The organism is Rhodococcus sp. C-2 (assembly GCF_027854095.1).
Classification (GTDB): domain Bacteria; phylum Actinomycetota; class Actinomycetes; order Mycobacteriales; family Mycobacteriaceae; genus Rhodococcus_F; species Rhodococcus_F qingshengii.
Window position 1 is genome coordinate 115343 of sequence record NZ_JAQGFI010000001.1, and the last position, 57671, is coordinate 173013.

Sequence of the window (57671 nt, forward strand, 5' to 3'; positions counted from 1 at the left end):
GAAGACTGCGGCGCGGGCGGTAGCTGCAATTCGTCGCGGGGTAGTTGCTGTCGACGCAGCATGACCGCAACTATGTGGTTTGATTCGCAGACTGGTATTTCGAGTGGGAGGCGAACATGAGCGGGCCTTACGGACCGAACGATCCGAATCGGCAATGGGGTCCTGGTGATCAGCAGCAGCCGAACGAGCAGCAGTGGGGGCAGAATCCTCAGCAGCCGGGCGGACAACAGCAGCCTGGTCAGCAGCCCGGCCAGCAACAGCCGTGGGGTCAGCCTGGTCAAACACCGCAGCCCGGTCAGCAGCCCGGCCAGCAACAGCCGTGGGGACAACCTGCCTACGGCCAGCCGGGTGGTCAGCCTGCGTACGGTCAGCCGCAACAGCCTGGACAAGGACAACCCGGCCAGCAACAGCCGTGGGGACAACCCCAGCAACAACCTCCCGCACAGCCGTGGGGTCAGCCCGGGCAACAGCAGTCACCTGACGCAACCCAGGCGTGGGGTCAGCCTCCGGCTGCCGCACCGCAGCAGGCGTGGGGCGCCACGGCCCCCGGGCAGACTCCGGGACAGCAGAACCAGTGGAACCAGGCTCAGCCGTTCCCGAGTCCCGGTGCGCCCGGAAACCAGTCGGGTAAGTCGAAGAAGCCCCTGATCTTCGGTGCGATCGGCGTTCTCGTCGTTCTTGCCGCTGTCGTGGTGGCCCTGGTGTTCGGAGTCTTCGGCAAGAACACACTCGATCAGAGCGCGGCTCAGGCCGGCGTCGAGAAGATCGTCACCGAGTCCTACGGGGCGAAGAACGTGAGCAACGTTCAGTGCCCCGCGGACCAGGAAGTCAAGTCAGGCAACAAGTTCACCTGCACGCTTTCGATCGCGGGTGTGAAGTCGAACGTGACCGTGACGTTTGTCGACGACAACGGCACGTACGAGGTCAGCCGCCCGAGCTGACGCCCTATTGGTCGGAACGGCCTGCCGCCGCAGCCTCGAGCGCGGCGGCAAGCCGGCCGGCCGAGCGCTCGATGTTGAGCGAGGCCGCCACTTCCTCGAGGCGTGCGGGATCGACGGGGGTCGCCGGGAGTCGGTCGTCCTTCGAGAACTGAACGTCCGCGTCGCGAACCACTCGTACGACCGGCAACGCAGCATCAAGGTAAGCCATTGCCTCAGGTGAGGTCAGTTTTGCGCGAATCCCCTTGGCCATATCCGATTCAGGATCAGCAGCGGCCGCCCGAAGTCCGGCCAACGAGCCGTAACGGAGCATCAGTGTCGACGCAGTCTTCTCACCGACACCCTTGATGCCGGGTAGACCGTCGGAGGCGTCTCCGCGCAGTACCGCGAGTTCGGCGTAAGCCTCGCCCGCACGGTCACCGGGTACTCCGTACTTCTCCGCAACCTCGACCGGTCCGAAGAGTTCCGCCTTGGACAGGCCACGGCCCACGTACAGGACACGGACAGGTACGTACTCGTCGGTGACGACCTGCAGTAGGTCTCGGTCACCACTGACGACGACGGTGAGATCTTCGCGCTCGGTGGCGGCAAGCGTTCCCAGTACGTCGTCGGCTTCGAGTCCGACTGCACCCGCCGTCGCGATACCCGCTGCAGCGAGCACGTCCATGATCATGTCGACCTGAGGCGTCAACGTGTCCGGAACTTCTTCGGACGCACCGTCAGAGCCTTCCTCGACGCGATGCGCTTTGTACGTCGGGACTGCATCGACGCGGAACTGCGGTCGCCAGTCCAAGTCCAGGCACACGGCGAGACGACTCGGCTCGTGTTTGGTGATCAGGGAAGCAACCATGTCGGTGAAACCGCGCACCGCGTTGACAGGTCTTCCGTCGGGATCGACGAATGACTCGGGCAGCGCGTAGAACGCACGAAACCACAGGCTGGCACCGTCGAGGAGAAGCAATGGCCCACTCATGGTCACCATCCTGCCAGTCGGCACTAACCTGTAAGCCATGACGTCTCCAGCCGAACAGGATTCCCGATTCTCCAGCGCCGTGTACGGCGCACGTATCGCTCGCGCCGCGGAGTTGGCTCGATCAGCAGGACTCGACGGTCTGGTGGTGACTCCAGGTCCGGATCTGCGGTACCTGACGGGTTCTCGGGCTGACTCGTTCGAGCGCTTGACCGCGTTGGTCATCGCCGCGGACACGGCGAAGGCGTCCGTCGTACTTCCTCGGCTGGAGTTGGCGTCGCTGAAGGAATCGGCAGTGGGCGATCTCGGGTTGACCGTCCTCGACTGGGTCGACGGTGTCGACCCGTATGCGATTGTGGCGGCGCAACTCCCGACCGGCGCGAAGGTTGCGGTGACGGATGCGATGCCTGCGCTGCATCTGATCCCGCTCGCAGACACCTTGGGCGCGTTGCCGATTCTCGCCACCGGCGTCTTGCGCGAATTGCGGATGGTCAAGGACGGCGCCGAGATCGAGGCATTGCGGCGAGCCGGTGCGGCCATCGACCGTGTTCACGCCCGCATGGCCGAGTTCTTGGTCGTCGGACGTACGGAAGCTGAAGTAGGCGAAGCGATTTCGGCGGCGATTCTCGAAGAGGGGCACACTGAGGCGGCGTTCGTGATTGTCGGTTCGGGCCCGCACGGCGCCGATCCACATCACGAGGTTTCGGACCGGGTGATCGAGAGGGGCGATATCGTGGTCATCGATATCGGCGGACCGGTCGAGCCCGGATACAACTCGGACTCCACTCGCACGTACAGCATGGGGCAGCCGTCCGCGGAGGTTGCCGCACAGTTCGCGGTACTCGAGGCGGCGCAGCAGGCCGCCGTCGATTCGGTGCGGCCAGGAGTCTCCGCAGAATCCGTGGACGTTGCAGCCCGCGAAGTGCTTGCCGCACAAGGGCTTGCAGAGGTATTCGTTCACCGCACCGGTCACGGTATCGGGCTGTCCGTGCACGAGGAGCCGTACATCGTCGAGGGCAACACCATCGAACTCGTCGAAGGTATGGCCTTCAGCATCGAACCGGGAATCTACTTCCGCGGCAGTTGGGGTGCCCGTATCGAGGACATCGTCGTCGTGACCGCCGACGGTTGCGAGTCGTTCAACAACCGTCCGCACGGCCTGACTGTCCTCGCCTGATCAGCTTTTCTTGAACGCAGCGGACCCGAGTATGCGTGTGACGTCGATTTCGATGACCACGCGCGCGGGATTGACCCGTGGCTGGCGGTACCGCTCGGCATAGCGCCGAACGGCGTCGGCCACGGAGTCCGCGTCGGTGAGCACGCGTGCCGGCCCCTCGAGCGTGAGCCAGCGGCCACCGTCGACCGAACTGACGGCGGCGTATCCGCCACGCGCTGCGTTGATCGCCTTCTGTGAGCCACCGCTGGTGATCACGCGCGCTTTTCCGGCTTCCTGGTCCCAGGTGAACCCGACGGCAACGACGTGTGGGGTGCCGTTCGGACGCAACGTCGTGAGTGTCGCGAGGTGGTATTCACCGACGAACTTCAGCCCGTCTTCGGTGAGAGTCTGCTGTGACGATGGCGTGGTGGAGGGGGTGAGCGTCATGCCACGACGGTAATCCAGGACACTGGAGCGGTGACTGCGGGTGCGAACGTGAATGACATCGAGACGGTACTGCTCCTCGGCGGACGAAGTGAGATCGGCCTCGAGATCGGGGTCAGGCTCGCGCCGGGCCGCAACATCGTTCTGGCTGCCAGACGCAGCGGAGAGCTGTCGGAGCAGGAGCAGATGCTCAAAAACGCCGGCGCTGTCGACGTCTCCACCGTCGAGTTCGACGCCGACGCTGTCGACACGCACGGAGACCTCCTGGGCGCCGTAGTCGCCGAGCACGGTCGGATTTCGATTGCAGTGCTGGCCTTCGGGATTCTCGGCGATCAGGCGCGTGCCGAAACCGACGCGGCGCATGCGGTCGCGGTGGTGCACACCGACTACGTGGCTCAGGTCAGCATCCTCACGCACCTCGCGGAGATCATGCGCCGACAGGGAACCGGAAAGATCGTGGTGTTCTCGTCCGTCGCCGGCGTTCGGGTTCGCCGCGCCAACTACGTCTACGGGAGCGCAAAGGCCGGCTTGGAGGGTTTTGCCAGCGGTCTGGGCGACGCGCTGCACGGTTCGGGCGTGCAGTTGATGCTGGTACGGCCAGGGTTCGTCATCGGGAAGATGACCGAGGGAATGTCGCCTGCCCCGATGTCGAGCACTCCGTCGCAGGTCGCGGACGCCGTCGTGCGGGGACTGAACTCCGGGGCGACGCGTGTGTGGGTACCGCGAGTTCTGCAGCCGGTGTTCTTCGTCATGCGGCTTCTGCCTCAGACGATCTGGCGCCGGATGCCGCGATGACCACACACCCGGTGGTGATCGTCGGCATCGGCGCCGACGGCTGGGATGGGCTGTCCGAGAGCGCAAAGGGCGCAATCCTGGGCGCGGAGGTCCTGATGGGGTCGCCGCGCCAATTGGACTTGGTCCCGGCGACACATCTCGAGGCACGGCGTGCGCCCACCAGGCTGACCTGGCCGTCTCCGATGATTCCGGCGTTGCCGTCGATGTTCGCCGAGAACGCGGACCGCAGAGTATGCGTGCTCGCCAGCGGTGACCCGATGTTCCACGGTCTCGGTGTCACATTGGTCAGGCTGCTCGGCGCGGACAACGTGCGAGTGATCTCCCACCCGTCGTCGGTGGCGTTGGCGAGCGCGCGAATGGGATGGGCATCGGCCGAGATCGACGTCGTGAGCCTGGTCAACCGAGACTCGGCGACAGTATTGGCTTCCGTGACTTCTGGTGCGCGACTGCTGGTGTTGAGCAACGGGCGCTCGACACCGGGGGAGGTGGCACGTCTGTTGTCCGGCGCGGGCTTCGGTCGATCGATCGTGACCGTGCTGGCCCAGCTGGGCGGGGCCGGGGAATCGCGGACCGTCATGGTCGCAGACGAGTGGGATCACGCGGACGAGGACGTGGACGCGTTGAACGTTCTGGCCGTCGAGTGCATCGCGGCCGATCCTCTCTTGCGGCTGACTCGAATCCCGGGGCTACCGGATGCTGCTTTTGTCGGCGACGGTCAGATGACGAAGCAGGAGATCCGTGCGTTGACGTTGTGCGCGCTTGCCCCGGCGCCGGGAGAACACCTCTGGGACGTGGGCGGTGGGTCGGGAACCGTCGCCATCGAGTGGATGCGAACTCACCCACGTTGCACTGCAACAACATTCGAGAAGGTGGCGCGCCGCGTGTCGCAGATCGGTGCCAATGCACTCAATCTCGGCGTGCCCGCGTTGAACGTGAAAGGGGCCGCGCCGGAGGCGTTTGCGGACGAAACTCGACGTCCCGATGCGGTGTTCGTCGGCGGCGGCGTCACGCAACCGGGAATGCTCGAAGCGTGCTGGGAGCAGTTGAGCGTGGGTGGTCGTCTGGTCGCGAACGCCGTGACCGCCGAGTCCGAATCGTTGCTGCTCGGCTGGATGAGTCGCCATGGTGGGACGCTTCGACGCTTTCAGGTGCAGCGCGCCGAGCCGTTGGGAACGTTCAACGTTTGGCGACCGCAACTTCCGGTGGTCCAATGGTCCGTCACAAAACGTCAGCCGTCTGCAGGCGCAGACACAGATACGCCGGAGGAATCCACACAATGACCGTTCATTTCATCGGTGCGGGTCCCGGTGCGGCAGATCTGATCACTGTCCGCGCGCAACGGATCATCGCTGCGAGCCCTGTGTGCTTGTACGCAGGCAGCCTTGTTCCAGCGGAGTTGCTCGAGTGGTGCCCGGTCGGAGCTCAGGTCGTGGACACTGCTCGGCTGAGCCTGGACGAGATCACCGCGATTCTTGTCGAAGCGGATTCCGCTGGGCTGGACGTCGCGCGTTTGCATTCCGGTGATCCGTCGATCTTCAGTGCAGTGGCAGAGCAAGCTCGTCGCCTGGACGCCGCAGGAGTCGATTTCGACATGATTCCCGGTGTTCCTGCATTTACCGCGGCTGCAGCCGCGCTGGGGCGCGAGCTGACTGTCCCAGGCGTCTCGCAGACCATTGTTCTCACCCGAGTCTCCACCTTGTCGACGGCGATGCCGGAGGGCGAGGATCTGCGGTCCCTCGGCCGCAGCGGCGCGACGATGGTGATTCACCTCGGCGCTCATCGCATCGAACAGATCGCATCCGAGTTGGCCGACAATTACGGCGAGGACTGCCCGGTCGCGGTGGTCGCCTTCGCCTCACGGCCCGAGGAGATCGTTGTTCGAGGCACTTTGAAGACGATCGTCGAACTTGTTCATGCGGCCGGCATCACGAAGACGGCCGTCGTGATCGTCGGCCGAGTGTTGACTGCGGAGGGGTTTCCGGACAGCTACCTCTACTCGGCAGCGCGCGAGAGAAGCACACACTGACCTCGACAGGTACTCGTCGCCGCGTACTCCTGCTCGGCGGCACAGGCGAAGGTCGAGTGATCGCTTCTCGCTTGGCCGGTTCAGCCGACCTCGAGGTTGTCACATCGCTGGCCGGCCGGGTTCGTGATCCTCGATGGCCGGAAGGGGAAGTGCGTATCGGCGGGTTCGGGGGAGCCGAAGGGCTGTCGGAGTGGTTGTCGGCCAATGATATTCGTGCAGTGCTCGACGCCACGCATCCGTTTGCCGCTCGCATCACCCAGAATGCGTTCGAAGCGTGCCTTGCGAATTCCGTGCCGTACGCCATGTACCGACGCCCGCCCTGGCGCGAGCAACTCGGTGACACTTGGCTTCCGGCACACGATCTCGATCACGCCGCAGAGTTGGTGCCGACGGTCGGCTCACGCGCTTTTCTGACGATCGGGAGGCAAGGAGTTTCGGCGTTCGACCGCGTGAAGAGCGTCTCGTTTCTCGTGCGCTCGATCGATCCGCCTTCAGGGACATTGCCGCCTCACGCGCAATTGCTGCTCGCACGTGGTCCATTCGACATCGAAGCGGAAGTCGATCTGATGCGAACTCACAGCATCGACGTCGTGATCACCAAGAACAGTGGCGGCGAGCAGACGTACGCAAAGATCGCCGCAGCCAGGCAATTGTCGATCCCGGTGATCGTCGTCGAACGACCACCGATCCCGGCGACCGTCCCGGCATTCGATACCGAAGCCGAGGCGATGGACTGGCTCACGGCTTTCGGTCGTGGAACGGCGCTGTGAGGCCGACATCGCGTTCGCTTCAGGTTCGTCTAAGGTTCCGTGACCATACTGGAGGGATGTTGGGATTTTTCGACGCCGCACTGCGGGACCGCGCATGAGAGTGTCGGTTCCCGGAATGAGCCGTCGAAAACCATCGGGAATTCACGTGCGGACGCTCCATGCTCGCGTGAAATTGCTGACTGCAGGCCTGGTGGCGATCGCGGTGATCGTGTCGGCGTCGGCGGTGTACATAGTGTTCAACGCGTATTTGCAAGGCAACGTCGATCGACAACTCGAGCGCACGAGTGACGCGATCACCGACACCGTCAATTTCGGCGGTGTCACACCGGTTCTGGGATTGACGGCCGGCGCGGATACAGCGGTCATCCAGGCGGTGGGGCTTCTTACTGCCGACGGCGCCTTGGTGACGGCGACTCCCGGTCTGCCGCCGTTCAGCACGAGCGCAGACGCCATCAGGTCGATCGCAGACGGCAATTCGTCGCAGACAATCGCGACGGTTGATGCGTATCGAATTCTTGTCGAGCCCTCGGTTGCGGGCCAGACTTTGGTTGTCGCGCAATCCCTGGGGCCGACGCGTTCGGTACTCAAGCGACTGGCAGTGGTGTTGGCGGCACTCGGGGCGGCCGGAATCGCCCTAGCTTACGCGGCCGGAGATGCTGTGGCACGCACAGGATTACGGCCGATTGCGCGACTTACTGCGGCGACGCGGCGGGTCGCCGAAACGGATGATCTTGCGCCGATCCCGGTGACCGGTGACGACGAGTTGGCGTCGTTGACAGTCAGTTTCAATCGGATGCTCGGGACGTTGTCGGAATCGCGGGCACGCCAGAGAAGTCTGATCACCGAAGCGGGCCAGGACCTTCTGGCTCCTTTGACTGCACTTCGCACCAATATCGAGTTGTTGATGTCTTTCGATACCAAGTCCGGCGCGATTTCCGAGGCGGATGCAACGCAGCTGCGTGAGGAAATCACCGACCAGATGATGGAGTTGACGCTCCTCGTCGGAGAGTTGGTGGACCGTGCGCGGGTTGACGAAAGCACGTTGGGGAGAGGAGATTCCCTCTAAATCGGACGTCTGACCAGCGACTTTGTTGCATTCGTAATTGAAGCAATGGAAGGAGCGCTGGTAATGTGGGGCAATTGTGAAGTTTTTGGGTATAGCTGGAATGTGGCGCGAACCGTGGGGTTTGCTGGGCGGGGGCCTTTGGAGGACGAGAGGGATTCAGTGGTCAAGCAAGCACGCGCCGAGCTGACTCGGCAGCAAATCGTTGCCGGCGCGGCCGCGCAGTTCGAGAAGACTGGTTACGGCAGCACCAGCATGGCCGACATAGTCTCGGGGGCCGGTACTACCAAGGGCGCGTTGTATTTCCATTTCGCGTCGAAGGACGAGCTCGCGCAATTCATCATTGCCGAACAGCATCGGCTCTCGATCGAGTCGGTGCAGGCGATTTCCGCGACGGGCAAGGACCCGTTGGAACAGATGATCATGCTCACGCACGAAATGGCACGCCAGATTGTCGACGAGCCGATCGTTCGCGCGGGCATTCGCCTCACGCTGGAACTGAGCACGTACGAGGGGCCGGTGGAACCGTACGCCGAATGGATCTCGGCAATCACCGATCTCACCGCCAGAGCTCAGGCGGAAGGTGAAATCCGAAAATCGGTCAGCGCAGAATCGTTCGGCAGGTTCATGCCCTCGGCATTCACGGGGGTACAGCTGGTTTCGAACGTCCTCACCCGACGCTCGGATCTTCCGGATCGTGTCGACGAGATGTGGCAGATCCTGCTTCCGGGAATCGTCAGCGACGAACTTTCCGGTGACATCGAGCGCCTCGTCAAGTCGCGGTGGACTCCGGCGGCGGCGTAGCCTGCGGGACATGGCCGTCACGCGGATAGTTTCGGATCTGTCGAGTAGCTCGCTCGAGGCCGCGCAGCGCTTCTACACCGAAGTGCTGGGCCTCGAAGTTGTCATGGATCACGGGTGGATCGTGACGTTGGCTTCGCCGACGGATCCGTCATTGCAGATCAGCGTCATGACGCACGACGCTCATGCGCCCGTAGTACCGGACGTCTCCGTCGAGGTGGATGATCTCGACGCGGCGTACGAGGCCGCGGTGCAGCGCGGCGACACCATCGTCTATCCCGTCACCGAGGAGCCGTGGGGTGTCCGCAGGTTCTTCGCTGCCGACCCCGACGGCCACGTGATCAACATCCTCAGCCACCGACGCGAGCAATGATGGCGTCCCGCCCGGGCGGGCTGACGTACCTCGAGGTGGGCGCAACGTCAGGCGTTCTCCCCGCCGGCTATCACCACGTTCACGAGAGCGCGACGGTCGGATCCGGACGGGAGGATTTCGAGGTTGCCGCTCGAACCGTCGCGAATTGGGGAATGCACCGTGGAGCCGGACTGGCCGTACGGACGGCAGCCCTGACCGCCGTGGCGGGTCAGGATGCGACTTTCGGACTTGGTCCGGTGACTATCCCCGTTCGGATCGTCTATGTCGTAGACGAACCCAATCGCAAGGGCTTCGCGTACGGAACCCGCGCGGGCCACCCCGAATGCGGGGAGGAATTGTTTGTCGTCCAGTTCGACGAGGCCAGCCAAGCGGTTCGTATCGAGATCGTTGCGTTCTCCAAGCCCGGAACGTGGTGGGTGCGTCTCGGCGCTCCGATCGGACGTCGAGTACAGGCGTTTGTCACGCGCCGTTACATCCGTGCCGTCCGCCAGAGCGTCGCCCGATCGCGGGTCTGACCCGTTGTAGGCGTCAATTCAATCCAGCGTACGAATGCAATCCCGACACGACGTAGTTGATCGCAAACATGTTGAAAAGCATGGTGGCGAGCGCAGCAACATTGATCCATGCCGCACGCATGTTCTTCAACCCGGCGGTAGCGCGCGCATGGAGGTACGCGGCATAGAGAACCCAGGAGATGAACGAGACCGTCTCCTTGGGGTCCCAGCCCCAGAAACGTCCCCACGCGGCCTCCGCCCAGATCGCCCCGCAGATCACCCCGATGCTGAACAACGGGAACCCGACGACCGTTGTTCGGTAGGCCACGCGGTCAAGCAATTCGGATGACGGCAGTCGTGCCGCAATCCAACGCAACGCGCGTTTCTTCGACTGCGGGCCCACCTCGGCAATCATGAAAAGTGCGCTGACCGAACTTGCGAACGTAAGGATGCCGGAGGCGGCGACGATGATCGTGACGTGCACGCCGATCCAGTACGAACGAAGAGCGGGTACGACCGGCGCTGCCTCGGCATACATGCTTGCGGCGGCGACGAACAGAAGCACCACGGTGGGTGACAGAACGAAGATGGTCAACGATCGAATCGGGTACCGCCGCAGAATGACCAGCCAGCATGCCACCAATGCCGCGCTGAGGAAAAGCGCGTACTCGTAGAGGTTTCCGAGAGGCCATCGGTGCGTCGAGATGCCGCGAAGTGCAAGCGCGGTGACGTTGAGGACCAGGGCGACGACGATGAGAGACATGGCAGCGCGACCCGCACGATGAGCGCGGGTTCGATTCGGCAGCAATGCGATCCGGCCGGGCAATGCAGGATTCGATGCACTTCCGGCATGTGCGAGTGCCGGTCGCACCGTGGCAGAGAGGGGTGTGCTGGAGAAGTCGACGACGGAAAGAACCAGGGCGAGAACGTAAATCGCGAAAGACGACGCGAAGGCGTAGTCGCTGTACTGCGCGAGAACTGGATCGACCGACATCAGACTCCTCATAACGACCGGTTGGTTGTCATTTGGAATCTACTACACACGATCGTAGAACTGGCAGGGCCGTCTGTCGGATCAGTGGCCCGGAAAATGATTGGACGAGCTTCGGTTGGGGTTGATAGCTTGTGCGAGACCGTGACAACACGCCAGGAGGTGAGACCCATGAACGCTGTAACCATGTGGGTGCTCCCACTCGTGTTCACGGATCGGCGATTGACGTAGGTGTCGCCGGGAGCGCCTCGAGTAGGCAATCCCGAAAGGTAACACCATGCAATCCAATTCTCAGACCATCGAATTCACTTCCGAGACAACGTCGAACGGAGTCGTCGAACGCCATTTCATTCTGGACGACATCACCGGTGTGCTCTGGTCACCCGCGTCCGGATCTGTCGAATCACCCCTTCTGCTGTCCGGGCACTCCGGCGGCATGCACAAGAAGGCACCAGGACTGGTTGCCAGCGCACTCCACAGTGCGAGCTCCCACGGGTTCACAGTCGCCGCGATCGACGCGCCCGGACACGGCGACCGCCCGCGGAACACACAGGACGAACAGTGGGTCGAGGCGATCCACCAGGCTAGGGCGGCCCACGAGCCGATCGCCCCGATCGTCGTCGAGTACAACCGATCGCTGGCGGAGCGTGCAGTGCCGGAATGGCAGGCGACCATCGACGCTCTGCAAACGCTGCCCGACGTCGACGCCGACGCTCCGATCGGCTTTGGCGGCGTGTCGCTAGGGGTCGTGACCGGGCTGATGTTGGCCCCGGTCGAATCCAGGATCGCTGCCGTGAGCTTCGGGGGAGTTTTTGTGGACGACTCCCTCATCGAAGCGGCACGAAAGCTCACGGCCCCAGTCGAGTACCGGATCCCTTGGGACGACAAGGATTACGACCGCACTTCAGGGGTCGCGTTGTTCGATGCCTTCGGATCGACGGAGAAGACGCTGCACGCCTACTCGGGCAGGCACTATCCGGTGCCCGACTACGAGCGCGACAGTTCGGCTCGGTTCTTCGCCCGCCACCTCGGCGGGAGCGCCGGCGCTCCCATGAGCTGACGTGAAACACGTATCGGCGTCCGGCCTGTGTCGGACGCCGATACGATCTCGATCCTTCGCTCGCTAGTAGCCGTCCAGCTTGGCCATTTTTGCTGAGGCGCGCGGGGGTGCGCGCAAGCATGGCCCTCGACCGGGGGTGCTTACAGCTCGAGGTGCAGTGCCCGTGGAATAAGGGGCCAGAGTGTTCGATAGCGACAAGTGGTCCTTACGGTCCGCCGGGCGGAACGAACTTGTTCGTGATCCAGTTCGATGCTTCGATCTCGTCGAGGGTTGTCCGGAGACTTCGGTGGCTAATGCTCGTGCTGTGCCGAGTGTCCGGTCAATACCGAACATCGAACAAGACTGGAAACTTTCTCGTGTCCGACCTGAGGCGACGACATGTCTTTCAACCGCGCATTTCCAGCCATGCGTCGACTAACCGTCCGATACCTGACCCGGGGGCGGTACTTGAGTGGGCCGATATCGCACGGCGACTGCACCCGACTGGAACTCGTGGCGATCGACGAGTTCGAGTTGGATGCGCTCACGCAGACCGGCGAGCAACGTCGGTCCGTGTCCGGCAAGGACCGGTTGCACAACGAACTCGTACTCGTCGATCAGTCCCAGGTCTGCCAATGCCAGGGGGAGTGTCACGCCGCCAACCCACAGACCTTCGCCGGGCTGCTCCTTGAGCCGTTGAATCACTGGCCCCAAGTCGCCTTGCACGAGTTCGGCATTCCAATCGACCCCGCTCAGCGTGTTCGACACGACGTACTTCTTCGCCCGGTCCATGGCCTGGGCGAACGGGATCTCCCACTCGTCCATCCAGTCAGGCCATGTGCCCGTTGCGGGCCGCCGCCACGCCGACTCCATCATCTCGTAGGTCACCCGGCCGAACAGCAAGGCATCGGCTCGTTCCATCTGAGCGGTCCAGTAGCGCATCGACTCCTCGTCGGGTGGAAGCCCCGCCTCGTGATGGCAGCAGCCGTCGAGGGTGACGTTGATCGAGTATCGAAGTGGTCTCATCTCGTTGTTCTCCCTGATAGGCGCAGAGTGACAGCACCGGACCGTACTCGGACTACTGCCGGGCCGTCGGTGTAGATCAGGTTCGGGACCTGGAGTCACGCGGGGGTCGACCGAACAGTAACCAGACGAGCGCACCGAGTACAGGCACCGCGATCACCAGTGCCGACCACCAGAATCTGCCGCCCGAGCGTTCGAAGTCAGTGCGCACGATCGCCACGAGCGCGCTAATCGTGATGAAGATCCAGGCAAGAACGAAGACGGTGAAGGTGACGTCCATCCAAAGCGGAATGGTGGGGTTGTGGATCGATTCGTTCACGCTTCCAGACCACTTTCGACGACTGTGCCTTGATGAAACAACACGCTCCATCCATTCTCGGCGAACCGCCAGATGGATGATCGCTCGGTGACACGATGCGCCTGCGCCAGCCGGTACGTCACCAGATACGTGTCAGGCGCGATCCTGCTCAGCGCCGGCCGGTCAACCCTCCACCCGAGTTCGGCGGCGTCGTTCACCTCGCCGCGGAGTCGCCGGCTCGCGACTGCCGACTGCACGTAGTCGCGGGTGTATCGAGCGCCGGAGGCTCCGATCTCCCGGAACTCCGGGTCGACGACCGCATCGAACTCGGCGCTTGACATCGCTACTCGAGTTCGGTGAAACAGAGGTTCGAACTCCATGAGCTCGTCGAGAATCAGGCGCAACTCGTCCGGGGCCGTCACGACTGCTCCGAGAACTGCGCCCTCATCTCGATCCCTATCTCCGCGTGGCGCAGGAGGAAGGCCTTCTCGTCATAACCCTTGCGCCGCAACCAGAGAGTGACCTCGCTGTTGCATTTGCTCGCATTGCACGAGCGGCAAGCCGGTGCGATATTGTCGAGTGTGTAGCGCCCACCGCGGGAGATCGCCAGCACACAGTCACGCTGCGGCGACTCGTCCGGCTCGCCGCAGTACGCGCAGCCACCCCAGGCCGCTTTGAGCGCGGACCACTGCTCGACGGACAGGTCGTGCTCCACCAGATCCATTCGGCGTTTGCGCCTACGCGCGTATCTGGCTTTCCGGGTCCGGTTGACGGGCATGAGGCCATGCTATCGCTGTGCGATGTTCACTCCGGGTAGCGCCGCGGGGTGAACACCTGACGGCCCGAACCGGTTTCGACGACCGTCGTCATCGACGATCCGACGATGAGCAGCGTCCGCATGTCGATCTCGGAAGGCTCGAGCTCGCCGAGGGTCACGACGCGAACTGATTCCTCGGCACCGGCAACATCGCGCCCGATGACAACAGGAGTCTCGGGGGAGCGGTGCTCGAGCACGAGGTCCTTCATGGCTTGGACCTGCCACGTCCGGGACTTCGACGCCGGGTTGTAGACCGCAAATGCCATGTCTGCGGCTGCAACTGCCGAAATACGGCGCGCGACGACATCCCACGGCTTGAGGCGATCAGACAACGAGAGCACCGCGTAGTCGTGCCCGAGGGGAGCACCGACGCGACTGGCGACAGCGTTTGCCGCCGTCATGCCGGGAAGGATGCGGACCGGGACCCCGCGCCACTGGTCTTCGGCGGCAACTTCGAGAACTGCTGCAGCCATGGCGAATACGCCGGGATCTCCCGACGAGACGACAGCTACACGGGCGCCGTTCTTCGCCAGGTCCAACGCCATCGCGGCGCGTTCCGCTTCGACGCGGTTGTCGCTGGAATGGCGACGCTGGCCCGGACGCGTCGGCACGCGATCGACGTACGGGCCGTAGCCGACGAGGTCGGTTGCCAACGAAAGCTCATGCGCCACTTCGGGTGTGGTCCAGGCGGTATCGCCCGGCCCGAGTCCGACCACGACCACCTCGCCGCGAGACTCGGTCGCAGGTCGAGGGTTGTTCGACGGGCTCGGAACGATGGCGATCGAAAAGTACGGAACTCCGTCCGGGTCGACCTCGGCAGCGGATTCGACGCGTTGACGTGTGGTGCTCGCGCGCTCGACGTAGTGAGCTTCATCCAAGCGGCCGGAATCCTCGAGCGATTGGAGGACCGGTGGGAAGGTACGTCCGAGCTTGAGGATGGCCGCGGCGTCGGTTTCCTTGAGCCGCCTGGTCAGCTCGGCCTGCGGCAACGTTCCGGGCAGGATCGTGAGGATCTCTTCACCCTCGACCAGCGGCTTTCCGAGTGCAGCAGATGCCGCGCTGACGGAGGTGACGCCGGGAATCACTTCGGCGTCGAAGCGATCGGCCAGTCTCTTGTGCATGTGCATGTAGGAGCTGTAGAAGAGCGGATCGCCGGCGGCGAGCAACGCGACGGTTCGACCGGCCGCGAGGTGAACTGCCAGCCGTTCGGCAGCTGCTTCGTAGAACTCGTCCATCGCGCCCTGGTATCCGCCGGGATGATCAACGGTCTCGGTGGTCACGGGGTAGACGAGGTGTTCTTCGATCTGTCCTTCGCGCATGTACGGCGCTGCAACTCCGCGGGAGATGCTCTTGCCGTGCCGCGCGGAGTGGAACGCAACCACATCGGCCTCGCCGATGACGCGGGCGGCCTTGACGGTCACCAATTCGGGATCGCCGGGGCCGATACCGACACCCCAGAGCTTGCCTGCACTCATTCGACTTCGCTCGCAATCGCATTGACGACGGCGGCGGTGATCGCGCTGCCGCCGCGTCGGCCGCGGAGAACGAGATGATCGATCCCGCTGGCGTGTTCGATGAGGGCTTCCTTCGACTCGGCAGCGCCGATGAAGCCGACCGGACCTCCGACGATGGCGGCCGGACGGGGCGCTCCGGCTTCGATGAGGTTCAGGAGATGGAACAGTGCGGTGGGTGCGTTTCCGATCGCGACAACAGCGCCCTCGAGCTTGGCTCCCCATAGTTCGAGAGCAGCCGCCGAGCGAGTGTTGTCGATGGTCGACGCCAGCACGGGAACCCGCGGATCGCCGAGGGTGCAGATGACGTCGTTGCCGGCGGGCAGACGCTTGCGCGTGATGCCGGCAGCCACCATCTGGGCGTCGCAGAAAATCGGCGCGCCGTCGCGCAGAGCTGCGCGCGCAGCCGAGACGACACCGGGTGTGAAGGCGACGTCGTCGACGAGATCGACCTGGCCACTTGCATGAATCATGCGCACTACAGCTTGCGAGACATCCGCCGGGAAACGGCTCAGGTCGGCTTCGGCCCGAATGGTGGCAAAGGACTGGCGATAGATTTCCGCGCCGTCACGGATGTACTCGATCATGTGCCACACGATAGAGGCATCACCGATCGGGCGGATTCACCCGGTAACCGTCACCCGTCGCGATCACATCCGCTACGTCCCCGCGGGGACGTCCGCAGCTGCGGTCGCACCCGGCCCAGTGCTGGCGCCCGACAACCGGAAGTTCTGCCTGCTCGACGGCGGTGATCGCGTCGGCGCGCACGTCGGCGAGCGACTTCTCGCATCCCGGACTTCCGGTGCAGGCGGTGACCTCGAGCCACGGTGAGTTCTCGTCGAAGATCAACCCCATGGGTGCCAGCACCCGGACTACCTGCTCGGCTGCCCATTCGTCGAGGTCGAAGATATGCACCGATCGCCACGGTGTCACGACGACGGGCTTGTCGACGGCTGCGAGGAACTCGGCCAGCCGAGCGTCGAGCAGCCCGAATCGCAGGCCGCCGCCCAGAGCTACGGTCCCGTCGCGCTGCTCGAGCCAGCCGATAGTAGGCCGTGCATCCGGCGTGAGGTCCGCAGCACCGGTGGACTCGGCGCTCAGACCCAGCTGCTCGAGGGTGCGTTCGATTCCGTCCGGAACCTCGGCCAGGCGCCAGTGCTTGTCGCGAACGTCGAGGAATGATCGAGCCGCCTCGAGGAGCAATTCGACGGCGTCGTCCGCCTGGACGAGATGAGTGGTGTGGTGACCGGCGAGCACCAGTGAATGCTCGGTGGCGCTGCGCGCATGGAGTCCGAAATCGCCCCGTAGCCCGGTGATGTCTCCGCGCCCGTCGTCGAGGGTGAACAGGGTTCGCCCTGGCAGATCTGCCAATGCTTGATCCGCTTGGATCGCCGAATCGAGACGGTGGACCAGTTCACGAATGTCGGCGACGCCCCCGATACGGCCGGACAGTGGGGACGCGAGGATGTTGCGCACTCGCTCGTGCGTCGCGGACGGCAGCAGACCGGCCGAAGCGATACGCGCCGCGAAGGCTTCGGGGTCCGAGACCGAGCGCAGTTGTACGTTGCCCCTCGAGGTGAGTTCCATCTGCCCGTTGCCCAGATCGCGCGCCGCGTCGGCGAGCGTCTGCAACTGGGTGGGGGTGAGGAGTCCGCCGGGTAGGCGCACGCGTGCCAGTGCGCCGTCGGCGGCGTGGTGAACTTGCAGTGCACCCGGGCACGCGTCTGGCTGTGAACGGTCCGTGGGCATGGCTCCAGGGTACGACCTGTCATGAGTGCCTTCTGCGGACCGGTAGCATCACCACCACCAGTGACGGCAGTTGAGGAAACCGGTGAAAGTCCGGTGCGGTCGCGCCACTGTGAGTGTTGCTCGAGCGGGACGTGTTTCCGCTCGGAAACACGAGTCAGACCCTCAACCGCCGTCGATGACAGATCTGTGCCACGGGGCGCGAAACCCCAGGAAGGCTTCACCCGTGATTCTTCTGCTCTCCACGTCCGACACCGATCTGCTGAGCGCCCGCGCCAGCCAGGAAGCCGGCGACGGAGTTTCCTACCGCTGGGCCAACCCCTCACGCTTGCTGGTCTCGGAGGACTTGCCGCCCTTGCTCGACGGCGTCGACCTCGTGATCGTTCGTATCCTCGGCAGCCGTCGCAGCTGGGAAGACGGCCTGGACATGGTCCTCGCCTCCGGACTCCCCGTAGTCGTTCTCGGCGGCGAGCACGCGCCGGACGCCGACCTCATGGAGTGCTCGACGGTTTCCGCCGGTGTTGCTGCCGAGGCGCACAACTACCTGGCCGAGGGTGGCGCACAGAATCTGGCACAGCTGCACCACTTCCTGTCCGACACCGTCCTGCTCACCGGCCACGGGTTCGAACCGCCGGCCCACCTGCCTTCCTGGGGCATCGCTGATTTCGCGCCCGATCTCGACTCGGCGAGCGGTCCGGTCATCGCAGTTCTGTACTACCGCGCCCAGCATTTGGCCGGAAACACCCGGTACATCCAGGCGTTGTGCGACGCGGTCGCCGAGGCCGGTGGCACCGCGCTGCCGATCTACTGCGCATCTCTGCGAACCGCAGAAGCCGAACTTCTGAGCACGCTCCGCCGCGCCGACGCCATGGTCGTGACAGTTCTTGCTGCCGGTGGCACGAAGCCCGCGACCGCGTCCGCCGGTGGCGACGACGAAGCCTGGGATGTCGCCGCACTTGCTGCGCTCGACGTCCCCATCCTGCAGGGCCTGTGCCTGACCAGTAGCCGCGCCACCTGGGACGAGAACGACGACGGACTGTCGCCTCTCGACGTCGCGACCCAGGTCGCGGTGCCGGAATTCGACGGCCGCATCATTACCGTCCCGTTCTCCTTCAAGGAAATCGACTCCGACGGACTGTCCACGTACGTCCCCGACGTCGAGCGCGCTGCCCGTGTCGCCGGGATCGCGGTCCGTCACGGCAAGCTGCGCCACATTCCCACCACCGAGCGTCGCGTTGCTCTGATGCTCTCGGCGTACCCGACCAAGCACGCCCGCATCGGCAACGCCGTCGGTCTCGATACTCCGGCGAGCGCAATCGACCTGCTCACCGAAATGCGTTCTGCCGGTTACGATCTCGGTCCGGTCGACGGTCCGGACGCAGTTCCCGGCCTGGCGGCGAAGGACGGCGACGCGCTGATCCATGCCCTGATCGCGGCCGGCGGACAGGATCCCGACTGGCTCACTGCCGAGCAGCTCGAGGGCAATCCGATCCGCATCTCGGCAGCGAAGTACCGCGAATGGTTCGCCACCCTGCCCGAGGAACTGCGCAGCGGTGTCGAAGAGCACTGGGGCGCAGCGCCCGGAGAGCTGTACGTCGACCGCTCGCAGGATCCCGACGGCGAAATCGTCATCGCGGCACTGCGATTCAACAACATCGTCCTCATGGTCCAGCCGCCGCGGGGATTCGGTGAAAAGCCCGTCGCGATCTACCACGACCCGGATCTGCCGCCGAGCCACCACTACCTCGCGGCCTACCGCTGGATCGCTGCAACACCGGACAACGGCGGATTCGGCGCCGACGCCGTTGTGCACCTCGGCAAGCACGGCAACCTCGAATGGTTGCCCGGCAAGACACTCGGCATGTCGAGCAACTGTGGCACCGACGCAGCCCTCGGCGACCTGCCGCTGATCTACCCGTTCCTCGTCAACGACCCGGGTGAAGGAACACAGGCAAAGCGTCGCGCCCACGCGACACTCGTCGATCACCTGATCCCACCGATGGCCCGCGCCGAAAGCTACGGCGACATCTCCCGCCTCGAGCAACTGCTCGACGAGCACTCCAACATCTCCGCACTCGACCCGTCCAAGCTGCCGGCCATTCGCCAGCAGATCTGGACGCTGATGCGGGCAGCCAAGATGGACCACGACCTCGGCCTCGCGGAGCGTCCCGAAGAAGACGTGTTCGACGACATGCTCCTGCACGTCGACGGTTGGCTGTGTGAGATCAAGGACGTCCAGATCCGCGACGGCCTGCACATTCTCGGCCGCGCACCCGAGGGCGACGCCGAAATCGAACTGGTCCTGGCCATGCTCCGTGCCCGTCAGATGTGGGGCGGCGAACAGAGCGTCCCTGGTCTGCGCGAAGCTCTCGGGCTCAGCGAAGACGGCGACGAGTCCCGCAACCGAGTCGACGACGTCGAGGAAAAGGCGCACGCTCTGGTTCGCGGCATGTACGACGCCGACTGGAACCCCGCTGCGGCAGAACAACTCAGCGACGACGAGACCGTCGTGAAGATCCTTCAGTTCGCGGCCACCGAAGTGGTTCCACGCCTCCGACAGACGAACAACGAGATCAAGCAGGTCCTGCACGCGCTCGACGGCGGCTTCATCGCCGCCGGACCGAGCGGGTCACCGCTGCGCGGCCTGATCAACGTGCTTCCCACCGGTCGTAACTTCTACTCCGTCGATCCCAAGGCAGTTCCCTCACGACTGGCGTGGGAGACCGGTCAGGCGATGGCCGAGTCGCTCGCCGCTCGATATCTCGCCGATCACGGCGAGTACCCGCGCTCGGTGGGTCTGTCCGTGTGGGGTACCGCCGCCATGCGTACCTCCGGCGACGACATCGCCGAAGTGTTCGCGCTCCTCGGTGTTCGCCCTGTCTGGGACGAAGCAAGCCGACGCGTGGTCAACCTCGAGGTCATCGATCTCGAAGAGCTCGGCCGCCCGCGCATCGACGTCACCGTCCGCATCTCCGGATTCTTCCGTGATGCGTTCCCGCACGTGCTCGCACTGCTCGACGACGCTGTTCAGTTGGTCGCCGCATTGGACGAGACGGACGAGCAGAACTACGTGCGCGCCCACGCGCAGGCCGACCTTGCCGAGCACGGCGATGCCAGGCGTGCGACCACTCGCATCTTCGGTTCGAAGCCCGGAACCTACGGCGCCGGCCTGCTGCAACTCATCGACTCCAAGACCTGGCGCGGTGACGACGACCTCGCCGAGGTGTACACCAACTGGGGCGGCTTCGCGTACGGCCGTGGGCTCGACGGAATCCCGGCAGCCGACGACATGCGCAGTGCATACCGTCGAATCAACGTGGCGGCCAAGAACACCGACACGCGTGAGCACGACATCGCCGATTCGGACGACTACTTCCAGTACCACGGCGGCATGGTTGCCACCGTGCGCGCGCTGACCGGAAAGTCGCCCGAGGCATATATCGGCGACAGCACTCGACCGGAATCGGTTCGCACACGCACACTTTCGGAAGAGACCGCACGTGTCTTCCGGGCGCGCGTGGTCAATCCCCGCTGGCTCGACGCGATGCGCCGTCACGGGTACAAGGGTGCGTTCGAGATGGCGGCCACGGTCGACTACCTCTTCGGGTACGACGCCACCACAAACGTGGTCGCGGACTGGATGTACGAAAAGCTCGCCGAGACCTACGTTCTGGACGAGCAGAACCAGAAGTTCATGACGCAGTCCAACCCGTGGGCCTTGCACGGAATCGCCGAGCGGCTCCTCGAAGCCGCCGAGCGCAACATGTGGGAGCACCCCGAGCAGAAGACACTCGACGGCTTGCGTCAGGTGTACCTCGAAACCGAAGGCGAACTCGAGGGGGAGTAAACCTCGAGAATCACCGGCAGGTCCGGGCGCTGAAGTGTGTCAGCGTCCGGACTTGATGATCTGAGCGATGTTCCGCTCCGCCAGAGCAGTGATGGTCAGTGACGGATTGACGGTGCCGGTGCTGCCCGGAATGGCAGCGCCGTCCATCACGTACAGGCCGTCGTAGCCCTTGACTCGCCCGTAACCGTCGGTGGCCTTGCCCAGAACCGCACCGCCGAGGGGATGCGCGGTGAACGAGGAATTGACGTCCTTCGCGAACGGCAATGCCGACGGCAGCGTGGTGCCGGCGAAGGCCATCTTGTTCTGGACGGCGCGTAGTGCCTCGACGGTGGCGTCGGTGCCGTTCTTCGGCCAGTTCAGCACCACCCGATCGGAGCCGCCGTCGTAGGCGAAGTCGGCGCGCTGCGAGTCGAGGGTCATCCCCAATGTTCCGAGCATGCCGATGTTGACGGGTAGGCCGGGGACGTACCAATTTTCCAGGGAGAGTGGCATTCCCGACTCGTCGACGATGCGTGATGCCGACGGTGCGGCTTGCGCGGTGCCGTCACTGAAGCCGAACGAGCGCACCATCCCGGCGTCGCCGTTCGTTCCCCAGCCCTTACCGACGTGTTCGTTGAGGTTGGGCAGCGCGCCCGTCGCCTGGGCGCGTACCAACAGTTCGGACGTGCCGATCGAACCGGCGCCGAGGAACAGACGGTCACAGGTAAGAGTCTTCCGGGCCAGAACGCCACCCGTCGGATCCGTCGATTCGACGTCGACGACGTAGCGTCCATCACGTTCGCGACTGATCGCGAGCACCTGATGTCCGTAACAGACGGTGGCTCGTCCGGTGGCTTCGGCGGCAGGAATGTAGTTCTGTGTGAGGTCGAACTTCGCGCCGTTGGAGTTACCCATGTTGCTGTCACCGACAGTGGCCGAGGCTCGGGTTCGGCCGTCGAGTTCTGAGCGCACCACGTCCCAGTTCCAGATCCCGTCGATCCGCTGCGGATCGAATCCGGCACGACGAGCGTCCTGATCCCAACGACGCGAGTGACCGAAGTTCGGGGTTTGGTAAATGTCTTCGGGCAACGGGCTCAGACGCAGCATCTGGCGCACTTTGGGGTACCAGGTGGACGCCATCTCGTCGTAGTCGAGGGAGTTGCCGAAGACTGCGTCGAAGAATCGGCGCTCGGGCGCGATCATCACGCCGGTGAAGATGATGGAACCACCGCCGACTGCAGCGCCGCGCCATACCGAGATGTGTTCGTAGTCGGTGGCATCGAGGACGCCGCTGAAGTAGTCGCACGCCACGGGGAGTCCGGTGAGGTTGGTGAACGATGTTCGCCGGAAGACTCCGCGGCCGTCGGCCAGCATGTCGGAGGTGTGAATCTCCCGTTGCGGATCGTGGGGCCACCGAAGTCCGCGTTCGAGGATGGTGATCTGGGTGCCGCTCTGCGCCAGTCTGAGGGCGGTGGCGCTTGCGCCGAATCCGGACCCGATGACGATGGCTTCGGAATGCTCCGGGGGAGTAGGAGAGGGTGCGAACAACTCGGGGACGAGCGCGCGGTAGTGATCAGCACCCATCGGGAGCGCCCGCAGTGGTGCGGGGGTGGCGTGGCTGGTCGACGTCGAGATGAGCGGTGTCGCGGCGGCAACTGCTGCCCCCGCCCCGGCGGCTTTGAAAAAGTCACGACGCTGCATGTCACGGCGCTGCATGTGTAAGTTCGACTCCCCAGTTCGACGGTTTGCCTCAGAATAACTCGAGATGGAGTTCGGGGACGAAACGGCGTGTCCGACGTCAAGAAGAACCGGATAAAACGTGCATAAGTGGCACTTCCTGGGTGGTACTGATCGGTCGCCAGATAGTCGCGGAAACCTGTCGATGTTCAGCGAGAGGCGCTCGCACCTATCCTCGAGGAGTGAACTCCGACTTCAAGCGCGTCTCCGAGGCCAAGTACGTCCTACTCACGACCTTCCGCAAGGACGGAACGCCGGTGGCGACTCCGCTCTGGGCCGCGCCGGACGGCGACAAGCTCCTGATGTGGACCGTCACCGATTCCTACAAGGTCAAGCGGATCAGGCGAAACCCGTCGGTCACCGTCGCTGCGTGTGACGCTCGGGGAAATCCCAAGGGTGAACCGGTGGCCGCCGTCGCCGAGATCCTCGACGGACCGGGCACCGATCATGCTCGCGACGCGATAGCACGTCGGTACGGAATCCTCGGCTGGATCACCATGAAGGGCAGTCTCCTTCGCCGCGGCAAGACCGGAACGATCGGACTTGCCGTCACTGCAGCCTGACCGCGCGTCAGTTGCCGAGCAGATCGTCCAACGCTGAGTCGAAGCGCGGATAGGTGAATGTGAAGCCTTTGTCCGCCAACACTTTCGATACGGCTTGACGACCCGTCAGGCCCAGGGCAGCGTCGCTGCGAAGAAGGAACGCGCCGATTCTGACCATGAAAGCGGGCGTCGGCGGCGCAGGTGGCCGGTGAAGGTGCTTGCGCAGCCCGGCCATCAGTTCTGAATTGCGGACGGGATCCGGAGCCGTCGCGATGACCACGCCCGAGGCAGCCGAATCGGGTTCGAGTGCCCAACGAACGATCGACAGCCAGTCCTCGATGTGAATCCAACTGGTCCACTGCTTACCCGAGGCGACGCGTCCGCCCAGACCGAGACGCACGAGCAACAGCAGTCGCTCGAGCGCCGGTGTGCCCTTCTCCAACACGACACTGGTTCGCAGGATCACCACTCGTGACGCGTTTGCACCCTCGACCGCTGCCTCCCAGTCCTTTGCGACGTCGGTCATCTGAGGTGGCCCGTCAGCGAGGGGAGAATCCTCGTCCAATCGTGCCTCACCCGCATCGCCGTAGATCGCGAGCGTGCTCGCCTGGATCCACACCGGAACAGGGTTCGCCAGTAGTTTCGACGCTTCAACCAGCGCGCGGGTCGGATCGACTCGGGAACTGGTGAGCAGTGCGATGTTTGCCGGGGTGGGTCGGCGATCGACCAACTCGCCGGCCAGATTGATCACCGCGGCGCCGTCGAGTTCTCCTGCCCAGTCACCCACCGTGACACCGTCCCACTGAACCTGCCTGTGCCTGCCGGGTTTCGGTGAGCGAGTCAGGACCACGACGTCATACCCACGGTCGGCGAGATCGTCGCTGATCCGGCGGCCGAGAGCGCCGGTGCCGCCGGCGATCACGACCTTCGTCATCACTGCGCCTGGCTGACCGAGGACATGTGGAAGTCGGGAATCCGCATGGGCGGCATGGCCGTGCGGGTGAACCAGTCTTTCCACTCCCGGGGAAGCGTGATCTCGGTACGTCCAGCCTCGGTGACCCGCCGCAGGAGATCGAGAGGGCTCTCGTTGAAACGGAAGTTGTTGACGGCGCCGACGATCTTGCCGTCCTCGATCAAATACACCCCGTCACGGGTGAGTCCGGTCAACAGCAGCGTCGTCGGATCCACCTCACGGATGTACCAGAGGGTTGTGAGCAGTAGACCCTTCTCGGTACCTGCGATCATGTCCTCGATCGAGGTGTCGTCACCACCGGTCAGGATGAGATTGTCGCCGGGAACTGCGACAGGTCGACCGAATTCTCGTGCAGCGTGGCGCGGGTACGCCAGCGCATTGACGACGCCGTCTCGGACCCAGTCGACGGGTTCGATCTCCATACCGTTGTCGAACAGTGAGACGGATTCACTCGACGACGTCGTGATCACGAACGGCGCGGATTGCAAGCCCTCGGCGCCGGGGTCGGAGGTGAGTGTCAGTGGCAATCCGAGCTTCTCGCCGATCCGGGTACCACCGGTGGTGGACAGTGCGGTGTGGCCCTCTTCGGCGCCGCGACCCTCCATGGTCCACATCAGATAGATCATCAGGTCCGCCACAGCCGACGGCGGAAGAATTGTCTCGTAGCGGCCGGCAGGCAGACTGACGGAGTTACCCGCCCAGTCGAGTCGAGTGGTCAACTGCGACAAGAGCTTCGGTATCGAGATATCGCTGAAATCGACAGTTCCGGATCCGACCCAGGCGCTGGCGTCGCCGCGCTTGCCGTTGATTTCCACGGAGCCGGTGGCCTGAGCCGTTCTACGTCGCACGCCCGTCGAGGTGCCGAGCCAGGTGGTGTGCAACTGGTGGTGAGCGAAGCCGAACAACTGGTCGCCGCCGTCGAAGCCCTTCGCCAGGTCGGCAGCCAACTGAGCAAAGACACCGATGTCGGTCAGGGCGGCCGGCAGGTCCCAGTCGGTCTCTGCCGCCGACTGCGTGATCAGGTCGGACGCGTCGTCAGCCGGACTGGCTGTGCGCGCAGCTTCTTCGCTTGCCTGTACGAGTACGGAAATCTGCTCCGGATCGACACTGCTGGAACTGACAGTGCCCACCTTCGCGATGTCACCCTCGCGCACGATCGAGATCACCGTCCACGTCCGGGACAGCGAAACTCCGTTGGTGGTCATCGAATTGTTGGCCCACCGCAGCGACGCCTCACTCGCATCGGTCACGATCACCAACGATTCGTCTACCGTCCTCGCGGCCAATGCACGCTCGACGACCTGCTGCGGATCGATCACTGCTGAGCCTCCGAACGAGTATTGAGGATGTTGACTCCGCGGAACAGAGCGGACGGGCAGCCGTGGCTGACCGCCGCAACCTGACCGGGTTGCGCCTTGCCGCAGTTGAACGCCCCCTGCAGGCGCCAGGTCGACTCACCGCCAACGGCTTCCATCGAGCCCCAGAAATCCGTCGTCGTCGCCTGATACGCCACGTCGCGCACCTGACCGTCGAGCTTTCCGTCACGGATCTTGAAGAACCGCTGACCGGTGAACTGAAAGTTGTAGCGCTGCATGTCGATCGACCAGGACTTGTCACCGACGACGTAGATGCCGTTCTCGACTCGCGAGATCAGGTCTGCAGTCGAGGTGTCCGTAGAAGGGTCGGGGGAGAGCGAGACGTTGGCCATTCGCTGGATGGGAACGTGATGTGCGGAGTCGGCGTACGAGCAACCGTTGGAACGCGTCAGCCCCAGCCTCGGCGCGAACACGCGGTCTAGTTGATACCCGACCAGTGTTCCCTCTGCCACCAGATCCCACCGTTGAGAGGCGACGCCGTCGTCGTCGAATCCGACGCTGGCCAGGCCGTGCTCTTCGTTTCGGTCGGCGGTCACGTGCATGAGTGGCGTTCCGTATTTCAGCGTTCCCAGCTTGTCCGGCGTCGCGAACGACGTACCGGCGTAGGCCGCTTCGTAGCCGATCGCGCGGTCGTATTCGGTGGCGTGTCCGATGGATTCGTGGATCGTGAGCCACAGATTGGTCGGATCGATCACGAGGTCGGTCGGACCCGCTTCGACGGTCGGTGCCTTGGTCTTCTCGGCCAGCCACTCCGGGATCTGCGCGAGCTCATCGCCCCAGTTCCATGTGCTCTCCGCCCCGAGGTACTCCCATCCGCGGCCTACCGGCGGCGCCAAGGTGCGCATCGATTCGAAGCTGCCGGCCGACTTGTCGACGGCGGTCGCCTCGAACTCGGGGTGCAGACGCACCCGTTGCTGGGTGATCGACGAACCGGCCAGATCCGCGTAGAAGGTCTGCTCCTTGACCTGGAGGACACTCGCCGTGACGTGATCCACGCCGTCGGCGGCTTGAAGCCGTCCGGAGTAGTCGACCAGCAGGCCTACCTTCTCGGCCGTCGGTGTCGCGAAGGGATCTTCGAGGTACGGCGACACCCACGTCGCGTCGGCGTAGACGGGCTCGTCGGCGAGGGTGACCGGATCCCGATTGAGCGAGAGCAATGCCTTCGCGACCTCGACCGCTTGGCGTGCCAGCGCAGCAGCGACATCGGGGGACACCTCGGCGTGCGAGGCGAATCCCCACGTGCCGTCGACGATCACACGGACGGCGACCCCGATCTCGTCTCCGTCGGACACCGCCTGAACTACGCCGTCGCGCAAGCGGATCGACTGTGTGAGCACGCGGTGGACACGAACATCGGCGTGCTGGGCGCCGGCCGTTCTCGCTGCCGACAGCGCCGCATCAGCGACAGCTCGCAGCGGGAGGGCGAGGAAATCTGCATCGACATCTCGGGTGACGGTCACGCACACGACGCTAGCCGACGACCGCCGATCTCAGCCGAACTGCTGCCATCCGAGGCGAATCACCATGGCGATCACGACCACCAACAGCGTGATCCGCACGAATCCGGATCCCTTGCTCAGCGCCATCCGCGAACCGATCACCGCGCCGAGAATGTTGCACACCGCCATCGCCAAACCCAAACTCCACCAGACATGCCCGGTGACGGCGAAGTAGGCGAGCGCGCCGAAATTGGAACCGAGATTGATCACCTTCGCCATCGCTGCGCTCCGAACGAATTCGGTTCCGAGGAAGGTCGCGAAGCTGATGATGAGGAAGGTGCCGGTGCCGGGTCCGAGCAGACCGTCGTAGAGGCCGATGAGTCCGGCGGAGAGCAGCAGGACGAGGACGGTCTTGCGCTGCGTCGGACGATGGGTCGCGATCGTGGTGCCCAGCGTCGGACGCATGGTCACGAAGACGGCGACGGCGACGAGGACGACCATCACGATCGGAATGAAGTACTTCTTGTCGATCAGCGAAACGGCCGCCGCCCCGCACGCGGCCGTCACCGCAGCCAACGCGGCTGCCGGCGCCATCTGCCGCCACTCCATCGGGATTCGACGGGAGAACGTGTACACCGCAGCACTCGTCCCGGTGAATGCCGTCAATTTATTGGTGGCCAGTGCCGCCTGTGGGGTCAATTGCGGGGCGACCAGAAAGAGCGCCGGCAACAGAATCAATCCACCGCCGCCGACCACGGCGTCGACCCAACCCGCCGCCGTCGCTGCCGTCATCAGCAGTCCCCAATCAGCAATATCCACGGCGGTGACTCTTTCACAGCTGTGACACTCTTGAGCACATGCGGAGGTTCAGCCTGTGGCTGCGAGGAAAGCCGATGATCGCGGACAGCGCGCTGGCGCTCGTGTTCTTCGCGCTCGAGGTAGTCACGTTTGTCAGTTCGCCGCGTGAGGAGCGGTGGCCTCAGCTCGTCGTCGGATTTCTGATCTGCCTTCCCGTCGTGTGGCGTCGCAAGTATCCGCGTATCTCCGCCGCGTCGATTTTGTCGATGTCGTACTTCGCAACCTTGATGATGTGGGCGACCGGGGATCCGGCTGCGGAACATCCAGGCCTGTTGGCGCTCGGGGTCTCGCTCTACACACTCGTTGCGTATGTCGATCGACGCACCGGGGCGATTTTCGCGTGCTTCCTTGCCCTGGACATGACACTCTCGTTGCTCGTCATCCGCGAAGACGTGATCCTCACGATCATCATTGCAACCCTGCTCTATGCACTGGCCTGGATCACCGCCGAGTTCTTGAGCGCCCGCCGCGCCTACGACGAGGAAGTGGCCGCCAGACTCGAAGTGGCCGAATACGAACGGGATCGGCGTGCCGAGGATGCGGTGGCCACGGAAAGAACCCGAATCGCCCGCGAACTCCACGATGTCGTCGCCCACGCGGTCAGCGTGATGATCGTCCAGGCGGACGGCGCGTCGTATGCGGTCGATTCCAATCCCGCGTTGGCCAAGAAGGCGCTCGGCAACATCTCCAGCACCGGACGCGACGCCCTTGCCGAGCTTCGCCGGACCGTCTCGCTTTTGCGCACCGAGGTCAGTAGCGATTTGATGCCGCAACACGGAACGGCCGGCATCGCCAAGGTCGTCGAGATGATGCGTGCCGCTGGTCTCGGCGTGCGCCTCGAGCTGACCGGCGAGCTCGACGACGTCAGTCCTTCAGTCAGCCTGGGAATTCATCGCCTCGTTCAGGAATCACTGACCAATGTCCTCCGCCACGCCGGCGCAAACCCGAAGGCACGAGTCACCGTGCGCCGCACCGAGACCGCGGTACTACTCGAGGTCGTCGACAACGGAACGTCGAGTTCGACCTTCTCCCACGGTTCGGGGAATGGACTGGTCGGAATGCGTGAGCGGGTGGCGGTACTGCACGGGACGCTCGAGACCGGACGACGCCCCGACGGCAGTTGGCGTGTGTACGCAGAGCTGCCGCTCGAGATCCACGATTGATACCGGCTCGCCGCAATCGCATTGGCACCGACGTCTCAGGCCCGATAGGTTTACGCCGTGCCCATCACCGTGCTGCTAGTCGACGACCAGGAACTCATGCGGATGGGCCTGAACATGGTGCTCGAAGCACATGAAGACATCTCGGTTATCGGTGAGGCCGGCGACGGGGCCGCGGCGGTCGCAGCGGCGGTGGCGCTGAAGCCTGACGTCGTGTTGATGGATGTGCGGATGCCGATTGTCGACGGGGTGAAAGCGACCGAGCAGATTCTTGCCTCCGGGATCGAATCCAGGGTCCTGGTGATGACGACCTTCGACCTGGACGAACACGCTCTCGGTGCCTTGCGCGCCGGAGCCAGCGGCTTCCTTCTCAAGGACACCCCGCCCGAGGATCTCGTGTCGGCTATCCGCAGCGTGGCAGCCGGTGACGCGGTTGTTTCCCCGAAGGTGACACGTCGTCTGCTGTCGAGGTTCATCGTGGACGGTCCGGCGCCCCGGCGCGATCCGGTAGTTCTCGACGTCCTGACCGAACGCGAACGCGAAGTCCTCGGACACGTGGCCACGGGGCTGTCGAACATCGAGATCGCACAGCAGCTGTACCTGTCCGAATCGACGATCAAGTCGCACGTCGGACGCATTCTCACCAAACTCGATCTGCGTGATCGTGTGCAGGCTGTGGTGCTGGCCTACGAGACCGGACTGGTGACTCCGGGCGCGTAGGCCAGCCGTCTGTCAGGCAGCGAGCGTTTCGCTCTGCTCAAGCATCAAAAGCGCCCACTGTTGGCAGCACGATGCAGGTCTTCCCGTCTGCGTAATCGACATTGCCGAACAGAGCGGCAAACACCTTGCCGTCACCGGTGTCGACGACCTTCGAGAGCAACGGCGTATCGAGTACGGGCAACTTCTCGTCCAACGGGACGATGCCGCCCTTGAACGTGCCGACGTTGATCCAGGCAACACTCAACCCTGAGGTCTTGGGTATGCCGACGTAACCCGGGATTGCCTGGAAACGGAGATGGTCGGCCTCGACCCACGGCGGCAACGGGAAGTTCGGACCGGCCTGTGCGGAGCTGAGGGTTACGGTGACGGGTTCACCGGCCACGCCACACCCGACCGTCGGTGCGGGGTACATGAACGACTGCGGCTTGGTGACGCCGATGTCCGGGAGATCGAGAGCGGTCGTGATCTGATCAGCGCCTGCCGTGCCGATCAACTGCTGAACAGCAGCAGAGGCTTCGGGGGAGATGGCTGCGGCCTGCGCGATCAGTGCGGCAATCCCTTCGGGTACTACCGGTTCTGCGGCCGCGGTTCCCGCGCTGATCATCGCGCTGCCGGCGGTGAGTGCCACGACGGCGGCAGTGCCGGCGATGGCAGCGGGAATGCGTCGGGCGAGTGTCTTGCCGGGGAGTCGGCTCATGTCGGGCTCCTTCATTTCATGAGGCCGGGAAATGCGGCCCGAAGTGACTTGACCATGCGCAGAGTCTCAACGTCAACTTGAGGTTTAGAATCGTTAGCGGAGCGTTAGTTAACGCCAGGCAAGTCGCACGTGCGTGAGAGAAGGCCCGTGTGACTCACGGCACCCACCTGTTTTGCACCTCTGCGTCGTTGTCGGGAGAAAAACCGGCCCCTCGAGCGTTGAACGAATAGACCGTCTGAAAGGGGACGTCATGATCGCCGCCGTATTTCTCCTCTACGTGATCGTCGAGATCGCAGCCTTGGTCATCGTGGGCAACGCCATCGGTGTCGCCTGGACAGTGCTGCTGTTTCTCGCCGGATCGCTTGTCGGATTGATCCTCATGCGCTCGCAGTGGCGACGGGTCATGGACGGGTTCCGTAAGGCCACGCGGGGTGAGGGATCGCCGTCACTGGCGGTCGCCGACGGCGCCCTGGTCGCGGCGGGCTCCGCGTTGATGTTCGTACCCGGACTCGTGACTTCGGTTCTGGGCCTGCTGCTTCTGATTCCGCCGACCCGCTGGGCGCTGCGCCCGCTTGCAGTGCTCCTGGCAGGTAAGCGCGCAGCAGCATTTGCCGCCGGTGGTGACGCCTTCGCCGGAACCGTCGGCTACGCGGCGCGGATGCGCGGAAACGGCGAGGTGATCGACGGCGAGATCATCGTCGAGACACCCGAAACCACCGAGTACGTCGCCAGCAACGGCAAGGAACTCGTCCTCGAGGGTGAGATTCTGGACACGGATACACCCACCCGTTCGCGGGGGCCGCAGTACTAACAGGCAGACTGGGTGCTCGTGACTACTCGTCTGCTGGTCAACGGCCGGATCTACAGTTCATTTGCACCTGATGCGACCTCGATCGCCATCACCGACGGCACCGTCGTGTGGGTCGGCGACGAGCGCGCCGGACGGGCGTTGCACCCCGCCGCGGAGATCGAAGACCTGGGTGGTGCGTTTGTCACTCCCGGGTTCGTCGACACCCACGTCCACATCACCGCACTGGGACTCAATCTCGTCGGCCTCGATCTCGTGGGCGCGAACTCTCTGGACGAATGTCTCTCGCGAGTACGAACATTCGCAGCCGCGAACCCCGAAACTGCCCATCCCGACGCAGTCATCTGGGGACACGGTTGGGACGACACCGAGTGGGCCGAGCAGACCCCGCCGTCGACCGCAGATCTCGACGCGGCCGCCCCTGGCCGCAAGGTGTATCTCTCGCGGATCGACGTTCACTCGGCCGCGTGCTCGAGCGCACTGCGCGACGGGATCTCCGGCCTCGCCGACACCGCTGGATACTCAGCCGAAGGCCCGTTGACGTTCGACGCACACCACCTGGCGCGCAATGCCGCTCGGAATCTGCTGACGGAAACTCAGCGCGCGTCTGCTCGTACCGCTGCGCTCGATCTCTGCGCCTCACGCGGAATCGTGGCCGTTCACGAGTGCGGGGGACCGGACATCTCGGGATTGACCGATTTCCAGGAACTGTTGGCCCACGATCACGGCGTGGAGGTTCGGGGCTACTGGGGTGAGCGTGTCGACAGCGAAGAGGATGCTCGCGCGCTCCTCGACAAAACCGGAGCAGACGGACTCGGCGGGGATCTCTTCATCGACGGCTCGCTCGGTTCGCATACCGCGTGGCTGCTCGAACCCTATGCAGACCAACCTGATTCGACGGGCAACGCCTATCTCGACGTCGACGCGATCGCCGCACACATCCGGGCCTGCACCCTCGCGGGTGTCCAGGCCGGCTTCCATGCCATCGGTGACGGTGCCGTCTCGTCGGCAGCGGCCGCGTTCCGCAAGGTCGCCGACGAACTGGGTGGCCCCAAGGTCGCCGCGTTGGGTCACCGCCTCGAGCACGCGGAAATGATGTCTATGGCCGACGCGGAAACCTTTGCCGCCTTGGGTGTCATCGCTAGCGTCCAACCGGTGTTCGACGCACTGTGGGGTGGCACCGACGGTCTTTACGCCACGCGCCTGGGAGTAGAGCGCGCAGCAGCGTTGAATCCGTTTGCACCTGCTGCCGGTAAGGGTGTCTCGCTCGCATTCAGCTCCGACGCCCCGGTCACCCCCATCGAGCCGTGGGCGATGCTGCGCGCCGCTGTCCAGCACCGCACCGACGGAAGTGGAATCTCGCCGCGTGCGGCCTTCTCCGCGGCCACTCGCGGCGCCTGGCGCGCGGGCGGAGTGCGGGACGGCGCCGCGGGAACCCTCAATCCGGGCGCACCGGCCTCCTACGTGTTGTGGGAGGCAGGCGAACTCGAAGTGAGCGCACCCGCCGACTCGGTTCAGCGATGGTCTACCGATCCGCGCTCGCGCGTACCCGCTCTGCCGAGGCTGGCGGAAGATGCGCCGATCCCGGTCTGCATCAAGTCGGTGCATCGCGGACGCGTCGTCTATCAGCGCGGCTCGTCGAGTGAGTGAGGCCGGCGCAGAGGCGTCTGTCGGTGATCGCTCCCGTGTGAGCGCTGTGCTCACCGGTTCCGCATGGCTACGTTCGCTCTACGCGACCGCTGGTGGATTCCTGATCTTCGCAGGGTTCCCACCCCGCCCGCTGTGGTTCTTGGCGCCCGTCGGGATCGCTCTTCTGACGTGTGTGTTGACGAACTTCGGGCGCGGCGGACTGCGCCTTCGTGCCGGCTTCGGTTACGGATACTTGGCCGGTCTCGGATTTCTGGTGCCGTTGCTTCCGTGGATCGGTGTGTTCGTAGGTGCGGTCCCGTGGATCGCGTTGGCCGCGGTGGAGTCGTTGTTCATCGGACTGTTCGGGCTGCTTGCGGTTCTGGTGGCGAGGTTGCCATGGGCACCCTTGTGGATTGCTGCGACCTGGACGCTCACCGAGTGGCTTCGTTCCAGCGTTCCTTTCGGCGGATTTCCTTGGGGCAGGCTCGCATTCGGTCAATCCGAAGGGTGGCTCCTCCCTCTTGCGAGTGTCGGCGGTGCGCCGCTGCTCAGCTTCGCGGTGGCCCTGACCGGTACCGGCTTGGCAGCAGTTGCAGTCGCTGTCGCGGCCAAACGATGGGACCGAGGATTCTTCGGAGCTGTTGCCGCTGCCCTCGTGCCCGTGATCATTGCTCTCGTGGTGTCGCCGTTCTTGTCCACCATGGATTCCGGTGATCGAACGATCACCGTCGCCGCCATTCAGGGAAGCGTTCCGAGGTTGGGCTTGGACTTCAACTCGCAACGCAAGCAGGTCCTCGACAACCATGTCGCCGAAACCGTGAAACTTGCTGCCGAGGTGGACGCGGGCCGCGTCGATCAGCCTGACGTCGTGATCTGGCCGGAGAACGCCTCGGACATCGACCCCCTGCGAAACGCCGATGCCGCTGCCGACATCACCCGGGCCTCCGAAGCGATCGGAGCGCCGATTCTTGTCGGCACCGTACTCGTGAATGCCGATCGTACGACCACCAATTCGGTGATCGTGTGGGACGGCGCCAACGGTCCTCAGGAACAGCACGACAAGAAGATCATTCAGCCGTTCGGCGAATACCTGCCCTACCGAAGCTTCTTCCGGAACTTCTCCTCGTACGCCGATCGCGCGGGCAATTTCGTTCCCGGCGAGGGCAACGGCGTTGTCCATGCAGCGGGGGTACCCATCGGTGTCGCGACTTGTTACGAGGTGGCGTTCGACCGGGCGTTCCAGGAATCGGTGCGCAACGGTGCACAGTTGCTGGCGGTACCGACCAACAACGCTACTTTCGGGGACACCGAGATGACCTATCAGCAGCTGGCAATGTCGCGTGTGCGGGCAGTCGAGCACGGCCGCGCCGTCGTTGTCGCCGCAACCAGTGGTGTCAGCGCCATTATCGCTCCCGACGGTGCGGTGACTTCGCAAACCGACCTGTTCGTGCCGGCGGCCCTGGTGGCGAAGGTGCCGCTCTCGACCAGCTCCACCCTTGCCAGCCGAGTAGGTCCGGTGCCGGAGATCGTGCTCAGCATCATCGCGGTCGGCGCGATTGCCATGGCAGTGCTGGCCCGGCGCCGAGATCAGGCTGAGCACTCACCCGAGGAGACTGCGGCAATCTGAGCCGAGCATCGGATATTAGGGCTGCCGATGTTCCGAGGAGCGCCTACGCGGGTACTCGCTGTGCCACCCGTTCCTGCGTAAGGCGGCTTCTTGTGACCGAGCCTGAGAAAACCGAGCCAGACAAGTCCGAGCCCCGGGATGCAGTTCACAAAACCAGTGTCGTCGACGCGGTTCTGCAGTCACCGCTCGCCGGCCTGTCGCCGTGGATCTTGCTGTCCTTGCTCTCCGGGCCGGGAAGGTTCGAGGAATCCGCGGCCGCAGCCCTCGGGTTGTCGCTGCTGATCTTGGCGGCCAGTCACCGGCGCGGCGGCACCGTGAAGCTGTTGGAGGTCTTCGACGTCGTGTTCTTCGGCGTTCTGGCGGCCATCGGCCTCCTCGCGTCGGCGAACACGATTCGGTGGTTCGAACTCTGGGGAGGCGAACTGACCAACATCGCGCTGGTGGTCTTTGCCTTCGGATCGATCCTGCTCCGCAATCCTTTCACTTTGCAGTACGCGAAAGAGTCGACGCCTGAAGAGTATTGGACGACGCCACTGTTTCTGCGCATCAACTACGTCATTACGGCGGTGTGGGCTCTCGCCTTCACCTGGTCGGCCGTAGTGGGCCTGTTCGGAGACGCACTGCTGCACGACGGTGACAACTTCTGGACCGGATGGATTCTGCAGTTGCTCGGAACCTTCTTCGCGATCTCCTTCACCGAGTGGTACCCCGAGTATGCGCCGAACAAGGCCGCTCAGGCTCAGGGCCTCGAAACCGAACCACCGCAGTCGATTTTCAGGCTGTTCGACTTTTTGCCGGTGTTCGTAGCCGTGACCGGCATCGCGGGGTTGGTGACCGACTCCGTTTCCGTGGCCGCAGGCGTCACGTTGATTCTGGTCGGCGTGTTCGGACATCTGGCGATGCGACGGTTCACCGTCGACTAGGAGCTCTCGGTGATCTCGCGCCTACGGGAACTTGGTGCACGATCGTCTCGATGACCGGCAGGTGCCGGCTGATGCACGGAATTTGTCCGTTTCTGCGATAGTCAGTGCACCTGCCGTGCAATGGAAACGAGGGAAATTGAGCGTTATTTCGAGTACTGCACACAAGCACGAGCCCCTACACGGAAGACGTCCACCAGCGGATCACCGCTTCCTCGGATTCGACACACGAGTCTTCCCACACGCCCTCGCGATCTTGGCGGTGTGGATGCTCTGGACCGTGATCGTGCCCGCCATCGATTCCGCTGTCTCCTCCGAAGATCCAACCGGCGCCGGAGACCGGATGGCCGTGACCGAAACGGTCTCCTTCGCCGCACCTGCGGGCTGGAATGTCGACAGTGGTTTCCGAACCGACCAACATGGCGCGTCCGATTCGCTCCCACGTGTGACGTTGACCGATGGCACCGTCACCGTGAGCGTCGACGCCGACACATTCAGTGGAACTGCCGACGAACTCCTCTCCCAAACAGATGCCGTGAGTCTTGCGACGAACGGCAGTTCCGTGCTTGCGGTCTCCGGTGCGCGCCAGCCGATCAGCACCGCCGGGGGTCTGAGCGGCGTCCAGGTCAGCTTTGACACTCCGCGGTCCGCCGGATCGGTGACCACATTCGTCGTCGACGGCAAGGGAATTCGGGTACAGGTAGTCGGCCCACCCGATCAGATCGCCGCCCGCAGTCGAGAAATCACCGACATGATCGCCTCTATCGGCACACACGAGGGAGACACCAAGTGAGCACCGATCTCCTCGAAACCCGCTCCCGCGCATTCGATACGACGGCCTGGGGCGAGAAATTTCACTTCTTCCAGCAACGCAACGTCGTGTTCTGGATATACCTGTGGATGTGCGGATTCGGCCTCGTCAAAGGCTGGCAGATGTTTGCTCCCTTCGCCGGATACTTCGGGCGCGCACTCCTCGTTGCCGGCATCGTCGGCGTCATCAGCGCCGCGGTCTGGACATGGTGGTTCCGGCACATCGACCGCTACGAACGCCAACCCGTAGGACTAGTGGTCACCGGCTTCATCTGGGGCGCCACCGCAGCAACGTTCACTATCGCAGTACCCGCGAACGGAGCAGTCGGTTCGCTCTACTCGAAGATTTTCGGGCAGGTATGGGCTCAGGACTGGCATGCGGGCCTCTCTGCACCCTTCGTGGAGGAAACCGCCAAAGGCATCGGCATCGTAGTCCTCCTCGCGCTTGCACCACGCCTGGTGCGCACCGCAACCGACGGCCTGCTCCTCGGTGCTTTCATCGGCTTGGGATTTCAGACCAGCGAAGACTTTCTGTACTCGATTGCCGGCGCAACACAGGGCTTCGGCGCCCACCAAACCGACGGCCTGCTCGGTTCCATCGCCACCCGCACCTACTCCGACATCGTCTCTCATCCCCTGTTCACCGCCCTTTTCTGCGCCGGCGTGATCTATCTGATCGGCACCCCGGCCCAGCCCCGGCGGATCGGACGCGGATTGGCGTTGATCGTGGCACCCATCTTGATCCACGGCGTGTGGGATTCCATGCTCGCGATCGCCGGCGGCAGCAGTTCGCTCGTGTTCGTCATCATGATCGGCGACATCGTCTTCGCGTTCACTGCCTTGTGGATCGCGTTCGTCTGGGCGCACCCACGTGAATCCCACTTCGTCCGTGACATTCTCGCCCCGGAAATCGAGTCCGGCGTCCTGACCGACGCCGAGGTGACAGCCGCCGGCGGATGGCGACAACAACGTACTTACGCGAAAGCCGCACCCACTCGCACCGAACGTCGCCAACGACGACATATCGTTCGTGCCGCGCTGGATCTGTGCAGCGACCTTGCTGTCAGCAAGGGCGACGACAGCCCCCAGGTCGTCGAATCACGCAACGAAATCACCCGCCTCCGCCAAGGAACCGCGGCACAGAGCATCACTCGGTGACCGGGAAGTAGCGGAAGAACCGTTCAGCACCGCAAAACATTCACCCACACCCCAGTCGGCCGGGTTGCTTGCCATCGTCACTTGGCAAGCAACCCGGCCGAGTGACTGGGCTACCAGTTCACTCCGTATCGAAGTTTGGTGTACCGAAGTTTGGTGTACCGAAGTTTGGTGTGTCGCGGGGTGGGGGATACAGCTCACACTGGTGCATGAAGCAGTGCCGATGGTTCTTCAGCGCAAGTCCAGGATTTGCGCACTGTCGGCCCGCAAGTGCGCCTGGATGCTGAATGACGTTGCCCTGAAGTGTCTTTGAGGACCGCGAAGCATCCTGAAGTTGCCACGTCGAAGAAGGGCCGAAGTATGACGTCGACTTGTGAACGATCACTCCCCGAAGAACGAGAAAGACCGCCCGGTGTAGAACCGGACGGTCTTGATCGAAGTGCTAGTTCATGCGCCGCGACGCTTGGCCTTCAGCAAATCGAGACGCTCTTTGAGGAGCTCTTCGAGTTCCTCGACCGAGCGACGCTCGAGCAGCATGTCCCAGTGGGTGCGGGGAGGCTTGACCTTCTTGGCTTCGGGAGCAGTCCCCTCCATGAGGGTGCCTTCGAGGCCGTTTCGGCACAACCAGGTGCCGGGGATCTCGGCTTCGTCCGCGAACGGGATGTCGAAGATCTCGCCGTTCTCGCACTTGTACTTGGCCATACGACGGGGCGCGAGGTCATGGTCACGGTCGGTCTCGTAGCTCACAGCTCCGAGTCGGCTACCTCGAAGTACGCGATCTGCCATGGTGGTGTCCTCTCTTCGTTCGTCACCGCTGGTGGGCGCCCTGACTTGGGGAGTAGACGCTCACACTCATCTACAACGCCACGAGCACCCGATTGGTTCCCGTGTGGCGAGAAGACGCAACCTCTCCATCTTACCGGGTACCGTGCGCGTTCATCGAAGGCGTCCGAATCTCGAGTACAGTGTCGATTCATGGCTGAGAGCACACGCGTCGGATCACCGCAGTCTGCGCGTTCGGGAAACCCGTGTGTGTGGTGTGGTCGAGAGGTCGCGGTGACCGGTGTCGGTCGTCGACGCCGGTACTGCAGCCAGTCTTGTCGACAGCGTGCGTACGAGCAGCGCAATGCCGTCAAGGGCACGTCGATCCCGGCTGACGCCGTCATCTTGACCGCAGTCGAAGCGGTCGAACTCGTGGATCGGATGTTCGAGGTCCGATGCGCTGCCGAAGATGTGGCGACAGCAGTTGCCGAGGGCGCAGAGAGTTCAGAGCTCACACAGTTGTGTGAACGGTTGACCGAGCTTGCCCGCGAAGCCGAACGTTTCCGGTAGAGCAGGTGTGGGCAACCGGTTTCTAGCCTTGCGTCGAGCACTGCAACACTGCGGTGCTCCTGACGCCTGACGACGACAAATTTTGATCCTGAGTTCGGACCTTCGGGGAGGTTCGGACTCCGAAGCGACCCTTCGTCGAGGTCGATGACCTTCGGCTGCGCTCTCGCAGGATCGCCACATGGTTTCCACTCGATATCGAGGCGGTGCGATGTTTCTCTTCAATCCCCGAGCCACACTTCCCGGCGCTGATCGTCACAACGCTGATCGTCACAACGCTGTGTGGGGGTGGTCGTGATGGATACCGACAAGAGGATCGACCCGCTCACCGGATCGCGAAGCCTGCCGGCAGGAGCGTTCCCCCTGTCTGCGGTGCAGCGCAGCATGTGGTTTGCGCAGCAACTTCACCCGACGGTCCCGTACTTCATCGCGCAGTACATCGAGTTCCACGGCGATTTGGACATGCAACTGCTCAGTCGCGCCGCGGTGGAGGCTGCCCACGAGTTCGAATCGCCGTTTCTACGGTTGATGTACCCGGATGGGGAGCCCTGCCAGATCGTGGACTTCACAATCGACCCGGGCATCGACTACTTCGACTTCCGCGAGCGTGAGAACCCTCGGCAGGCTGCCTCGGAGTGGATGGACAACGATTACGCGACGACGCTCGATCTGACTCGCGATCGTCTCGTCGAGATGACAATTCTTCAAACTGGTGATCGGGATTACCTGTGGTACACCAGGATTCATCACGTCGCTCTCGACGGATACAGCGGTATGACGATCGTCAATCGGATTGCGGCGATCTACACCGCAGCCGTCGAAGGTCGAGAGCCTGCGGTGAACAAGGCGCTCGACGTCACGACGCTGTCCGAGCTCGACCAGAAGTACCGCGAATCGAGCCGATTCGAAGCCGACCGCGAGTACTGGGCCCAGCGTGTGTCGGGCGTCGAACACGGTTCGACATTGGCCACCCGTGAGGGACCCCCGACTGCACGCAGTGAGCTCGTCAGTGCCGCGATGTCGGCGAACAGCCTTGCTGCCTTGGACGAATGGAATTCACGTTCCGGTGCAACTCCGGCCGCAGTGTTGATTTCGGCGCTGGCGTGCTACCTGTCCCGCAGTACCGGCTACGACGACGTGCTGATCAACCTGCCGGTTTCCGCGAGGACGACGGCACCGCTGCAGCGGTCCGGCGGAATGCTGGTCAACGTCGCGCCGCTACACATCCACGTAAACCCGGACGAAAGTGTCGACGATCTGGTCGGGCGCGTGCAACTCGAACTTCTCGGTGCGCTTCGTCATCAGCGATGCAGCCTCGAGGACATCCGGCGTGATGCCGGTCTGACCGTCGGCGACGCGCGTCTGTCCGGCCCGATGATGAATGTGATGCTCTTCCGGCAGGAGATAACCCTCGGGCCACTGACCGGTGAGTATCACATCGTCACGTCGGGTCCGGTCGAGGATCTGCTGGTCAACGTGTACCAGAGCGGCGATCCGGCGCAGACGTTGATCGACTTTCGCGGAAACCCCAATCGCTACGGCCACGACGAACTGGCCGAGCACCACCGGGCGTTCACCGAGTTGGTCGCAGAACTGACAGCAGCACCGGCCGGTACGCCGATGAACCGGATTCATCCGGCAAGTGCCGAGGCAGGGGCGCGCAGTGCACAGCGCAGGGAACTCGAGCGGTTCTGGGCGAGATACCTGGGGGACTCCGACGAGGGCTCCACACTGGACCTCGAGACACTGGGCCTCGAGCGAATCGACTCCGAAGCGGAGCCCACCGGTACGAATCGGCTGAGCGTCCCACTCGATCCCGCGGTCGCCGAACTTGCGCGCACGGAAGGCGTCTCCCTCTTTGCCGTTGTCCATGCCGCATTTGCTGCGTTGCTGTCGAGATCGACCGAGCGCCGGGACGTGCTGATCGGAACGAGGACCGAGTGGGGAACTCTGCCCCTGCGCTGCGAGGTCGATCCGGCGGCGCCGTTCGACGAGTTCGTGAGTTCTCTTGCTCGAGAACGCGATACGTTGTCGATTCGATCGGCGGCAGGTGTCCCCGCACTGCCCGAGTTGCACGTCCACCTCAACGACGGCTCGCAGGAGACCACGATTGCCGGCCTCGACGTGGCGATCGACGTCCACGCAGATACCGGCGCCCTCGAGGTTGCGTACTCCACGCAGCACTACGCCGAATCCACGGTCCGAGCCTTCCTCTCGCGACTGGTGCGGATCCTTGCAGGCGCAGCAGCAGCCCCGCGAACGCCGGTCGGAGACCTCGATCTCCTCGACGACTTCGAGCGTGAGTCCCTGGTACCGGCGCGAGGAGCGACCGCGTCCTCCCCGTTGACTCTCCCCGATATTCTCCGCCGGGCCTCGGCTGTGAACCCCGATGCCCCAGCGCTCGTTTTCGGTGATCGTGAGGTGAGCTACCGGGATCTCGACGCCGAGTCGAACACACTCGCCCGTGAACTGATCAACAGGGGAGTCGGCCCCGGCACCTATGTCGCCCTTGCGCTGTCGAGGTCTCTCGAATCGGTGACCGCGACGTGGGCGGTGGCCAAGACCGGCGGTGCCTTCCTCCCGATCGATCCGCACTACCCCGAGGATCGTGTTCGGCACATGCTCACCGATTCGGGAGCTGTAGTCGGAATCAGTGTGGGGGAGCACCACGGCGGGCTCGCCGATTCGGTGGATTGGCTGCTCCTCGACGAACTGGACACCTCGCACCATTCCGATGCACCGGTCGTCGACGCCGAGCGGCGTACGCGCCTGAGCTACGACGATCCGGCATACCTCATCTACACGTCCGGCTCCACCGGTGTCCCTAAAGGCGTCGTGGTCAGTCACCGCGGGCTGAGCAGCTTCGCCGACGAAGAACGAGTCAGGTTCGGAGTCGAACCTGGAGACCGCACCCTGCATTTCTCTTCGCCGAGCTTCGACGCTTCGGTCCTCGAACTCCTCCTTGCCTTCGGGGGCGCGGCAACGATGGTGATCGCGCCGCCCACCGTGTACGGCGGCGACGAACTGGCACAGGTGATGCGTATCGGACGGGTCACCCACGCTTTCGTCACCCCGGCCGCGCTGGCAACAGTCGATCCCGCCGGCCTACCGGATCTACGAGTGGTCGTGACCGGCGGCGACGCATGCTCACCCGCGCTGGTGGATCAGTGGTCACACGGACGCTCGATGTTCAACGCGTACGGACCGACCGAAACCACCGTCGTCGCCACTCTGACCGGACCGCTGAGCAGCGATGTTCCCGTCACCATCGGGAAGCCGATGCGCGGAGCCGCAACCGTCCTCCTGGACTCGCGGCTTCAACCGGTGCCGATCGGTGTCGCCGGCGAGCTCTATGTGAGCGGTGTCGGTTTGGCGCGCGGGTACCACGCGCGTGCCACGATTACGGCCGAACGATTTGTGGCCGACCCCAACGGTGTTGCGGGAGAGCGCATGTACCGCACGGGTGACCTCGCGCGGTGGAACGGCGAGGGTGAGCTGGAGTACCTCGGCCGGAGCGACTTCCAGATCAAGATCCGCGGTTTCCGCGTCGAGCTCGGCGAGATCGACGACGTGCTGCGCCGCCACCCGAGCGTCGCACAGGCAGTCACCGCCGGAGTTGCGGGCCCGAGTGGGGAAACACTGTTGGCGGCGTACGTCACGGCGGCTGCGGGCACACACATCGACAACTCCGAGCTGGTCGCCCACGCGAGATCTTCGTTGGCAGCCCACATGGTTCCCGCGCGGATCGTCGTCCTCGACTCCATTCCGTTGACTCCGGCAGGAAAGATCGACAGGAAAGCGTTACCGGACATCGATTCTGTGGGCGGGTCGGCTGAATACCGTGCCCCCGAGACCTCGACCGAGAAGCGAATTTCGGCGGTGTTCTGCGATCTGCTCGGTATCACCCGGGCGGGAGCAGACGACAGTTTCTTCGACCTCGGCGGTGACTCGTTGATCGCGACCCGCGTCGTGTCGCGGGTCAACGGAGCTCTCGGAACGACGCTGAGCGTTCTCGACCTCTTCGAGGCGCCGACCGTCTCCGCTCTGGCAGCACGTGCCGACCTCGCGGACTCGCGGAACACACGTGCCCCGGCACTGACGCGTATCGATCGCCCTGACCGGATACCGGTATCTCTGGCGCAGCAACGAATGTGGCTGACCAATCAACTCGATCCGAGTTCGCCGGCGTACAACATTCCGATCGCGGTTTCGATGACCGGCGATCTCGACGTCGATGCACTGTTCACCGCGCTGCGGGACGTCATCGTTCGACACGAGATCTTGCGGACCGTTTTCCCCGAGAGTGCGCGTGGCCCCGTCCAGCACGTTCTCGATGTGGACGAGATGTTCGATCATCTCGAGGTGGAAACGGTACCTGCCGCAGCGACCTCGGCGCGGGCGAGTGAGCTCGCGCGAGAGGGATTCGACGTCAGCGAATCGGTGCCGATCCGCGCGACTCTGCTCGAGGTGAACGAACGCGAGCACACCTTGGTCCTCGTCGTGCACCACATTGCAGCAGACGGCCTGTCGATGGCGCCGCTGGCTCGTGACGTGATGGTGGCGTACGCCTCGCGGGCGAGCGGACGCGTGCCGGCGTGGCTGCCACTCGAAGTGCAGTACGGCGATTTCAGCAAGTGGCAACGCGGAGCGCTCGGTGAAGCGTCCGACCCGGATTCGATTCTTGCCGAGCAGTTGCGGTTCTGGTCGCACACGCTCACCGAACGCGGTGAGCTCGCGGAACTGCCGATGGATCATCCGCGCCCTGCGGGTGTCTCGCTGCGCGGTGACGATCTCGATTTCCGGATCGACTCCGCGACGTACCGCCGGGTCGGCGAGATCGCGGCGCGCAGCGATGTCAGCGTGTTCATGGTGATCCACGCCGCGCTGGCCGTCCTGCTCAGCCGAGAATCCGGAGCGAACGACATCACGATCGGCACTCCGGTGGCCGGGCGGAGCGAGCGCGCTCTCGACGACGTCGTCGGAATGTTCGTCAACACGGTGGTGCTGAGGACGGTTCTCGAGGGGGGACTCACCTTCGGTGAAGTTCTCACCCGCGTCCGCGACGTCGACGTGGCGGCCTTGCAGCACACCGAAGTGCCGTACGACGTACTCGTCGAATCCCTCGCAGACAACCAGGCGCCGCTGTTCCAGGTGATGCTGGTGATGCAGGGCGCCGCTCCCACCGAGGTCACTTTGCCCGAGCTCGAGGTCACGGTCGACGAACTGTCGACGGGCGCGGCAAAGTTCGATCTTCAGGTCATTCTCACCGACCGCGGCGACCATCTCGACGGCCAGTTGAACTACGCCAGCCAGCTTTTCGACTCGGACACCATGTCCGGCCTCGCTGATCGCTTCACGATGCTCCTCGACGCGGTAGCTGCCTACCCGGAATCCGTCGTCGGCGACGTCGATCTCACAGCTCCGGGCGAGGCGGAACTGGTCCTCGAGCGTTGGAATGCCACCGAACACGCCGTACCGATCACCACCCTCTCGGACCTGGTGGCGGAGCAGGCAGCCCGGACACCCGAGGGGGCCGCGCTGGTCTTCGGCGAGCGGACACTGACCTATGCGGAGTTCGACGCGAGGGTCGGTGAACTTGCCAGAACCCTCATCGCCCGCGGGGTCGGCCCGGACATGCGCGTCGCGGTGTCGATTCGACGGTCACCGGAACTACTCGTCGCGGTCCACGCCGTGATCCGTGCCGGTGCGGCATACGTCCCGGTGGATCCCGATCATCCCGCCGAGCGCATCGCGTACGTCTTCGACATCGCGGAACCGATCTGCGTGCTGAGCCGGCCCCAGGACCACGGCGCTTTTCCCGCGCGAGTCCCGATCGTGGACGTCGATCTCGATCGTCAGGTGTCCACGACGGCGCCGATCACCGACGCTGATCGGCTCGGACCCCTGCGCCCGGACAATGCTGCTTACGTGATCTTCACGTCCGGATCGACGGGTCGACCGAAAGGTGTTGCAGTATCACACCGTTCGATCGTCAATCGCCTGCTGTGGATGCAGGACACGTACCCCCTTCACGCGTCGGACGTGGTGCTGCACAAGACCCCGGTGACCTTCGACGTCTCGGTGTGGGAACTGTTCTGGCCCCTGCAGACCGGCGCGCAGTTGGTGATCGCGGAACCGGACGGGCACCGTGATCCCGGGTACCTGTCGGCGTTGATTGCCGACAGAGGCGTCACGACGGCGCACTTCGTTCCGTCGATGCTCGCGGAATTCGTCGCTGCCGCGACTGCCGGGCAGTGTGCGAGCCTGCGTCAGGTGTTCTGCAGCGGTGAAGCCCTCGCGCCTACCACTGCGGAGGCGTTCACCCGTCTGAGTTCTGCGGGACTGTTCAACCTGTACGGACCCACGGAGGCTGCCGTCGACGTCAGCGCCGCCGAATTCACCCCCGACATGACCGTCACCGTTCCCATCGGTGCGCCCGTGTGGAACACCCAGCTCTATGTCCTCGACGGGCGGCTGCATCCGGTTCCGGTCGGCGTTCACGGCGAGCTGTATCTGGCGGGAGTGCAACTGGCGCGTGGATACCTCGGGCGCAGCGATCTCACCGCCGACAGGTTCGTGGCCGATCCGTACGGCCCGTCTGGCACCCGGATGTACCGAACCGGTGATGTCGTCCGGTGGCGCGCCGACGGGCTGCTCGACTATGTCGGTCGACGCGATTTCCAGGTCAAGATCCGCGGGCAGCGCATCGAACTCGCCGAGGTCGAAGCAGCGTTGCTCAGGCTGCCCGGTGTCACGCAAGCTGCTGCTCTCGTCCATCACGACGACGTGGTCGGTGACAGTTTGGTCGGCTACGTCATCGCCGAGACCGGCACTTCGATCGACACGGACGGCCTACGCACCGAGTTGAGAGGTCTCCTTCCGGCCTACATGGTTCCCGCTGTGGTCATCGCCCTCGACGTGTTCCCTCTCGGTTCGACCGGCAAGCTTGATCGGAAGGCTCTGCCCGCGCCCAGCTTCGACAGTTCGCAGACGTATCTGGCGCCGCGAACACCGCTCGAAGCGCAGTTGGCGGCGATCTTCGAGGAGCTTCTGGAATCCGGGGCAGTCGGTGTTCACGACAACTTCTTCGAGATCGGCGGAAACAGCCTCGTCGCTGCACGCGCTGTGGCGCGCGTGAACGATTCGCTGTCGTTGAACTTGTCGATCAGAGAGTTGTTCGACGCGCCGACCGTTGCGCAGTTGGCGGTCGAGTGCGCAACGGCACGAGGGGGACCGGCAGTCCTTCCGCTCGAGGCATTGCCGCGGCCACAGACGATCCCGCTGTCGCTGGCACAAAAGCGCATGTGGTTCGTCAATCAATTCGACGTCACGTCCGCGGCGTACAACGTCGCCATAGCGATCAGGCTGAGAGGCCGGTTGGACGTTGCCGTGTTGGAGGGCGCGATCACCGACGTGCTTACTCGCCACGAATCGCTGCGCACGCTGTTTCCCATGGTCGAGGGAGTGCCGGCGCAGGTGATCGTCGAACCCGGTGAAGCGTTGGGCGCGCTGCCGGTTGTCGCCGCAAACGCCGAAGCGGTACTCGGGGAGATCGAACGTCTCACCTCGAGGGGCTTCGACGTCACGCAGGCTCCACCGATCAGGGCGGAACTGATCGAGGTCGACGAAGAAGATCACGTCCTGACCGTGGTCGTCCATCACATCTGCGCCGACGGATTCTCGATGGCACCGTTGGCGTTCGACGTGATGAGCGCGTACTCGGCAAGGCATCGAGGTGAGGCGCCCGACTGGTCTCCTCTTCCGGTCCAGTACGCGGACTTCGCCATCTGGCAGGAAAGGGCTCTCGGTCGGATCGACGAAGCGGACAGCACTCTTGCCGGTCAGCTCGAGTACTGGACACGTCAACTGGCGAGTGTTCCCGAAATTCTTGCGCTCCCCGCAGATCGACCGCGTCCGCGTGTGCAGGATCTCTCGGGCGGCGTCGTTCGATTCGACATCGATGCCGGCATCCACCGTCGTCTGAGCGAAACCGCGATCGAACACCGAAGCAGTATGTTCATGGCGGTACACGCCGCATACGCAGTGCTCGTGGCGAGATTGTCCGGCATGGAAGACATCACGATCGGCTCACCGATCGCCGGGCGCGGAAATGCCCTGCTGGATCCGATGGTCGGTATGTTCGTCGGCACGTTGGTCCTGCGCGCCGACGTCGACCCCGCCGCCTCGTTCACCGATCTGTTGGCCAGAGTTCGCAGCACCGACCTCGACGCCTTCGCTCACGCAGACGTCCCCTTCGAGCGCGTCGTCGATGCGCTGGCTCCGGAGCGGTCGACGTCGCATTCACCGTTGTTCCAGGTGATGCTGGAGTTCAAGAACACCACTCGGCCAGCAGTTCGTCTGACGGATTTGGACGTCGAGGTCCTCGAACTCGAATCCGCCGTCTCGAATTTCGATCTGCAACTCACGCTTGCCGAGACCTTCGACGACGACGGCCGGCCGGCGGGAATCGAGGCCGGGTTCACCTACGCGAGCGCCCTGTTCGACGAGTCGACCGTCGAAGGTTTCGCTCGATACCTGGTTCGGATTCTCGGTGCTGTCACCGAGTCACCGCACACGCCGGTCGGCGACATCGATCTCGTGAGTGATCTCGACACGATTCGCGCCGTCGCACCGGAACTTCCCGAGCAGGTTCACTTCTCGACGTTGCTCGAGCGGAAGTACGTCGACGAACCGCAGAGGACTGCACTGATTTTCGGCGACCGCCATCTGACCTACTCCGATCTGGACCGCCGCGCCAACCGGCTTGCACGACTGTTGATCAGCCGCGGGGTCGGTCCGGAATCCGTTGTCGCCCTGGCATTACCACGCTCACTGGAATCCGTGGTCGCGATCTGGGCGGTTGCCCGGTCCGGCGCTGCATTCGTACCCGTCGACCCGGCGTATCCCGTCGACCGCGTGCACCACATGATCAACGACTCGGGAGCGGGCGTCGTTCTCACCACCGCCGAGCATGTGGGTGTCGTCCCCGACGAGGCAGACGCCGTTCTGCTCGATCAGGCAAAGACACTCGCAACCCTCGAACAGATCGGTGATCAGCGGATAGATGCCTCGGAGCTGCTGGCTGCGGTGTCCCTGGACAACCCGGCCTATGTCATCTACACCTCCGGTTCCACCGGCGTCCCCAAAGGCGTCATGGTCACTCACCGTGGGCTTTCGGCACTCGCCGAGCAGGAACGCAGTCGCTTCCGCGTCGAGTCGACCTCGCGCACGCTGCATTTCAGCTCACCGAGCTTCGACGCCTCGATTCTCGAACTCCTGATGGCTGTTGGTGCCGGGGCCACGATGGTCATCGCCCCACCGAGCATCATCGGCGGAACCGAACTGACGAGTCTGATCGCCGACCAGCACGTCACGCACGCCTTCATCACACCAGCCGCACTGGCCACGGTCGATCCGAGCGGACTGAACGAGCTGGTGTGCATCGGAACCGGCGGCGACGTCTGCCCACCCGATCTCGTCGCCGCCTGGGTCAGCGATCACCGGATCATGATCAATGCCTACGGACCAACCGAATCGACGGTCGTCGCCAGCATCACCGAGCCGATGTCCCCGACCGATCGAGTCACGATCGGTCGCCCGTCGACAGGCATCACCGCGTGGGTCCTCGACAATCGCCTACACCGCGTCCCGGTCGGAGTGACGGGAGAGCTGTACGTCAGCGGCGACGGACTCGCCCGCGGTTACCGAAACCGCGCCGGCACGACCGCCGAACGATTCGTGCCCAATCCCGCGGGCAGTGCGGGCACACGGATGTACCGAACCGGCGACCTCGCCAGGTGGAACAAGAACGGCGAACTCGAGTACCAGGGTCGAGGCGATTTCCAGGTCAAGATTCGCGGATTCCGCATCGAACTCGGCGAGATCGAGGCAGTTCTGGCTCGCTATCCCGGCGTTGCACATTCCGTGGTGACCACGCTCGAACGTGACGGAGGCGCCGCACGGATCGTCGGATACGTCGTGCCTGCCAACGACGCTCAGACTGTGGATCCCGAGGCCGTCATCGCGTTCGCGGGCTCGGCTCTGGCCCCGTACATGGTTCCTGCGGTCGTGGTCGTTCTCGACGAACTGCCGATGACTGCCAACGGAAAGCTCGACCGCCGAGCCCTGCCGGTTCCCGACTTGCGAGCAACCCAGGCACGCTCGCGGGCCGCCGAATCCGATACCGAACGCACGCTGGCCGCCTTGTTCGTCGATGTCCTCGGTGTCGAATCGGTGGGCGTCGACGACTCGTTCTTCTCGATGGGCGGCGATTCGATCATGTCGATTCAGCTCGTCGCCCGTGCCCGCGATGCCGGGCTCGTCTTCACCCCGCGTGACGTCTTCGAGGTGAAATCGGTCGCCGGTCTTGCGGTTTTGCTGGCATCGACCAAGGACGACGAACCCGAGGTGCTCGAGGAACTTCCCGGAGACGGCGTGGGCCACGTGCCGTTGATGCCGGTGGCTCAGTGGTGGCTCGACCGGCTCGGCTCCGATCTCCGAGGTCTCGATTCGTTCTCCCAAGCGACTCTTCTCAACGCGCCGCACGGGCTTCACAGTGTGGAGCAGTTGACCGCGGCTCTTCAAGTTGTTCTCGATCGTCACGACATCCTTCGCGCACGCCTCGAGCTCGACGGCGAGCGCAGGCTTGTTGTCGGCGAGCCGGGATCTGTTGCAGCCGAGAATATTTGCCGGGTGATCGAGGTAGAGGCCGAGCCGGGCACCGCGGTGTTCGACGCGGCGATCGTCGACGCACTGGGCGGTGCGCGTCGAGAACTCGACCCCGGCCGGGGCGTGATGGTGCGGGTCGTCTGGTTGTCCGGCGTGCGCAACGCCGGCCGGCTGCTCCTGGTGATCCACCACCTCGCCGTCGACGGTGTCTCCTGGCGCGTCCTCGTGCCGGAACTTGCGTCGGCTTTCCACCGCATCGATGCAGGCGAGGAACCGGAGCCGTCGTACTCGGGCACGTCGGTTCGTCGTTGGTCGCATGCGCTCCGCGACATCGCGCCCGATCGAAGAGTCGAATTGCCCCGGTGGCGTTCGATACTCGAAGGTGCCGACCCGCTGATCGGAACCCGGCCGCTGGACCCGCGGCTCGACACGTTCGATTCGGTCGGCCGAGTTGTCGCCGACGTACCCGTCGAATTGTCCGACACAGTCCTGACCACGCTTCCGGCGCTTTTCGGTGGATCAGTCAACGACGGTCTCGTTGCTGCTCTCGCACTGGCACTGACGCAGTGGAGGCAGGCACAGGGCATACGAACCGACAACGTACTCATCTCGATGGAGGGCCACGGACGCGAAGCTCACGTGGTGCCCGGTGCGGACGTCCTGCACACGGTCGGCTGGTTCACCAGCGTCTTCCCGATGCGGATCGACCTCGCCGGCATCGACATCGCGGAAGTGATGAGCAGCGCCCCAGAGGCAGCGGTGGTGCTCAAGCGTGTCAAGGAAGAACTCTTGGGTGTTCCGGACAGCGGCATCGGCTACGGAGTTCTGCGTTACCTCGACGAGGTGGGTCGAGCGGAACTCGAAGACCTCCGCCAACCGCAGATCTCGTTCAACTATCTGGGCCGTTTCTCCGGCACCGAAGCAGGAGAGTCACTGGGGGACTGGGCACTGGCCCGGGACGTCGATCTGGAAGCGGCAGCGCGGTCCGAGATGCCAGTGGGTTCGGTCCTGGACGTCAACGTCGTCACCACCGAGATCTCGGGCGCACCGCACATCGGTGCCACTATCGCCTATCCCACCGGCGTGCTGGCAGAGCGCGATGCTCGCGCCATCGCCGACCTCTGGGTGCAGGCGTTGCGCGCGCTGGCCACCTATGCCGAACACAGCGAACGCGGGGGACTCACCCCGTCCGACATCGACCTGATCGACCTCGACCAGGATTCCATCGACCACCTCGAGCGCGAGTTCCCGACACTGACCGACGTCTGGTCCCTCTCACCGCTGCAATCCGGACTGCTCTTCCACGCCCGCTACGCCGAACACACAGTCGACGCGTACACCGTCCAACTCGCACTCGAACTCGACGGCGTCGACGCGTCCCGGTTGCACCGTGCCGCACAGGCACTGCTCGACAGACACGAGAACCTACGCGCGGCGTTCACGACCGACACCGGTGGACGATCGGTGCAGGTGATCAACGCAGACGTTGACGTGCCGTGGACCGAGATCGACATCTCTCCGTTGGCCCCCACCGAACAGGCGACCGAGATACGCGAGCTCCTCCATGCGGATCGGGTCCGCGGCTTCGACATGGCCACTCCGCCCCTGCTGCGGTTCCTGCTTCTGCGAACCGGTGACGACGCGTATCGGTTGATCCTGACCAACCACCACATCCTCCTCGACGGATGGTCGATGCCGCTGCTGGTCCGCGACCTACTGACGCTCTACGCCACCGACAGTGATCACAGTGCCATCCCACGCGTACACCCCTACCGGGACTATCTGAGCTGGATCAGCACTCGCGACGACAGCGTGTCGATCGAAGCCTGGGGCGAAGCACTCCGCGGACTCGACGACCCGACGCTGCTCACCGGAACTCACGCCGTCGACGAGGACGGCGCTACCTCACGCTCGACGACCACAGCGCTCGGAGAACGTGAGACGGAACTTCTGCGTGGATTCGTCCGCTCCCGTGGCCTGACGACAGCCTCCTTGATCCAGGTGGCCTGGGGAATCGTGCTCGCCGAACTCCTCGGCCGCGACGACGTCGTCTTCGGTGGAACCGTCTCCGGCCGACCACCCCAGGTGTCCGGCGTCGAGTCGATGGTGGGTTTGTTCATCAACACCGTCCCCGTCCGAGTTCGCCTCGATCCAAGAGAGTCCCTGGCGGCGCTGTGCGTTCGCGTCCAAGCGGAACAGGCGCGGTTGTCCGATCACCATCATGTCGGGCTTTCGCACATCACTTCGGCTGTGGGGTCCGCTGCATCGTTCGACACGCTGACTGTGTTCGAGTCGTATCCCGTCGACCGCGGTGGACTCTCCTCCGGCACCGACATAGCCGGAATGCACGTTCTCGACGTCCACGACGCCGAGGATGCCGCGCACTATCCACTCGCGATCGTTGCCTCTGCGGCAGACGGGCGACTGCGGCTCAAATTCGAGTATTTCCCGGGAGTCCTGGGCGATCACGACATCGACGCGATCGCCGACCGGCTGCTCCGCACCCTCGAGCTGATCACCGCGCAACCGGATCTCCCGCTGGCGAAACTGCGCCTGATGCCGGATTCGCAAGTGCAGCAATTGGTTCCCGCGCGCGGCCGGCAGGGCCGCTCGGTCAGGACACTCGATCGCATCTTTTCGGACACCGCGAGCAGATTCCCCGAACGGGTCGCACTGTCTTGTGGTGACAGAAAGATGACCTATCGAGGGCTGGACGAGGCGTCGAACCAGTGGGCGCGCGTGCTCATCTCGGAAGGCGCCGGCCCGGACTCACGGGTGGCGATCTGTGTGGAACGGTCCTTCGAATCCGTCGCAGCGGTCTGGGCGATCACCAAGACCGGCGCCGCCTTCGTGCCGATCGATCCTCGCTACCCGAGTGACCGGATCTCGTTCATGCTCGAGGACTCGGCATCCTCGCTCGGATTGACCACGGCTGCCCACAGACCCGGCGACGGCGGTGTGACGAAGTGGCTCGAACTCGACGACCCGACGAGCATCGCTCGGCTCTCCGGAGTATCCGCGGCGCCGCTACGCGAGGACGAGCGTCGAGGAACCCCGCGGTTGGAGAACACTGCCTACCTCATCTACACCTCGGGCTCGACCGGCCGACCCAAGGGCGTCGTCGTCACGCACACCGGTCTCGAGAACTTCGCCGACGAACAGCGTCATCGCTACGGTCTCACCGAGAATTCACGCGCACTGCATTTCGCCTCTCCGAGCTTCGACGCCTCCGTTCTCGAGTATCTGCTCGCCTTCGCCGTCGGCGGTGAACTGGTCGTAGCTCCCACCACCGTCTACGGAGGAACCGAACTGGCCGACCTTCTCCGCGAGGGACATGTCACCCACGCGTTCATCACGCCTGCAGCGCTGACGTCGGTGGATCCCGAGGGAATCGACGAACTGACCACCATCACGGTGGGCGGCGAGGCGCCCTCGGCGGACCTGGTGCGCACCTGGGCGCCGGGAAGATCGTTCGTCAACGTCTACGGACCCACCGAAACCACCATCTCCTGCAACCTCAGCGACCCCATCCCGGCCGGCGAGAAGGTCTATCTCGGACCGCCGAACCGCGGATTCAGCGAGGTCGTCCTCGATCGCAGACTTCAACCGGTGTCCGTCGGAGTTCCCGGCGAACTGTATGTCGCCGGAGTCGGACTCGCGCGCGGCTATCACGGGCGCTCACCACTGACGAGCGAACGATTTGTCGCCAACCCGTACGGCGAGCCGGGGGAGCGGATGTACCGCACGGGCGACGTGGTGCGCTGGCGCAGCGACCGCACCATCGAGTACCTCGGACGCAGCGACTTCCAGGTCAAGATCCGCGGCTTCCGTATCGAACTCGGCGAGGTCGACACGGCGTTGGGTCAGCTGCCCGGCGTGGAGTACGCGGTCACGTTGGCGGTGCGCGGACCCTCCGACGAGCAGGCCTTGGCGGCATATGTCGTCTGCGACGACGAACGCCGGGTGAGCGCCGAGGACATCCGGGCGGCGGCACGGGAGCTACTGCCGGCACACATGGTGCCCGCAAGCGTCGTCGTGCTCGACGAACTACCGCTGACCGGCGTCGGCAAGGTCGATCGGGCTGCTCTTCCGGCGCCTCGTTTCGACACCGATGCCGAAACACTCACTGCACCGGCCACCGAGTTGGAACGGCTGGTGGTGGGCGTTTTCGAGGACGTGCTCGGAGTGTCTCCGATCGGTATCGACACTCACTTCTTCGACGTCGGCGGAAACTCACTGACCGCGACCCGCGTCATCGCCCGCGTCAACGCACTTCTCGGCACCGACATCGGCGTTCGAGGATTGTTCGAGTCTCCGACAGTTCGGCAGCTGTCTCGTCTGGCGGAAAGCGTCGGCCGCGGCGAGAACCCCAGACCACCGTTGACTCGGCGATCCCGCCCGGACCCACTGCCCGTGTCACTGGCACAGAAGCGGATGTGGTTCCTCAACCAGTTCGACGTGACGTCCCCCGCCTACAACGTTCCCCTGGCAGTGCGCCTCGACGGCGATCTGGACTTCGCCGCATTGCAGGCCGCGGTAGCGGACGTACTGGAGCGCCACGAGAGCTTGCGGACGAAGTTCCCCTCGATCGACGGACAGCCGGTTCAGCAGGTGATGTCCAGCGACGAGGTCATGCCGATCCTGGAGCCGGAAATCGTCACTGCTGCCAGAGTGTCCGATCGAATCCTCGAGCTGGCCTCGGCAGGCTTCGACGCCTCGGCCGAAGTTCCGATCCGCTGCGCGGTCCTGCGCGTCGACGGGGACGAGCGCAGGCACGTACTCGTGATCGTCGTCCACCACATCGTCGCCGACGGGTTCTCGATGAACCCCCTCGCAGCGGACGTGGCAGCGGCTTACGCGGCCCGCAGTGCCGGCAGTGCGCCGAACTGGTCGGAACTGGCCGTGCAGTACGGCGACTTCGCTGTGTGGCAGCACGAAGTGCTCGGCTCCGAGGAAGATCCGGACTCGGCTCTGACCCGTCAGCTCGATTACTGGAAGGACCGACTCGCGGGACTGGGCGAGCCGATCGCGTTGCCGACGTCGTTCCCACGTCCGGCAAAGCCGTCCATGGTCGGCTCGGTCCACCGGTTCGCGGTATCGCCGCAGACCCATCGGGCGCTGACCGACCTGGCACGTGAGCACGGCACCACCATGTTCATGCTCATGCACGCAGCACTGGCGGTACTTGCGGCGCGCCTGGCCGGTACCGAGGACATCGCCATCGGGACACCCGTCGCCGGCCGCGGCGAGGCCGAACTCGATCACCTGGTCGGTATGTTCGTCAACACTCTCGTGCTGCGAACACAGATCACGCCCGACGCGTCGTTCGAGGACGTCCTCGCCCAGGTTCGCGAAGGCGACCTCGGCGCGTTCCAGCACACCGATTTGCCCTTCGAAAGGTTGGTCGACGCACTCGACCCGGAACGCTCGACTTCGCACACTCCGTTGTTCCAGATCCTCATCGAGTTCCGCAACAATGCACTCCCACAACTCGAATTGCCGGGGCTGTCGGTCTCGGGAGTCGAGTTCGACCTACCCGTCGCCAAGTTCGATCTGCAACTCTCGGTCACCGAGCGTTACGACGCGGATGGCGGAACGGATGGAATCGACGCCGAATTCATCTACGCCACAGACCTGTTCGACGGTGACTTGATCGGATCGTTCTCACGCAGACTGCTCACCATCCTCGAGGCGGTCTCCCGAGAGCCGTCGACTCCTACCGGTGACATCCACGTCGTGAGCGCCGACGAGCGTCGACAGATGCTGACCGAGTGGAACACTCACGCCGAACCGGCTCCAGCGGACAACATCGCGGACCGATTCTTCGAGGCTGTTGCAGCACATTCGTCGTCGACCGCGGTCAACGACAGCGACGGCGCCATGACGTACGCCGAACTGGACGGGCGCGCTAACCGCCTGGCGCGGCTCCTGATCGGCCGCGGTATCGGTCCGGAATCCGTGGTGGCTGTTGCGATGCCCAGAACCACCGATCTCGTGCTGGCCCTCGTCGCCGTCATCAAAACCGGAGCGGCATACCTGCCGGTCGACATCACCTACCCGGCCGAGCGCATGCGGTTCCTCTTCGACGACGCGCGGCCGGTATGCCTGGTCACGACCGGAGACTTCCGAAGTGACCTACCTTCGGAGATCATCGAATCCGGCATAGACGTCGTCGAACTCGGATCGCCGGAGATCGCGGTACGCCTCGATCACTCCGCGCCCCGTCGCATCACCGACGCGGACCGGACGACACCACTTCTGCCCGACGCGATCGCGTACATCATCTACACCTCCGGTTCCACAGGGCGCCCCAAAGGTGTCCAGGTCAGCCACCGAAACGTGCTGACTCTGATGGACAACACCGCCCCGACGTTCGGGTTCGACGACACGGACGTGTGGACGATGTTCCACTCGTACGCATTCGACTTCTCCGTCTGGGAGCTGTGGGGGCCGCTGCTGCACGGTGGCCGGCTGGTCGTCGTCGACTACTACACGACCAGATCGCCGGACATGTTCCACGAACTGCTCCGCAGGGAGCGAGTGACGGTGCTGAACCAAACACCCACCGCCTTCTACCAACTCGCCGAAGCCGACCGTGCGTACTCACCGAACGGCACGGGTCCCGACCTTGCACTGCGCTACGTCGTCTTCGGTGGAGAAGCGCTCGATCTCAGGCAGTTGCGCAAGTGGTACGACAGGCGGGCCGACACGGCTCCGACGTTGGTCAACATGTACGGGATCACCGAGACGACGGTGCACGTCAGTCGAATCGCACTCGACCGCAACGACAGCGAGCACGCGTCGGCGAGCATCATCGGGCGAGCAGTACCGGGATTGTCCGTCTACGTACTCGATCGGCGACTGAACTTGGTACCACCAGGTGTCGTCGGCGAAATGTACGTCGCCGGTGATCAGGTGACTCGGGGATACCTCGGGAAACCCGCATTGACTTCGGTGCGGTTCCTTCCCGATCCATTCGGTAGTTCGGGGGATCGAATGTATCGGAGCGGGGACCTGGCGAGGTGGAACGACGCGGGGCAGTTGGAGTACGTGGGCCGCAGTGATTTCCAGGTGAAGGTGCGTGGTTTCCGCATCGAACTCGGAGAGATCGAAGCCGCAATGCTCCGCTGCCCCGGCGTCGCTGCCTCGGTAGCACTTGTTCGGACAGAGGGAGCGTCACCGCGGATCGTCGGGTACGTGGTCGCCGAAACAGGCAGTACCGTCGATTCAGCGACGGTGACCGACTTCGTCGCCGCCGAACTCGCGGAGTACATGGTGCCCACCGCGATCGTCGTCCTCGAATCGCTTCCACTGACGGTCAACGGAAAGCTCGACCGACGCAGCCTCCCGGCTCCGGACTTCACCGTCACGGGACCAACCGAGGCGACGCGGGCGCCGGCCACCGCTACCGAAGCGGTCCTCGCGGACCTCTTCGCGGAGGTGCTGGGTCGGGGCAGTATCGGAGTAGACGATTCCTTCTTCGGTCTCGGCGGCGATTCGATCATGTCGATCCAACTCGTCTCACGGGCGAAGTCCGCAGGCCTCGTCTTCACTCCGCGGGACGTCTTCGAAGCGAAGACCGTGGCCGGCCTCACCAAAGTGCTCCTCATCGAATCATCGGAAACGGCACCGGTTCTCACGGAGCTACCCGGCGGGGGAGCCGGCCCGCTACCGCTCACGCCGATCATGGAGTGGCTCGTCGAACGCAGTCGCGGTGACCTGAGCACGATCCGCAGTTACAGCCAGAGCGCGCTGATCGCACTGCCCGCGGATGTCTCCGGCCCCGCGCTGGAACGAGCATTGCAAACGATCCTCGATCGTCACGACGTGCTGCGGGCGCGCCTGGACGCCGCGACTCACCAACTCGAGATCCGCGAGCCAGGGAGCATCACCGCCCCCGACATCCTGCGCCGAACCCCCATCGTGTCCACCAGCGGCGAAGAATTCGTCGCCGCTGCGGAAACCGCGATGCAGGACGCATCCAGCCGCCTCGATCCCGAACACGGGAAGATGATCAGCGCAGTCTGGTTGGATCCCGTCAGCTCGAACGGCAACCGGGCCGAAGCCGGACGGTTGCTCCTGGTCCTTCATCACCTCGCGGTCGACGGTGTGTCCTGGCGCATGCTCGTCCCGGGCCTGGTC

The 57671-nt window shown here is 64.1% G+C and carries 41 protein-coding genes and 1 riboswitch (2 of these 42 running past the window's edge); of the genes, 24 read left to right on the plus strand and 17 right to left on the minus strand.

Annotated elements, in window-relative coordinates; translation table 11 throughout:
* Positions 1-64 carry the end of a DEAD/DEAH box helicase gene (locus PCS43_RS00525; protein WP_065455760.1) on the plus strand. 2648 nt of this gene lie to the left of the window's left edge, so 64 of the gene's 2712 nt are visible here — the last part of the coding sequence; its start codon lies off the left edge, out of view; the stop codon is at positions 62-64.
* 52 nt (positions 65-116) lie between these two features.
* Entirely contained in the window at positions 117-941 is an 825-nt protein-coding gene (locus tag PCS43_RS00530) for a DUF4333 domain-containing protein (RefSeq protein ID WP_003944884.1), read from the plus strand.
* 4 nt (positions 942-945) lie between these two features.
* On the opposite strand, the gene PCS43_RS00535 is transcribed toward PCS43_RS00530, so the two are convergent.
* Positions 946-1911 carry a 5'-3' exonuclease gene (locus PCS43_RS00535; protein WP_007729862.1) on the minus strand — a complete coding sequence of 322 codons (966 nt, stop codon included), beginning with the start codon at positions 1909-1911 and terminating at the stop codon, positions 946-948.
* 37 nt (positions 1912-1948) lie between these two features.
* Between PCS43_RS00535 and PCS43_RS00540 the strand changes: the two genes are divergently transcribed.
* The gene (locus tag PCS43_RS00540) at positions 1949-3085 is read left to right on the plus strand and encodes a M24 family metallopeptidase (protein ID WP_003944794.1); all 1137 of its coding nucleotides are present in this window, start codon (positions 1949-1951) and stop codon (positions 3083-3085) included.
* Here the strand turns inward: PCS43_RS00540 and PCS43_RS00545 are convergent, their stop codons facing one another.
* On the minus strand, positions 3086-3511 hold the full coding sequence (locus tag PCS43_RS00545; RefSeq protein ID WP_007729859.1) for a PPOX class F420-dependent oxidoreductase: 426 nt from the start codon (positions 3509-3511) through the stop codon (positions 3086-3088).
* Between the two features lie 30 nt (positions 3512-3541).
* Between PCS43_RS00545 and PCS43_RS00550 the strand changes: the two genes are divergently transcribed.
* The 8 genes from PCS43_RS00550 (at position 3542) to PCS43_RS00585 (ending at position 9851) form a co-directional block, all read left to right on the plus strand.
* Positions 3542-4303 (plus strand): SDR family NAD(P)-dependent oxidoreductase, encoded by a 762-nt coding sequence (locus PCS43_RS00550; protein ID WP_058226715.1) that lies wholly within the window; start codon positions 3542-3544, stop codon positions 4301-4303.
* Positions 4300-5583 (plus strand): precorrin-6y C5,15-methyltransferase (decarboxylating) subunit CbiE, encoded by a 1284-nt coding sequence (gene cbiE, locus PCS43_RS00555; protein WP_209908697.1) that lies wholly within the window; start codon positions 4300-4302, stop codon positions 5581-5583. Before PCS43_RS00550 ends, cbiE begins: the two co-directional genes overlap by 4 nt.
* Positions 5580-6329 carry a precorrin-4 C(11)-methyltransferase gene (gene cobM, locus PCS43_RS00560; protein WP_003944967.1) on the plus strand — a complete coding sequence of 250 codons (750 nt, stop codon included), beginning with the start codon at positions 5580-5582 and terminating at the stop codon, positions 6327-6329. Before cbiE ends, cobM begins: the two co-directional genes overlap by 4 nt.
* The gene (locus PCS43_RS00565) at positions 6326-7099 is read left to right on the plus strand and encodes a cobalt-precorrin-6A reductase (RefSeq protein ID WP_050655277.1); all 774 of its coding nucleotides are present in this window, start codon (positions 6326-6328) and stop codon (positions 7097-7099) included. Before cobM ends, PCS43_RS00565 begins: the two co-directional genes overlap by 4 nt.
* Before the next feature lie 145 nt (positions 7100-7244).
* Positions 7245-8165, plus strand: a complete 921-nt coding sequence (locus tag PCS43_RS00570; RefSeq protein WP_007729850.1) for a HAMP domain-containing protein — start codon at positions 7245-7247, stop codon at positions 8163-8165.
* Between the two features lie 159 nt (positions 8166-8324).
* Positions 8325-8966 carry a ScbR family autoregulator-binding transcription factor gene (locus tag PCS43_RS00575; RefSeq protein WP_019748499.1) on the plus strand — a complete coding sequence of 214 codons (642 nt, stop codon included), beginning with the start codon at positions 8325-8327 and terminating at the stop codon, positions 8964-8966.
* 10 nt (positions 8967-8976) lie between these two features.
* On the plus strand, positions 8977-9336 hold the full coding sequence (locus PCS43_RS00580; protein WP_019748498.1) for a VOC family protein: 360 nt from the start codon (positions 8977-8979) through the stop codon (positions 9334-9336).
* Positions 9336-9851, plus strand: coding sequence for a DUF1990 family protein (locus tag PCS43_RS00585; RefSeq protein WP_116056725.1), 516 nt, complete (start codon positions 9336-9338; stop codon positions 9849-9851). Before PCS43_RS00580 ends, PCS43_RS00585 begins: the two co-directional genes overlap by 1 nt.
* A gap of 13 nt (positions 9852-9864) precedes the next feature.
* Here PCS43_RS00585 and ccsB read toward each other — a convergent pair whose 3' ends face one another.
* Positions 9865-10824 carry a c-type cytochrome biogenesis protein CcsB gene (gene ccsB / locus PCS43_RS00590; RefSeq protein ID WP_007729846.1) on the minus strand — a complete coding sequence of 320 codons (960 nt, stop codon included), beginning with the start codon at positions 10822-10824 and terminating at the stop codon, positions 9865-9867.
* A 274-nt stretch (positions 10825-11098) separates the two neighbouring features.
* Here ccsB and PCS43_RS00595 point away from each other — a divergent pair, with 274 nt between their 5' ends.
* The gene (locus PCS43_RS00595; protein WP_209908694.1) at positions 11099-11881 is read left to right on the plus strand and encodes an alpha/beta hydrolase; all 783 of its coding nucleotides are present in this window, start codon (positions 11099-11101) and stop codon (positions 11879-11881) included.
* A 414-nt stretch (positions 11882-12295) separates the two neighbouring features.
* Here PCS43_RS00595 and PCS43_RS00600 read toward each other — a convergent pair whose 3' ends face one another.
* The 7 genes from PCS43_RS00600 to cobG all read right to left on the minus strand — a co-directional run bounded on the left by PCS43_RS00600 (position 12296) and on the right by cobG (position 17258).
* A complete protein-coding gene (locus PCS43_RS00600) occupies positions 12296-12886 on the minus strand; it encodes a dihydrofolate reductase family protein (RefSeq protein WP_116056728.1) in 591 nt (196 codons plus the stop codon).
* Between the two features lie 76 nt (positions 12887-12962).
* The gene (locus PCS43_RS00605; protein ID WP_209908691.1) at positions 12963-13202 is read right to left on the minus strand and encodes a PLDc N-terminal domain-containing protein; all 240 of its coding nucleotides are present in this window, start codon (positions 13200-13202) and stop codon (positions 12963-12965) included.
* On the minus strand, positions 13199-13603 hold the full coding sequence (locus PCS43_RS00610; protein WP_116056730.1) for a nuclear transport factor 2 family protein: 405 nt from the start codon (positions 13601-13603) through the stop codon (positions 13199-13201). Before PCS43_RS00610 ends, PCS43_RS00605 begins: the two co-directional genes overlap by 4 nt.
* Positions 13600-13959: an HNH endonuclease gene (locus PCS43_RS00615; protein WP_116056731.1), complete on the minus strand. Its 360-nt coding sequence runs from the start codon at positions 13957-13959 to the stop codon at positions 13600-13602. Before PCS43_RS00615 ends, PCS43_RS00610 begins: the two co-directional genes overlap by 4 nt.
* Positions 13960-13985: 26 nt before the next feature.
* The gene (gene cobJ / locus PCS43_RS00620; RefSeq protein WP_029255380.1) at positions 13986-15473 is read right to left on the minus strand and encodes a precorrin-3B C(17)-methyltransferase; all 1488 of its coding nucleotides are present in this window, start codon (positions 15471-15473) and stop codon (positions 13986-13988) included.
* Complete coding sequence (locus PCS43_RS00625; protein ID WP_007729839.1) at positions 15470-16096, minus strand: precorrin-8X methylmutase; 627 nt, start codon at positions 16094-16096, stop codon at positions 15470-15472. The genes cobJ and PCS43_RS00625 overlap by 4 nt, the downstream gene beginning before the upstream one ends.
* A 19-nt stretch (positions 16097-16115) precedes the next feature.
* Complete coding sequence (cobG, locus tag PCS43_RS00630) at positions 16116-17258, minus strand: precorrin-3B synthase (RefSeq protein ID WP_042450957.1); 1143 nt, start codon at positions 17256-17258, stop codon at positions 16116-16118.
* 51 nt (positions 17259-17309) lie between these two features.
* Positions 17310-17442, plus strand: a riboswitch (cobalamin riboswitch).
* 39 nt (positions 17443-17481) lie between these two features.
* Here cobG and PCS43_RS00635 point away from each other — a divergent pair.
* Positions 17482-21102, plus strand: a complete 3621-nt coding sequence (locus tag PCS43_RS00635; RefSeq protein ID WP_042919753.1) for a cobaltochelatase subunit CobN — start codon at positions 17482-17484, stop codon at positions 21100-21102.
* A gap of 39 nt (positions 21103-21141) precedes the next feature.
* Here PCS43_RS00635 and PCS43_RS00640 read toward each other — a convergent pair whose 3' ends face one another.
* Complete coding sequence (locus PCS43_RS00640; protein WP_209908688.1) at positions 21142-22797, minus strand: GMC oxidoreductase; 1656 nt, start codon at positions 22795-22797, stop codon at positions 21142-21144.
* Positions 22798-23000: 203 nt separating this feature from the next.
* Here PCS43_RS00640 and PCS43_RS00645 point away from each other — a divergent pair, with 203 nt between their 5' ends.
* Positions 23001-23381, plus strand: coding sequence for a PPOX class F420-dependent oxidoreductase (locus PCS43_RS00645; protein WP_042450954.1), 381 nt, complete (start codon positions 23001-23003; stop codon positions 23379-23381).
* Between the two features lie 7 nt (positions 23382-23388).
* Here the strand turns inward: PCS43_RS00645 and PCS43_RS00650 are convergent, their stop codons facing one another.
* Genes PCS43_RS00650 through PCS43_RS00665 form a run of 4 tightly spaced genes read right to left on the minus strand, consistent with a single transcriptional unit; the run spans position 23389 to position 27967 of the window.
* Complete coding sequence (locus tag PCS43_RS00650) at positions 23389-24294, minus strand: TIGR01777 family oxidoreductase (protein WP_209908685.1); 906 nt, start codon at positions 24292-24294, stop codon at positions 23389-23391.
* On the minus strand, positions 24294-25652 hold the full coding sequence (locus tag PCS43_RS00655) for a metallopeptidase TldD-related protein (RefSeq protein WP_209908682.1): 1359 nt from the start codon (positions 25650-25652) through the stop codon (positions 24294-24296). Before PCS43_RS00655 ends, PCS43_RS00650 begins: the two co-directional genes overlap by 1 nt.
* Positions 25649-27169: a TldD/PmbA family protein gene (locus PCS43_RS00660; RefSeq protein WP_209908679.1), complete on the minus strand. Its 1521-nt coding sequence runs from the start codon at positions 27167-27169 to the stop codon at positions 25649-25651. The genes PCS43_RS00655 and PCS43_RS00660 overlap by 4 nt, the downstream gene beginning before the upstream one ends.
* 30 nt (positions 27170-27199) lie before the next feature.
* Entirely contained in the window at positions 27200-27967 is a 768-nt protein-coding gene (locus PCS43_RS00665; protein ID WP_003944875.1) for a TSUP family transporter, read from the minus strand.
* 38 nt (positions 27968-28005) lie between these two features.
* Here PCS43_RS00665 and PCS43_RS00670 point away from each other — a divergent pair, with 38 nt between their 5' ends.
* Together PCS43_RS00670 and PCS43_RS00675 are read left to right on the plus strand one after the other, a co-directional pair.
* On the plus strand, positions 28006-29169 hold the full coding sequence (locus tag PCS43_RS00670; protein WP_042450952.1) for a sensor histidine kinase: 1164 nt from the start codon (positions 28006-28008) through the stop codon (positions 29167-29169).
* 57 nt (positions 29170-29226) lie between these two features.
* Positions 29227-29886: a response regulator gene (locus PCS43_RS00675; protein ID WP_003945024.1), complete on the plus strand. Its 660-nt coding sequence runs from the start codon at positions 29227-29229 to the stop codon at positions 29884-29886.
* Positions 29887-29923: 37 nt separating this feature from the next.
* Here the strand turns inward: PCS43_RS00675 and PCS43_RS00680 are convergent, their stop codons facing one another.
* On the minus strand, positions 29924-30583 hold the full coding sequence (locus tag PCS43_RS00680; protein ID WP_003944837.1) for a hypothetical protein: 660 nt from the start codon (positions 30581-30583) through the stop codon (positions 29924-29926).
* A gap of 250 nt (positions 30584-30833) precedes the next feature.
* On the opposite strand from PCS43_RS00680, the gene PCS43_RS00685 reads away from it, so the two are divergent.
* The 6 genes from PCS43_RS00685 to PCS43_RS00710 all read left to right on the plus strand — a co-directional run bounded on the left by PCS43_RS00685 (position 30834) and on the right by PCS43_RS00710 (position 37535).
* Complete coding sequence (locus tag PCS43_RS00685; RefSeq protein ID WP_003944915.1) at positions 30834-31394, plus strand: FxsA family protein; 561 nt, start codon at positions 30834-30836, stop codon at positions 31392-31394.
* A 12-nt stretch (positions 31395-31406) separates the two neighbouring features.
* The gene (locus tag PCS43_RS00690; protein WP_165639268.1) at positions 31407-33041 is read left to right on the plus strand and encodes an amidohydrolase; all 1635 of its coding nucleotides are present in this window, start codon (positions 31407-31409) and stop codon (positions 33039-33041) included.
* Positions 33042-33078: 37 nt separating this feature from the next.
* Entirely contained in the window at positions 33079-34647 is a 1569-nt protein-coding gene (gene lnt / locus PCS43_RS00695; RefSeq protein ID WP_042919976.1) for an apolipoprotein N-acyltransferase, read from the plus strand.
* A 92-nt stretch (positions 34648-34739) separates the two neighbouring features.
* Positions 34740-35570 carry a hypothetical protein gene (locus PCS43_RS00700; RefSeq protein ID WP_042919763.1) on the plus strand — a complete coding sequence of 277 codons (831 nt, stop codon included), beginning with the start codon at positions 34740-34742 and terminating at the stop codon, positions 35568-35570.
* Between the two features lie 136 nt (positions 35571-35706).
* The gene (locus PCS43_RS00705) at positions 35707-36360 is read left to right on the plus strand and encodes a hypothetical protein (RefSeq protein WP_228400993.1); all 654 of its coding nucleotides are present in this window, start codon (positions 35707-35709) and stop codon (positions 36358-36360) included.
* Positions 36357-37535, plus strand: a complete 1179-nt coding sequence (locus tag PCS43_RS00710) for a PrsW family intramembrane metalloprotease (RefSeq protein ID WP_209908676.1) — start codon at positions 36357-36359, stop codon at positions 37533-37535. Before PCS43_RS00705 ends, PCS43_RS00710 begins: the two co-directional genes overlap by 4 nt.
* 444 nt (positions 37536-37979) lie before the next feature.
* On the opposite strand, the gene PCS43_RS00715 is transcribed toward PCS43_RS00710, so the two are convergent.
* Positions 37980-38318, minus strand: a complete 339-nt coding sequence (locus tag PCS43_RS00715) for an RNA polymerase-binding protein RbpA (RefSeq protein ID WP_003944971.1) — start codon at positions 38316-38318, stop codon at positions 37980-37982.
* Between the two features lie 189 nt (positions 38319-38507).
* Between PCS43_RS00715 and PCS43_RS00720 the strand changes: the two genes are divergently transcribed.
* Both PCS43_RS00720 and PCS43_RS00725 read left to right on the plus strand, forming a co-directional pair.
* Positions 38508-38864 (plus strand): hypothetical protein, encoded by a 357-nt coding sequence (locus tag PCS43_RS00720; RefSeq protein ID WP_042450945.1) that lies wholly within the window; start codon positions 38508-38510, stop codon positions 38862-38864.
* A 294-nt stretch (positions 38865-39158) separates the two neighbouring features.
* Positions 39159-57671, plus strand: partial view of a non-ribosomal peptide synthase/polyketide synthase gene (locus tag PCS43_RS00725; protein ID WP_209908673.1) — the 5' portion only. 8064 nt of this gene lie beyond the right edge of the window; the window shows 18513 of its 26577 coding nt (coding positions 1-18513); the start codon lies at positions 39159-39161; its stop codon lies beyond the right edge, outside the window.

Coding starts and splice junctions, on each gene's coding strand:
- PCS43_RS00530 (WP_003944884.1), top strand. CDS start 117: ATGAGCGGGCCTTACGGACCGAACGATCCGAATCGGCAATGGGGTCCT.
- PCS43_RS00535 (WP_007729862.1), bottom strand. CDS start 1,911: ATGAGTGGGCCATTGCTTCTCCTCGACGGTGCCAGCCTGTGGTTTCGT.
- PCS43_RS00540 (WP_003944794.1), top strand. CDS start 1,949: ATGACGTCTCCAGCCGAACAGGATTCCCGATTCTCCAGCGCCGTGTAC.
- PCS43_RS00545 (WP_007729859.1), bottom strand. CDS start 3,511: ATGACGCTCACCCCCTCCACCACGCCATCGTCACAGCAGACTCTCACC.
- cbiE (WP_209908697.1), top strand. CDS start 4,300: ATGACCACACACCCGGTGGTGATCGTCGGCATCGGCGCCGACGGCTGG.
- cobM (WP_003944967.1), top strand. CDS start 5,580: ATGACCGTTCATTTCATCGGTGCGGGTCCCGGTGCGGCAGATCTGATC.
- PCS43_RS00580 (WP_019748498.1), top strand. CDS start 8,977: ATGGCCGTCACGCGGATAGTTTCGGATCTGTCGAGTAGCTCGCTCGAG.
- PCS43_RS00585 (WP_116056725.1), top strand. CDS start 9,336: ATGGCGTCCCGCCCGGGCGGGCTGACGTACCTCGAGGTGGGCGCAACG.
- ccsB (WP_007729846.1), bottom strand. CDS start 10,824: ATGTCGGTCGATCCAGTTCTCGCGCAGTACAGCGACTACGCCTTCGCG.
- PCS43_RS00595 (WP_209908694.1), top strand. CDS start 11,099: ATGCAATCCAATTCTCAGACCATCGAATTCACTTCCGAGACAACGTCG.
- PCS43_RS00600 (WP_116056728.1), bottom strand. CDS start 12,886: ATGAGACCACTTCGATACTCGATCAACGTCACCCTCGACGGCTGCTGC.
- PCS43_RS00615 (WP_116056731.1), bottom strand. CDS start 13,959: ATGCCCGTCAACCGGACCCGGAAAGCCAGATACGCGCGTAGGCGCAAA.
- cobJ (WP_029255380.1), bottom strand. CDS start 15,473: ATGAGTGCAGGCAAGCTCTGGGGTGTCGGTATCGGCCCCGGCGATCCC.
- PCS43_RS00625 (WP_007729839.1), bottom strand. CDS start 16,096: ATGATCGAGTACATCCGTGACGGCGCGGAAATCTATCGCCAGTCCTTT.
- cobG (WP_042450957.1), bottom strand. CDS start 17,258: ATGCCCACGGACCGTTCACAGCCAGACGCGTGCCCGGGTGCACTGCAA.
- PCS43_RS00640 (WP_209908688.1), bottom strand. CDS start 22,797: ATGCAGCGCCGTGACATGCAGCGTCGTGACTTTTTCAAAGCCGCCGGG.
- PCS43_RS00650 (WP_209908685.1), bottom strand. CDS start 24,294: ATGACGAAGGTCGTGATCGCCGGCGGCACCGGCGCTCTCGGCCGCCGG.
- PCS43_RS00670 (WP_042450952.1), top strand. CDS start 28,006: ATGCGGAGGTTCAGCCTGTGGCTGCGAGGAAAGCCGATGATCGCGGAC.
- PCS43_RS00680 (WP_003944837.1), bottom strand. CDS start 30,583: ATGAGCCGACTCCCCGGCAAGACACTCGCCCGACGCATTCCCGCTGCC.
- PCS43_RS00685 (WP_003944915.1), top strand. CDS start 30,834: ATGATCGCCGCCGTATTTCTCCTCTACGTGATCGTCGAGATCGCAGCC.
- PCS43_RS00715 (WP_003944971.1), bottom strand. CDS start 38,318: ATGGCAGATCGCGTACTTCGAGGTAGCCGACTCGGAGCTGTGAGCTAC.
- PCS43_RS00720 (WP_042450945.1), top strand. CDS start 38,508: ATGGCTGAGAGCACACGCGTCGGATCACCGCAGTCTGCGCGTTCGGGA.